Here is a 57,671-nt window from a genome sequence, read left to right as displayed (position 1 = left end):
CGTGGCCGACGCGGGCAGCAGTTGCACGTCCTCCCGGCGCACGGACAGGGCCTGCGAGCGGCGCGGGTCCCACAGCCAGATCCAGTCCCCGGAGGCACCGAAGGACAGCACGGGGTGGTCGGCCGGCACCGGGCCGTTCTCCACCGGGAGGGGACCGTCACCGACGGGCACCACGCACATCAGGGTGCCGCGCACCCCGAAGTACGCCACCGGTGCGTGCCCCCGCCGCGCGGCGGAGGCCGCCTCCCCGGCGGCGCGGTCGGCGTCGCGGGCCCCGGCGAGGAGCGCGACGGCCGCGAAGGACGCCGAGAGCAGCACCGTGACGGCGACCAGGGCGAGGCGGTTGTCGCCCTTGGCGATGTGCACGTGCCGGAGCCAGCCCGCGACCGTCGTGAAGACCAGTACGAACCCCAGCGCCAGGCCCAGCGGTTCCGCGGCGGCCGCGTACGGCCACAGGTCCCCGGCGGAGCGCACGGAGCCCGAGGGGACGCCGAACCGGTCGAGGTAGGACGCCTGCATCAGCCGGCCGAGCCAGGTCGCCATGGACCACCCCACGGGCAGGGCGAGCGGCACCAGCCAGACCGCGTTGCGCGAGAACCACGAGTCGCGCAGGGCGAAGTACACCCCCGGCGCGCAGAAGGGGGCCACCACCGCGGGCCACCACAGCGGTCCCGCACCCGCCTCGGCGGCCGCCCAGCCCAGCAGCGCCGCCGCCGCGACGGCGACGGCCGCACGAGGCACCGCCCTGGACGCGCCACGGCCCGCCCGCGCGGCCGCACCGGCCACCGCCCTGGCCGCCGCCCTGGCCGCCGCCTCCTCCGTCTCGGGCGGCGCCGGCCGCAGTTCGAAGGACTCGGTGGTGAAGGCGGCGCCGCCCAGGGGCCGTTCGGCGACCTCCCGCTCGACCGCCTCACGGGTCAGCCCGGCCGGTAGCCGCAGCAGCCGGTGCGCGCCGCGCCCGCCGAGTGCGGCCCGCCACCGGGCGAGCCGGTCACGCGGTCCGGTGCCCGTCCCGGGACGGCGGACGATGCGGTACTCGGTCCGCGGGTCCTCGGGCCGGAGCAGCAACGCCACGTCCCGGACCCACAGTCCGAGCTGATGGGTCCTCGCCAGCCGCTCCACGGCCCCGCACGCGGCCCTCTCGGCCCGCCAGCGGGAGCCGCCCAGCCGTACCTCGACGACGAGCGCGACCCGGCCGCCGCCCGCCGTGGCCGGGGCGTCCTCACGGGCGGCCCGGCGTACCGTCCAGCCCCGTGCCTCCATCAGCCCCTGCACGAGGGCGAGCTCGTCGGGATGGTCGACGGCCTCGACCAGGAGGCGTACGCGCTGGTTGAACGGGACGGCCGGGAGCGGCCCGGCCGTCCCCGGGGGCTCCGTCCCCGGCTCCTGCGCGCGGCGGCGCTGGGTGGGGACGCGCAGCGGCACGGCCTAGTCCTCCTCCTCGAGCCAGCCCTCGAACTCCTCCGCCAGGTCGTTCAGGGCGGCGGGGTCCAGTTCCTCGTCCTCGTCGTTGATGACGACGAGCCACTGGGCGTCCTCGGCGTCGTCCTCGCCGGCGAGCGCGTCGCGGACGAGTTGGGGACGGTGGGGCAGGTCGAAGCGCTCGCTGGCTTCGTCGGCGGCCTCCTCCGCGGCATCGCGGTCGGGGAGGACGAGCACATGTCTGACGTCGGTCACCGGGACATTGTGTCGGACCCGCGTGGGATGCTGGACCGCGATGGCCAGGAACAGTACGACAGACAGCCCGCTCGCCCCCGTGACGCTTGCGGTGGGGCAGGAGGACCTGCTCCTCGACCGCGCCGTACGGGAGGTCGTGCAGGCGGCGCGGGCCGCCGACGCCGACACCGATGTGCGCGACCTCACCCCGGACGCGCTCCAGCCGGGCACCCTGGCGGAGCTCACCAGCCCCTCGCTCTTCTCCGAGCGCAAGGTCGTGGTCGTACGGAACGCGCAGGACCTGTCCGCGGACACCGTCAAGGACGTCAAGGCCTACCTGGAGGCCCCGGCCGAGGAGATCACCCTCGTCCTGCTGCACGCGGGCGGCGCCAAGGGCAAGGCCCTGCTGGACGCGGCGCGCAAGGCCGGTGCGCGCGAGGTGGCCTGCCCGAAGATGACCAAGCCGGCCGACCGGCTGGCCTTCGCCCGGCAGGAGTTCCGCACCCTGGGCCGGTCCGCGACCCCCGAGGCGTGCCAGTCCCTGGTGGACGCCATCGGCAGCGACCTGCGGGAGCTGGCGAGCGCCTGCGCCCAGCTCGCCGCCGACGTGGAGGGCGCGATCGACGCGGCGGTGGTCGCCCGTTACTACACCGGCCGGGCCGAGGCGACCGGCTTCGAGGTCGCCGACCTCGCGGTGACCGGCCGCGCCGCCGAGGCGCTGGAGCGGCTGCGGTGGGCGATCGCGGTCGGGCAGCCGCTGCCCGGCATCACCTTCGCGCTCGCGTCGGGCGTCCGGGCCATCGGCAAGCTGGCCTCGGCCCCGCGCGGCGCCCGTCCCGGGGACCTGGCCCGCGAGCTGGGGATGCCGCCGTGGAAGATCGACCGGGTCCGCCAGCAGATGCGCGGCTGGTCCGGTGACGGCGTCTCCGCGGCCCTGCGCGCGGTCGCCGAGGCCGACGCCGCGGTCAAGGGCGGCGGCGCGGACCCGGCCTACGCCCTGGAGAAGGCGGTCGTCGCCGTCGCGCGGGCCGCACGGTCCCGCTGAGCTCCGCCCGGCCGCGCACGCCCATGCCGAAGGGCCCCGTACCGGGGAGGTACGGGGCCCTTCGGAAGCCGCACCCGCGTGGCGAACGCAGGCCGCGTGCGGCCGGTGGATCGGGGGTGCCGGTGCAGGAGCGGGTGAGAGGGACCGCTGTGTCCTCGCCGGCGGGTACCGCTACGGGAAGGTTCAGCCCTGGAGGGCCGCCACCTTGAGGGCCAGCGCCGACTTCTTGTTGGCGGCCTGGTTCTTGTGGATGACGCCCTTGCTCACGGCCTTGTCGAGCTTCTTGGAGGCGAGGCGCGCGGCCTCGGTCGCCTTCTCGACGTCGCCGGTGGCCACGGCCTCACGGGTGCGACGGATGGCGGTCTTGAGCTCGGACTTGACGGCCTTGTTGCGCAGGCGCGCCTTCTCGTTGGTCTTGTTGCGCTTGATCTGGGACTTGATGTTCGCCACGAAAGAGCCTTCTCAGGTGTGATCTGATGGGGTTCGCGCCTCGGGTAGAGGGCACGAGACGCGACTGCCCAGGTTAGCAGTCGGCCGCTGCGCCGCCCAAACCGGTGGCCGGCGGCGGGTCCCGCGGCCCTTCCCGCACCGCCCGGCACGGCCGTGGGCCCCGGCCATGGGACTATGGGAGCCATACGTATCGATCCGACCAGAGGCGACAGGCGCCTCAAGAGACAGGACCCTGCGTGCCCGCGACCCCTTCGAACGTGCCGGAGCCGAGCCGTACCGACCCGGCGCTGATCCGCAATTTCTGCATCATCGCGCACATCGACCACGGCAAGTCGACCCTTGCCGACCGGATGCTCCAGCTGACCGGTGTGGTGGATCAGCGGCAGATGCGCGCCCAATACCTCGACCGGATGGACATCGAGCGCGAGCGCGGCATCACGATCAAGTCCCAGGCCGTCCGTCTGCCCTGGGCGCCCACCGAGGGCGCCGGTCAGGGGAGGACGCACATCCTGAACATGATCGACACCCCGGGGCACGTGGACTTCACCTACGAGGTCTCCCGGTCGCTCGCGGCCTGTGAGGGCACGGTCCTGCTGGTCGACGCCGCCCAGGGCATCGAGGCGCAGACGCTGGCCAACCTCTACCTGGCGATGGAGAACGACCTCACCATCGTCCCGGTGCTGAACAAGATCGACCTGCCGGCCGCGCAGCCCGAGAAGTTCTCCGAGGAACTGGCCAACCTCATCGGCTGCGACCCCTCCGACGTGCTGAAGGTCTCGGCCAAGACCGGCCTCGGCGTCGAGGCGTTGCTGGACCGCGTGGTGGAGACCGTTCCGGCCCCGGTCGGCGTCGCCGACGCGCCCGCCCGCGCGATGATCTTCGACTCGGTCTACGACTCCTACCGCGGTGTCGTCACCTACGTCCGGGTCGTCGACGGCCAGCTCAGCAAGCGCGAGCGCATCAGGATGATGTCGACCGGCGCGACCCACGAGCTGCTGGAGATCGGCACCAACTCGCCCGAGATGCTGTCGGCCGACGGCCTCGGCGTCGGCGAGGTGGGCTACCTGATCACCGGCGTGAAGGACGTCCGCCAGTCCAAGGTGGGTGACACGATCACCCAGCAGAACAAGGGCGCCACCGAGGCCCTGGGCGGCTACAAGGACCCCAAACCGATGGTGTTCTCGGGCCTCTACCCGCTGGACGGCTCGGACTACCCGGAGTTGCGCGACGCGCTGGACAAGCTCCAGCTCAACGACGCCGCCCTGGTGTACGAGCCGGAGACCTCCGCGGCCCTCGGCTTCGGTTTCCGCGTCGGCTTCCTCGGCCTGCTCCACCTGGACGTGATCCGCGAGCGGCTGGAGCGCGAGTTCGGTCTCGACCTGATCGCGACGGCCCCCAACGTGGTCTACCGCGTGGTGATGGAGGACGGCGCCGAGCACGTCGTCACCAACCCCAGCGAGTTCCCCGAGGGCAAGATCTCCGAGGTGTACGAGCCGGTGGTGCGGGCCACGATCCTGGCGCCCACCGAGTTCATCGGCGCGATCATGGAGCTCTGCCAGACCCGGCGCGGCTCGCTGCTCGGCATGGACTACCTCTCCGAGGACCGGGTGGAGATCCGCTACACCCTGCCGCTCGCCGAGATCGTCTTCGACTTCTTCGACCAGCTGAAGTCCAAGACCCGCGGTTACGCCTCCCTGGACTACGAGCCCACCGGCGAGCAGACCTCCAGCCTGGTCAAGGTCGACATCCTGCTGCACGGCGACAAGGTGGACGCCTTCTCGGCGATCACGCACAAGGACGCGGCGTACGCCTACGGTGTGCGGCTCGTCGCCAAGCTGCGCGAGCTCATCCCGCGGCAGGCCTTCGAGGTGCCCATCCAGGCGGCCATCGGCTCCCGGGTCATCGCCCGCGAGACCATCCGCGCCATCCGCAAGGACGTCCTCGCCAAGTGCTACGGCGGTGACATCTCGCGTAAGCGGAAGCTGCTGGAGAAGCAGAAGGAGGGCAAGAAGCGGATGAAGATGGTCGGTTCCGTGGAGGTGCCGCAGGAGGCCTTCATCGCGGTGCTCTCCAGCGACGAGGGCGCGGCCAAGAAGAAGTAGCCGGCGCGGGCCGGCCGACGCGGCCCAACCGGGCGCACAGGAAGGGCGCTTGTCCGATTACCGGGCAGGCGCCCTTTCGTATGAGCGGTCCGGCATTCGGGTGATTGGCAAAAACCCCGGCCCGCGCGGTTTCTGCCGGGAGTCCCCGACGTTACTCATCGTGACAGCGGCGAAAGGCGCCGCTGTGGAAGGGGAATGTGAAGTGAAGTACTCGAAGGCCGCGGCCGTCGTCGCCGGTTCCGTGATCGCGCTGGGCGCCGCCGGTGCCGCCGCGTCCCCCGCCTTCGCCGGGGAGGCCCTCCCGCTCGGCAACGGGCCGATGAAGATCCTGGACGCCAAGGACGAGGTCGCCAAGACCGGTCTGAAGGCGGTCACCGGCAAGACGGGCGAGCTGCTCGGCGGCGCGGGCAAGACCGGGGGCACCAAGGGCATGATCGGCGGTCTGCCCATCGGCGGCTGAGCGCCGCGTTCCCCGCGGTGCCGCCGGTGGGTGGCCGGAGCGGTGGCCGGAAGGCGGGCTCCCCGGATTCCGGGAGGGCCCGCCGTTATGTGTAGGTGCCATCCGCTGGTCGTCACGGTTGCATCGCGGTGGCCGCGGCCCCTTACCAAGCGGGCGCCGATTCCCTACTCTGATCACCACTCGGTAGTTACTCACGAGTCACCCAGCTAAGAGGCGGGCCCCCGGAGGTTGTCGTGACCGACACGCAGACTTTGATCGAGAACCGGCCGCCCTCCGTGGCGAACCTGTTCCTGGAGCGCGTCGAGGCGACGCCGGACGCCGAGGCCTACCGCTTCCCGGTGGCGTCGGACGGTGGTGCCGAGTCCTGGAGGTCGCTCACCTGGAAGCAGGCCGCGGACCGGGTCCACGCCGTCGCCGCGGGCCTGATGGACCTGGGTGTCCGCCCCGAGGAGCGGGTGGCCATCGCCTCCGCCACCCGGGTCGAGTGGATCCTGGCCGACCTCGGCGTGCTCTGCGCCGGCGCGGCGACCACCACCGTCTACCCGACCACCAACGCCGACGAGACGGCCTTCATCCTGGCCGACTCCGGCAGCCGGGTGCTGATCGCCGAGAACGCCGTGCAGCTGGCCAAGGCCGTCGAGCGCCGCGCCGAGCTGCCGGAGCTCGCGCACGTCGTGGTGGTCGACGCGGAGGGCGCCGACCTCGGGGACGACGGATGGGCGCTGTCGCTGACGGAGCTGGAGCAGCGCGGCAAGGTCTACCTGGAGAAGAACCCCGAGGCCGTCCGCAAGACCGTGGGCGAGATCACCAAGGACCAGCTGGCCACCCTCATCTACACCTCCGGCACGACCGGCCGCCCCAAGGGCGTACGGCTGCCGCACGACTGCTGGGCGTACATGGCCCGCGCGATCCAGGCGAACGGGCTCCTGGAGGCGGACGACGTCCAGTACCTCTGGCTGCCGCTGGCGCACGTCTTCGGCAAGGTGCTCACCGCCGGGCACATCACCATCGGCCACGTGACGGCCGTCGACGGCCGGGTCGACAAGATCATCGAGAACCTGCCGGTGGTGCAGCCCACCTACATGGCGGCCGTCCCGCGCATCTTCGAGAAGGTCTACAACGGCGTCGCCGCCAAGGCCCGGGCCGGCGGCGCGGCCAAGTACCGGATCTTCAAGTGGGCCGCCGAGGTCGCCCGCGAGTACGCCAAGGCCACCCAGGACAACCGCCGCCGCACCGGCAACGCGAGCGCGCCCTTCGGCCTCGCCGCCAAGCACGCCGTCGCCGACCGCCTGGTGTACGCCAAGCTCCGCGACGCCTTCGGCGGCAAGCTGCGTGCCTGCGTCTCCGGCTCCGCCGCCCTCTCCCCGGAGATCGGCTACTTCTTCTCCGGCGCCGGCATCCACATCCTGGAGGGCTACGGCCTGACCGAGTCCAGCGCCGCCAGCTTCGTCAACCCCGGCGAGGCCTACCGGACCGGCACGGTCGGCAAGCCGCTGCCCGGCACCGAGGTCCGCATCGCCGAGGACGGCGAGATCCTGCTGCGCGGCCCCGGCATCATGCAGGGCTACCACGGGCTGCCCGAGAAGACGGCCGAAGTGCTGGAGTCGGACGGCTGGTTCCACACCGGTGACATCGGGGAGCTCTCCGCGGACGGGTACCTCACCATCACCGACCGCAAGAAGGACATCATCAAGAACTCGAACGGCAAGTACATCGCGCCCGCCGCGGTGGAGGGCCAGTTCAAGGCGGCCTGCCCGTTCATCAGCAACATCCTGGTGATCGGCGCCGACCGCAACTTCTGCACCGCCCTGTTCGCCCTGGACGAGCCCACCATCCTCGGCTGGGCGAAGGAGAACGGGCTGGAGGGCAGGGGCTACGCGGAGGTCGTCGGCTCCGAGCAGGTTCGGGCCCTGATGGACGGCTACGTGCGGCGGGTCAACGAGGAGCTGCAGCGCTGGCAGCAGATCAAGACCTTCCGCATCCTGCCGCGCGACCTGGACGTCGAGCACGGCGACCTCACGCCGAGCCTGAAGCTCAAGCGGCCCGTCGTGGAGCGGGAGTTCAAGGACCTGATCGACGACATGTACGCCGGCACGCGGGAGGACTGAGCGGGAGGACCGAGCGGGCCGACCGGCGGGCGGCAGGACCCGGGCGGCCCCGCCCCCTCAGTCGCCCGCCCGGGGGCCCGGCAGGTCCACGCCGTGCAGCGCGCGTTCCAGCCGGGCCACGCGCCGGGCCAGCGCGGCGACGTCCGGGCGGCCGTCGGCGGCGAGTTGCCGTTCGACGGCCGCGAGGCGCTGCTCGATCGCCTCCAGCCGGTCCCGGTCGCGCGCCAGCAGTGCCCGCAACTGGCGGGTCTTGTGGTGCAGTTCGAGGAAGACGGTCACCTTCGCCCGCAGCACCCACGGGTCGAAGGGCTTGGTCAGGTAGTCCGCCGCGCCGGTGGCGTAGCCGCGGAAGGCGAAGGTGGTGTCCAGGTCGTTCCCGGTCAGGAAGATGATCGGGATGTCCTTGGTCTGGTCGAGGCGCTTGATGTTCGCCGCGGTCTCGAAGCCGTCCATGCCGGGCATCAGGACGTCCAGCAGCACCACCGCGAACTCCTGGCGCAGCAGCGCCTTCATCGCCTCCTCCCCGGAACGGGCCCGTACCAGCGGCTGGTCCAGGATGCCGAGGACGGCCTCCAGGGCGACCAGGTTGTCCTCCATGTCGTCGACGAGGAGGATGCCCGCCTTCCCCGTGACCGTGCCGGTGCGGCCCGTCGTCACGACGCGGGCCCCGCGGGGTCGTCGGAGCCGCCCGGGCCGCCGGGACCTGGGCGGGCCCGCCCGTCGTCCCGTCCCGCCCCGGGGTCGAGCAGCAGGTGCGCCACGTGCAGCAACCGGTCCACGTCCACCGGTTTGGGCACGTAGTCGCTGGCGCCGCAGGCGATGGAGCGTTCGCGGTCGCCCGGCATCGCCTTCGCCGTCAGGGCGATGATCGGCAGCGCGGCGAAGCGCGGGGTGCGGCGGATGGCCTCGATCGTCTCGTACCCGTCCATCTCGGGCATCATGATGTCCATCAGCACCAGGGCGACGTCGGGGTTCCGCTCCAGGGTCTCGATGCCCTCGCGGCCGTTCTCCGCGTACAGGACGGGCATCCCGATCCGGCCGAGGACGTGCGTGAGGGCGAAGACGTTGCGGATGTCGTCGTCGACGATGAGCACGCGGTTGCCGGCCAGGACCCGGCCGGCGAGGCCGTCCCGCCACTCGTCGATCCGGTTCGAGGTGGGCCAGGTGGCGTCCGGCGGGACCACGCAGGTGCCGGCGCCCGTCACGGCGCCCGCGTCCGGCGTCCGGCGATCGGCGTCGTACGCCGTGGCCGCCGGCGCCGGGCAGCCCTCGGCCTCGTGCGGGGCGTCCGCCGGGCCGTGCTGCGGCTCGGGCTCGCCGGCGCCGCCGTGGCCCGCGTACACCGCCGGGACGTAGAGCGTGAAGGTGCTGCCCCGGCCGGGCCGGCTCTCGGCGACGATGCGGCCGCCGAGCAGCCCCGCGATCTCCCGGCTGATGGACAGGCCCAGCCCGGTGCCGCCGTACTTGCGGTTCGTCGTCCCGTCCGCCTGCTGGAAGGCCTCGAAGATCACCGGCAGCTTGTCGCCGGGGATGCCTATGCCGGTGTCGCGCACCGCGAAGGCGATCAGGTCGTCGGCGCCCTCGCAGCGCGACACCCGCAGCTCCACCCGCCCCTGGGAGGTGAACTTGATCGCGTTGGAGAGCAGGTTGCGCAGCACCTGCTGCAGCCGCTGCTCGTCCGAGAACATCTCGCGGGGCACGTCCTCGCCCACGGTGACGTCGAACGTGAGGCCGCGGTCCAGGGTCACCGGCCGGAAGGTGGCGTGCACGTAGTCGAGCAGCTTGATCAGCGGCAGCTTCTTGGGGCGGACGTCCATCCGCCCCGCCTCGATCTTCGACAGGTCCAGGATGTCGTTGATCAGCTGCAGCAGGTCCGAGCCGGAGCGGTGGATCGTGGTCGCGAAGTGCACCTCCTGCTCCGACAGGTGCCCGTCCGGGTTGTCCGCCAGCAGCCGGGCGAGGATCAGCAGCGAGTTGAGCGGAGTGCGCAGCTCGTGCGACATGTTGGCCAGGAACTCCGACTTGTACTGCGAGGAGGTGGCCAGCAGGGCCGCCTTCTCCTCCAGTTCGGCGTTGGAGCGCTGCAGCTCGCCCTGCTGCCGCTGGAGTTCGTCCGAGCGCTCCTGGAGCTGCTGGGCGAGCCGCTGCGACTTCGACAGCAGCGACTCCGTGCGGGAGTTGGCGATGATCGTGTTGATCGCCACGCCGATGGTGCTGACGAACTGGTCGAAGAAGGCCAGGTGGACGTCGGAGAAGCGGGAGAAGGAGGCCAGCTCGATGACGCCGAGCAGCTCGTCCTCGAAGAGGATGGGGATGATCACGACGCTGGCCGGGGCGGCCTCGCCGAGACCCGAGCTGATCGTGATGTAGTCCGGCGGCGTCTCCTCCAGGAGGATGCGCTTCTTCTCCATCGCGGCCTGCCGCACCAGCCCGTGGCCGGGCATGCCCGGGGTGTCCACCGTGGCGCCCTGCGCCGAGCCGTACCCCGCGATGAAGGCCAGCCCGCGCGGCGCCCGCGGCTGGGCGGTGCCGCACCGGGCGGCCTCCGTCTCTGCCAGGAAGAACGCCCCGTACTGGGCGTTCACCAGCGGGGTCAGCTCGCGCAGGATGAGGTCGGCGACCTCCATCAGGTCGCGGTGCCCCTGCATCAGGCCCGCCAGGCGGGCCAGGTTGGACTCCAGCCAGTCCTTGGCGCGGGTCGTCTCGCGCAGGTTGGCCACCATCAGGTTGACGTTGTTCTTCAGCTCGGCGACCTCGCCCTGCGCCTCGACCGCGATGCTGCGCGACATGTCGCCCTGGGCGACCGCGGAGGCCACCTCGGCGATGGCCCGCACCTGGGTGGTGAGGTTGGAGGCCAGCTCGTTCACACCCGTCGTCAGGCGCTTCCACGTGCCGTACACGCCCTCCACCCGGGCCTGGCCGCCCAGCTGGCCCTCGCTGCCCACCTCGCGGGCGACCCGGGTCACCTCCGAGGAGAAGGAGGACAGCGTGTCCACCATCGTGTTGATGGTCGTCTTCAGCTCCAGGATCTCCCCGCGCGCGTCCACGTCGATCTTCTTCGACAGGTCGCCCTGGGCGACGGCGGTGGCGACCTGGGCGATGTTGCGGACCTGGGAGGTCAGGTTGTCGGCCATGAAGTTGACGTTGTCGGTGAGGTCCTTCCAGACGCCGGAGACGCCGCGGACCTGGGCGCGGCCGCCGAGCCGGCCCTCGGTGCCGACCTCGCGGGCGACCCGGGTCACCTCGTCGGCGAAGCCGCGGAGCTGGTCGACCATCGTGTTGATGGTGTCCTTGAGCTCCAGGATCTCGCCGCGGGCGTCGACCGTGATCTTCTTCGACAGGTCGCCGTTCGCCACCGACGTGGTCACCTGGGCGATGTTGCGGACCTGGGAGGTGAGGTTGGACGCCATGAAGTTGACGTTGTCGGTGAGGTCCTTCCAGACCCCGGAGACACCGCGGACCTGGGCCTGACCGCCGAGGTTGCCCTCGGTGCCGACCTCGCGGGCCACGCGCGTCACCTCGTCGGCGAAGGCGGAGAGCTGGTCGACCATCGTGTTGATGGTGTCCTTGAGCTCCAGGATCTCGCCCTTGGCCTCCACGGCGATGGTCTTGCCGAGGTCGCCCTGGGCGACGGCGGTGGCGACCTGGGCGATGTTGCGGACCTGGGAGGTCAGGTTGTCGGCCATGAAGTTGACGTTGTCGGTGAGGTCCTTCCAGACCCCCGAGACGCCGCGGACCTGGGCGCGGCCGCCCAGTTGGCCCTCGGTGCCGACCTCGCGGGCGACCCGGGTCACCTCGTCGGCGAAGGCCGAGAGCTGGCCGACCATCGTGTTGATCGTCGACTTCAGCTGCAGGATCTCCCCCTGCGCGTCGACCGTGATCTTCTGCGAGAGGTCGCCGTTGGCGACCGCCGTCGTCACCTGGGCGATGTTGCGGACCTGGGAGGTGAGGTTGGACGCCATGAAGTTGACGTTGTCCGTGAGGTCCTTCCAGACCCCCGAGACGCCGCGGACCTGGGCGCGGCCGCCCAGTTGGCCCTCGGTGCCGACCTCGCGGGCGACCCGGGTCACCTCGTCCGCGAAGGCCGAGAGCCGGTCCACCATGGTGTTCACGGTGAGCTTGAGTTCCAGCAGCTCACCGGTCGCCTCGACCGTCACCTGGCGGGTCAGGTCGCCCCGCGCCACCGCCGTCGTCACCAGCGCGATGTCGCGCACCTGGGCGGTCAGCCGGGCGGCCATCGTGTTGACCGCCTCGGTCACGTCCCGCCAACTGCCGGACAGCCCCCGCACCTTGGCCCGGCCGCCGAGCCGGCCGTCGGTGCCGACCTCGCGGGCCACCCGGGTCACCTCGCCGGTGAACAGCGACAGCTGGTCCACCATGCGGTTGACCGCCCGGCCGAGCCTGCGCACGTCCCCGCGCAGCGGCCGGTTGCCGTCGTGCAGGTCCACCCGCTGGGTCAAGTCGCCGCCCGCCACGGCGTCCAGCACGCGGGTGGCGTTGGCCGCCGGGATGACCAGCGCGTCGATCAGGGAGTTCGCCGCCTGCACGCTCACCGCCCAGGAGCCCTGCCCCGGGCTCTCCGCGAGCCGCTCGTCCAGCCTGCCCCGGCGTACGACCTCCCGCTTGACCCGGCCCAGTTCGGCCGTGAAGTGCTGCTCCCGGGCGACGATCCGGTTGAACGTTCCGGCGAGTTCCGCCAGCACCCCCTCCGTCCCGTCGGCCAGCCGCACCCGGAAGTCGCCGTCGCACAGCGAGCGCATCGCCGTGAGCAGCGGCCGCAGTTCCGCCGCGCGTATCCACTCACCGTCCGGCGGCGGGTCGACGACACGCGGACGCGCGGGAGCCGTGGTTTTCGGGGCGGGAACAGCCGATTTAAGAGCCATGACGGCCTTCTTCGGTGACTCGGCGCTTATGAGCGCGCTCAGTCTGTCACGCTGTCCGTGCCGTTAAGGGCGCAATGCCGGATCTGCTCGGGAGCCGCACAGTGGGGCCAGAGTCCATGCCACGGGAGTTCGTCTCCCGTACCAGCCTGCCCGGCAACCAGCTGGCGGCCTCCGCGGCACGGAGGTTCGTCCGCGCCGCGCTGGCCGAGTGGACCGCGGAGGAACCCTGGCCGGCCGAGAGCGTCGGGGACCACCTCGTGGACGACGCCGTGCTGCTCGTGAGCGAGCTCGTCACGAACGCGGTCATCCACGCCGGCACCACCGTCGAGCTGCTCTGCCGGCTGGAGGGCGCGGCGTACGGCGGCCGCGAGGAGGACGGCCTCGTCGTCGAGGTCTCCGACCACCACCCCGCCCGGGTCGTCCGCGACCGCGCGGAACTCGCCCGCGAGGGCCGCGACGGCGGGCGCGGGCTGCAGCTCGTCGCCGCGCTCTCCGAGGAGTGGGGCATCACCTACCGGCGCGACCTCAAGACCATCTGGTGCCGCCTGGCCACCGACCGCGCACCCGGGCAGACGCCCCCGCCCGAGGCCGACCGCGCCCTGCTGTGCGGGCTGCGCGCCACCGAGATCCTCGCGCCGACGGCCTCCCGCCTGCCGCGGCGGCACGAGAGCGAGTGGATCAACCGCGGCTCGCTCTCCTTCCTCGCCGAGGCCTCCGACCTGCTCGCCGGGCAGCTCGACGAGGACATGGTCGCCTCCCTCGCCGGGCAGCTGCTCGTGCCCCGGCTCGCCGACTGGTGCGCCGTCTGGCTCTCCGGGGACGGGCCCGAGGGCGCCGAGCCGCGCCTGGCGCGCGTCTGGCACGCGGCGGAGAGCCGCATCGACGGGCTGCGCATGGTGCTGGAGAAGGAACCCCCACCGCCCGGCGGCCGCGCCGGCGCCGTGCCCTGGCCGTGGCCCGCCACGGGCCAGGGCGCGGACGCGTTCGGCGCGGCGCTGGCGTGCCCCCTGGTCACCGGCGGTCGCAGCCACGGCACGCTGCTGCTCGGGCGCACCGGGCTGACGCGCTTCCCCGACGAGGTCGTCGGCCTCGTCGAGGACTTCGCGCGCCGCGTCGCGCTCGCGGTGGGCACCGCCCGCCAGTACGCGCGGCAGGCCATGATCAGCCGGGTCCTGCAGCGCGGCCTGCTGCCCGCGGGGCTGGGCGCGGTGCCGGGCGTCGACACGGCCGTCGTCTACGAGCCCACGCGTGCGGACGTCGTCGGCGGCGACTTCTACGACCTCTTCCCGGCGGGCGGCGGCCGCTGGTGCTTCGCCCTCGGCGACGTCCAGGGCAACGGCCCCGAGGCGGCAGCGGTCACCGGGCTCGCCCGGCCCGTCATGCGGCTCCTCGCGCGCGAGGGCTACGGCGTCGCGGAGGTCCTCGACCGGCTCAACCGGGCCCTCGCGGACGAGGCCGCGGCGGCCACGCTCGGCGACGCGCTCGGGCCGGGGTGGGACGTGGGGCCGCGCTTCCTGTCCCTGCTGTACGGGGAGATCGTGCCGGAAGGGGCTGGGCCGGGGGCCGGACCGGGGGTGGGTGGCCCGGGTGGTGCCTTGTGCACGCTGGCCAGTGCCGGGCACCCCCTTCCGCTGCTCCTCACCGGCGGCGGCGCGGTACGGCCCGCGGCGGTGCCGCAGATACTGCTGGGGATCACGGACGACGCGCGGTACCGCAGCGAATCGTTCCGGCTGGCTCCCGGGGACACGCTGCTGTGCGTCACGGACGGGGTGACCGAGCGGCGCAACGGGAGCCGGCAGTTCGACGACGACGACGGGCTCGCGGCCGTGCTGGCGGCTTGCGCCGGGCTCGGGGCGGCGGGGGTGGCGGAGCGGATCCGGCGGGCGGTGCACGAATACGACGTGGCGCCGCCGGACGACGATCTCGCGGTGCTCGTGCTTCAGGCCCAGTGAGGGGCGCTACGCGGTGCCGGGTCGTTGGTTGCGGCCTGTTGTCGTGTGCGGGTTGTGTGTGGCTGCGGTTGAGGTTTCTCCCCCACCCTCCCTCCCGATTGCCCGGCGCGATTGGTGCGGGCGTGCGCTCTGTGACTGGGTGGGCCGGGGGCGGGGCCTCCGGGGTGGGCATTCTGTACCGCATATTTATGTGCATGGCGGGCAGCACTCGTCGGTGCCGTCTCTGCCGCACATCAAATACACGTCAGCGTCCAGAACGCCCACCCTCCCCCAGCCTTCGGCTGGGGGTGCCCCCAACTCCCCCACCCCCTCCGCCGGTTCCGCGGCCAACGGCCGGTGGGTGGTCAGAAGGCAGCCCGGGGCACCGCACCTGTCCGACGCACCCCCAACGGGACACCCTGCGCCCGCACAAGGGCAAGGGGGTGTGGCGGGGTGCTCCCCCTGACCGAAGGCTGGGGGATGCGGGCGACAGACCCGGTGCCGAATGATGCGGGGCTGGAACCGCGGGGCCGTGGGGCAAGTGAGCGGTTCGGGGCGCCCCCGGGCTGCCCTCACACCCCCACCGGCCGTTGTGCGCCCATACCTCGGGAGGGGGTGTGTCGGGGCGCGCCCGGAAACGACGAGCGGTTAAGTGCGGTGCCGAATGATGTTGACGTAAACCGCGAGCGTTGAGGACGTGCGCCGGCGCGGCGCCGACCCCAACACACGGTGCGAGGCCCGCACCAATCGCGCCGGGCAATCGGGCGGGAGGGCGGGTGGACGCCCGCCGCAGGCGCAACGGACCCGCACACACTCCACTGGGCAGCCCGGCGCAGCCGCCCGCAGGCGCACACAACGTGCACGCAAGCAACCAGGTGGCCCGGCGCAGCCGCCCGCAGGCGCACACAACGTGCACGCAAGCAACCAGGTGGCGCGGCGCAGCCGCCCGCAGGCGCAACGGACCCGCACACACTCCACCGGGCAGCCCGGCGCAGCCGCCCCCGGAGGGGATGGCGGACAATGGGGGGCATGCCATCCGTACTGCCCGACGGGGAGCCGATGCCCGAGGACGGCGCGCTCCCGCCGACCGCCCTGCGCGACGCGCAGTCCCGCCCGCTGGGGTTCTACCTGCACGTCCCGTACTGCGCCACCCGCTGCGGCTACTGCGACTTCAACACGTACACCGCCGCCGAGCTGCGCGGCACCGGCGGGGTGCTCGCCTCCCGGGAGAACTACGCCGACACCCTGGTCGACGAGATCCGGCTGGCCCGCAAGGTGCTGGGCGACGACCCCCGGCGCGTGGAGACCGTGTTCGTCGGCGGCGGGACGCCGACGCTCCTGCCGGCGGCGGACCTGGCGCGGATGCTGGGGGCGATCCGGGACGAGTTCGGCCTGGCGGAGGGCGCGGAGGTCACGACGGAGGCGAACCCGGAGTCCGTGGACCCGGCGTACCTGGAGGAACTGCGGGCCGGGGGGTACACGCGGGTCTCGTTCGGGATGCAGAGCGCCCGGCCGCACGTGCTGCAGGTGCTGGACCGGCGGCACACGCCGGGCCGCCCGGAGGAGTGCGTGGCGGAGGCGCGGGCGGCCGGGTTCGAGCACGTCAACCTGGACCTGATCTACGGCACGCCCGGGGAGTCGGACGACGACTGGCGGGCGTCGCTGGACGCCGCGATCGCCGCGGGGCCGGACCATGTGTCGGCGTACGCGCTGATCGTGGAGGAGGGCACGCAGCTGGCGCGCAGGATCCGGCGCGGCGAGGTGCCGATGACGGACGACGACGTGCACGCGGACCGCTACCTGATCGCGGAGGAGCGCCTGGCGGCGGCCGGGTACGGCTGGTACGAGGTGTCGAACTGGGCGACCTCGCAGGAGGCCCGGTGCCGTCACAACGAGCTGTACTGGACCGGCGCGGACTGGTGGGGCGCCGGGCCGGGGGCGCACAGCCACGTGGGCGGGGTGCGCTGGTGGAACGTGAAGCACCCGGCGGCGTACGCGGCGGCGCTTGCCGAGGGGCGCAGTCCCGGGGCGGGCCGTGAGGTATTGGCGGCGGAGGACCGCCGGGTGGAGCGGATCCTGCTGGAGCTGAGGCTGTCCGACGGCTGCCCCCTCGACGTGCTGGCCCCGGCGGGGGCCGGGGCCGCGGAGCGCGCCGTAAGGGACGGTCTCCTGGAGACCGGTCCTTACCGCGAGGGCCGCGCCGTCCTCACGCTGCGCGGCCGGCTGCTGGCCGACGCCGTCGTCAGGGACCTGGTCGACTGAGCCTCCCGGGCCGGCCCGATCACTCGCCGGAGTGAGGCACCGCACATACCGGTAGTGCCTCCCTACGCTGTTCGCAAGCTGCCTCCGTGTATGCGGCGGCGGGAAGCGGAGGGCCACGAGGATGACCGTCCGCCGCACGCGCTGGAGGCGCTCGCAGACGCGGTGCGGGCCCCGCATCGGGGCGCCTGCTGCCGTCGTGGGCGGTCAGCCTGCTCGCCGAGGTCGTCTCCCGGACCAGCACCCACCGGGACCACGTCGTCGAGCGGTCGCTGTACGCCGCCGGGAAGGTCCCCGTCGCGGTCGCTGTACGCCGCCGGGAAGGTCCCCGTCTACGTGATCGTCGACCCCCTGGCCGCCAAGTGCCACGTGCGTCGTCCTCACCGAGCCCGCCGGCACGGGCGAGCAGGCCGACCACCGGGCCGAGCGGACCCGGAAGTTCGGGGAGTCGGTGCGGTTGCCCGTGGTCGACGTCGTGCCGGACACGTCGGAGTTCGGGGTCCTGCCGGGGCTCACCCCGGGGCCGTGACGAAGTCGATCAGCTCCTCCACGCGGCCCAGCAGTTCCGGCTGCAGGTCCCGGTAGGAGCGGACGGCGCCCAGGATGCGCTGCCAGGCGGCGCCGGTGTTCTCGGGCCAGCCCAGGGCGCGGCACACGCCGGTCTTCCAGTCCTGGCCGCGGGGGACGGCCGGCCAGGCGGGGATGCCGAGGGAGGAGGGCTTCACGGCCTCCCAGACGTCGATGTAGGGGTGGCCGACGACCAGGACGTGCTCGCCGGTGACCTGCGCGGCGATGCGGGACTCCTTGCTGCCGGGCACGAGGTGGTCGACGAGCACGCCGAGGCGGGCGTCCGGGCCGGGCTCGAAGGAGGCGACGATGGCGGGGAGGTCGTCGACGCCTTCCAGGTACTCGACGACGACGCCCTCGACGCGGAGGTCGTCGCCCCAGACCCGTTCGACCAGTTCCGCGTCGTGGCGGCCCTCGACGTAGATCCGGCCCGCCCGGGCGACCCGGGCCCGGGCGCCGGGGACGGCGATCGAGCCGGAGGCGGTCAGCCGCGGCCCGGCCGCGGGGGCGGCGGTGGAGGGCCGCACGAGGGTGACCACGCGGCCCTCCAGGAGGAAGCCGCGCGGGGCCATCGGGAACACGCGGTGCTTGCCGAAGCGGTCCTCGAGGGTGACCGTGGGGCCCTCGGCGGTCTTCTCGCAGCGCACGACCGCGCCGCAGAAGCCGGTGGACACCTCCTCCACCACCAGGTCACGCTCGGCCGCGACCTCGGGCGCGGGTGTCGCGGGCCGTTTCCACGGCGGGGTGAGGTCGGGGTCGTAGCTGCGGCTGCGCATGCCAGGGATCGTATCCGCGCGGTGCGCGGCTCAAGCGGATCCGAACCGGGCGGCGAGCGCGTCCCGTTGGGCGCGGACGAAGCGGGCGTCGACGACGGCGCCGTGGCCCGGCACGTACAGCGCGGTCTCGCCGCCCAGCAGGAGCAGCCGGTCCAGGGCGGCGGGCCAGGCGTGCGGGGCGGCGTCGGGCCCGGCCTGGGGCTCGCCGGACTCCTCGACGAGGTCGCCGCAGAAGACCACGGGCGGCGTGCCCGGTACGACCACCACCAGGTCGTGCGTGGTGTGTCCCTCACCCGGGTGGACCAGCAGGACCTGCCGGTCGCCGCCGAGGTCGAGTTCGTACGAGCCGTCCACGAGCCGGCCGGGGCGCACGAGCGCCTCCACCGCCTGTGCGGACTCGGCCTCCGCGGCGCCGTGCCCGACGGCGTCCCGGCCCAGGGAGAAGCGCTCGCGGTCGAGGTAGGTGTCGAGGGTCATCTCGCCGAAGACCTCGGCGCCCTCGAAGGCGGCGGTGCCGAAGACGTGGTCGAAGTGGCCGTGGGTCAGTGCGATGTGCGTCACGTCCCGCCCGGTCAGTTCGCGGACCTCCCGGCGCAGTCCGGCGCCCTCGGGGACGGAGGAACCGGTGTCGACCAGCAGCACGCCCCCGTCGCCGACCACGACCCCGACGGTGACGTCGAGGAACGGCAGCCGCCGCCGCGCGACCCCCGGTGCGAGCTGTTCCCAGCCGCCGGGGGAGCCCGGCGGGGTCGGTGTGGTCTCCACAACGCGACGGTATCCCCGCGACCGGCCCGGCGCCCGCTACGGTGGCCGGTCAAGGACGTCCCGGGGCCGGACCCGTGGACGGGCCCTTGCCGAGGTCTTGCCACCCCGCCGTACACTGACTTGGGGAAAACTGGCACTCAGGGAAGAGGAGTGCCAGGGCCACGGGGGCGACACGACCCGCACGGTGACCGAGCGACTGGAGGTGCGCGATGCTCAGTGAACGACGGCTGGAAGTACTGCGTGCCATCGTCCAGGACTACGTGGGCACCGAGGAGCCGGTCGGCTCGAAGGCGCTCACCGAACGGCACGCCCTCGGCGTGTCCCCGGCGACCGTCCGCAACGACATGGCCGTGCTGGAGGAGGAGGGCTACATCCAGCAGCCCCACACCAGCGCCGGCCGCGTGCCGACCGACAAGGGTTACCGGCTCTTCGTCGACCGGCTCACCAGCGTCAAGCCGCTCTCCGGCGCCGAGCGCCGGGCCATCGGGAACTTCCTGGACGGCGCCGTCGACCTCGACGACGTGGTGGCCCGTACGGTGCGGCTGCTGGCGCAGCTGACCCGGCAGGTCGCGATCGTCCAGTACCCGTCGCTCACCCGCTCGACGGTGCGCCACGTGGAGCTGCTCGCGCTCGCCCCGGCCCGGATCATGCTGGTGCTGATCACGGACACCGGACGGGTGGAGCAGCGGCTGGTGGACGTCCCCGCACCGGTCGGCGAGACCGTGCTGGCCGACCTGCGCGCCCGGCTGAACAGCCGGGTGGTGGGGCGCCGGTTCAGCGACGTCCCGCCGCTGGTGCAGGAACTCCCCGAGGGCTTCGAGCCCGACGAACGGCCCTCCGTCCAGGTGGTCCTCGCCACACTCCTGGAGACCCTGGTCGAGGAGACCGAGGAGCGGATCATGCTCGGCGGCACGGCCAACCTGACCCGCTTCGGGCACGACTTCCCGCTGACGATCCGCCCGGTGCTGGAGGCGCTCGAGGAGCAGGTGGTGCTCCTCAAGCTGCTGGGCGAGGCCAAGGACTCGGGCGTGACGGTGAGAATCGGTCACGAGAACTTCCATGAGGGCCTGAACTCCACATCGGTCGTCTCCGTCGGCTACGGTTCGGGCGACGAGGCGGTGGCGAAACTCGGCGTGGTCGGACCGACCCGCATGGACTACCCCGGAACGATGGGAGCGGTACGCGCAGTGGCACGTTACGTCGGACAGATCCTGGCGGAGTCGTAGTGGCCACGGACTATTACGCCGTGCTCGGCGTGCGCCGCGACGCAGGCCCGGACGAGATCAAGAAGGCCTTCCGCCGTCTCGCGCGAGAGCTGCACCCGGACGTCAATCCGGACCCGAAGACCCAGGAGCGGTTCAAGGAGATCAACGCCGCCTACGAGGTGCTCTCGGACCCGCAGAAGAAGCAGGTCTACGACCTCGGCGGCGACCCGCTGTCCGCCAACGGCGGTGCCGGTGCGGGTGCGGGTGCGGGCTTCGGCCAGGGCTTCGGCAACTTCAGCGACATCATGGACGCCTTCTTCGGCACGGCGTCGCAGCGCGGCCCGCGCTCGCGCACCCGGCGCGGCCAGGACGCCATGATCCGGCTGGAGATCGAGCTGGACGAGGCGGCCTTCGGCACGACCAAGGACATCCAGGTCGACACGGCCGTGGTCTGCAACACCTGCCACGGCGAGGGCGCAGCCCCGGGTACGACCGCGCAGACCTGTGACATGTGCCGCGGCCGCGGCGAGGTCTCGCAGGTCACGCGGTCCTTCCTCGGCCAGGTCATGACCTCCCGGCCGTGCCCGCAGTGCCAGGGCTTCGGCACCGTCGTGCCGACCCCGTGCCCGGAGTGCGCCGGCGACGGCCGGATCCGGTCGCGGCGCACGCTGACGGTCAAGATCCCGGCCGGTGTCGACAACGGCACCCGCATCCAGCTGGCGGGCGAGGGCGAGGTCGGCCCCGGCGGCGGCCCCGCCGGCGACCTGTACGTCGAGATCCGCGAGTTGCCGCACCCGATGTTCCAGCGGCGCGGCGACGACCTGCACTGCACCGTCACGATCCCGATGACGGCCGCGGCGCTGGGCACCAAGGTCCCGCTGGAGACCCTGGACGGGATGGAGGAGATCGACATCCGGCCCGGGACGCAGTCCGGCCAGTCGATCCCGCTCCACCAGCGCGGCATCACGCACCTGCGGGGCGGCGGCCGGGGCGACCTCATCGTGCACGTCGAGGTCCAGACCCCGGGCAAGCTCGACCCGGAGCAGGAGGAACTGCTGCGCCGCCTGGCGAAGCTGCGCGGCGAGGAGCGCCCCCTGGGGCAGTTCCAGCCGGGCCAGCAGGGGCTGTTCTCCCGCCTGAAGGACGCGTTCAACGGGCGCTGACCGCCCAGCGGCCCGCGGTCCGGGGTGTCGTCCACCCCGGACCGCGGGCCGTCGTCCGCCGTGGCACGATGGGCGCATGGCCGCCCTGACCCACCGCTCCCCGAGGACCGCCGCGTGACCGCACCCGTCTTCGTCGTCGAACCCGGCGTGCTGGACCGGGCCCGCATCACGCTCTCCGGCCCCGAGGGACGGCACGCGGTCTCCGTGCGCCGGCTGCGGGCCGGGGAGGAGATCGTGCTCACCGACGGCCTGGGACGCGGCGCGTACGGCACGGTGGCGGCCGTCGACGGCAAGGACACGCTCGAGGTCGCCGTCGCCGAGGTCCGCGAGGAGGCCCCGCCCCGCCCGCGGATCACGGTCGTCCAGGCGCTGCCCAAGGGCGACCGCGGTGAACTCGCCGTCGAGACCATGACCGAGGTCGGGGTGGACGCCGTCGTGCCGTGGGCCGCGGCGCGCTGCATCACCCAGTGGAAGGGCGAGCGCGGCGCCAAGTCGCTGGCCAAGTGGCGTTCCACCGCCCGTGAGGCCGCCAAGCAGGCCCGGCGGCTGCGGTTCCCGGAGGTCCCCGACCTGCTGACGACCCGTCAGCTCGTCGGGCTGCTGTCCGGCGCCGCGTTCGCCGCGGTCCTCCACGAGGAGGGCTCCGAGCCGCTCGCCACCGCGCCGTTGCCGCCCGAGGGCGACATCGTGCTCGTCGTGGGCCCCGAGGGCGGGGTGTCCCCCGAGGAGCTCGACGCCTTCGCCGCGGCCGGGGCCGAGCCGTACCGCCTCGGTGCGAGCGTCCTGCGCACCTCCACCGCCGGCGTCGCCGCGACGGCCCTCCTGCTGGGCCGCACCGGCCGCTGGGGCTGAGGCGGCCGCCGGGGCCGAACGCCCCTGGCGGGCAATGAGATCGAAAACCCCTGACCAGCGTGGCCCCGGGTGGTTAGTGTGACGACGTGACGCAGCAGCCTTCGCACCCCGCGTACCTCCGCTTCCCGCACCTGCACGGTGACCTGGTCACCTTCACCGCCGAGGACGACGTCTGGGCCGCCCCGCTGGACGGCACCGGCCGGGCCTGGCGGGTCAGTGCCGACAACATGCCCGTCAACCACCCGCGGTTCTCGCCCGACGGGACGCTCATCGCGTGGACCTCGACCCGGGACGGCGCACCCGAGGTGCACGTCGCGCCGGCCGACGGCGGGCCGTCGAAGCGGCTCACGTACTGGGGCAGCGGCCGCACCTCGGTGCGGGGCTGGACGCCCGGCGGCGACGTGCTGGCCATCAGCACCTACGGTCAGGCCTCGCTGCGCCGCAGTTGGGCGCGGGCGATCCCGGTCGACGGCGGTCCCGCCACGACGCTGCCGTACGGACCGGTCGGGGGCGTCGCCCACGGCCCGGACGGGGCCGTGCTGCTGCTGTCGGCCACCATGGGCCGCGAGGCGGCGGCCTGGAAGCGCTACCGGGGCGGCACCGCGGGCAAGTTGTGGATCGACCGCACCGGCGACGGGGAGTTCGAGCGCGTCCACGCCGACCTGGACGGCAACCTGGAGTACCCGATGTGGGTGGGGGACCGGATCGCGTTCCTCTCCGACCACGAGGGCGTCGGCGCCCTCTACTCCAGCCTTCCCGACGGCGGCGACCTGCGCCGGCACACCGCCGTCGGGGACGGCGGCTTCTACGCGCGCCAGGCCGCCACCGACGGCACCCGCGTCGTCTGGACCAGCACCGGACGGCTGTTCCTGCTGGACGACCTCGACGGCGCGCAGGCCCGCCCGGTCGAGGTGCGCCTCGGCGGCCAGCGTGCCGACCTGCAGCCGCACCCGGTCCACGCGGCCCACCACCTCGGCGACGCGCGGCCCGACCACACCGGCCGCGGCAGCGCGGTGGAGATCCGCGGCACCACGCACTGGGTCACCCACCGGGGGGGCCCGGCACGGGCGTTGTCCGCCGAGCCGGGGGTGCGCACGCGGCTGCCGCGGGTGTTCGGCGGCGAGGGCGACCAGCAGGTCGTCTGGGTCACCGACGCCGAGGGCGAGGACGCGCTGGAGATCGCCCCCGCGGCGGGCACCGGCCCGGCCGCGCCCCGCCGGCTGGCCGCCGGGCGGCTCGGCCGGGTGCTGGCGATGACCGTCTCCCCGGACGGCCACCGGATCGCCGTCGCCTCGCACGACGGCCGGGTGCTGCTCGTCGAGGCCCAGACCGGCGAGGTCCGCACCGTCGTGGAGGGCGAGCACGGCCACGCCACCGGCCTCGCCTTCTCGCCGGACTCGGCCTGGCTCGCCTGGTCGCACGCCGGACCCGACCCGCTGCGCCGGCTCAAGCTGGCCTCGACCGCCGACCTCACCGTCGTCGACGCGACCCCGCTGCGCTTCCGGGACTCCTCGCCCGCCTTCACCGCCGACGGCAAGCACCTGGCGTTCCTCTCCGAGCGCTCCTTCGACCCGGTCTACGACGACCACGTCTTCGACATGGCCTTCCTCGGCGCCTGCCGCCCCCACCTGATCACCCTCGCCGCCACCACCCCCTCGCCCTTCGGCCCGCAGCGCCACGGGCGCCCGGTCGACTCCTCCGCCGAGGACAAGGACGGCGACGACCGCGCCCAGGACGACGGCAAGAAGGACTCCCGTACGGAGGACGGCGAGGACCGGCCCCGCACCCCCGTCACCAAGGTGGACGCCGAGGGCCTGGCCGACCGCATCGTGCCCTTCCCGGTCGAGGCGGCCCGCTACTCCACGCTGCGCGCGGCCAAGGACGGCGTCCTGTGGCTGCGGCACCCCGTGCGGGGGGTCCTGGGCGCGAGCCTGGCCTCGCCCGAGGCCGAGCCGCCGTCCACCGCGCTGGAGCGCTACGACCTCAAGCAACTGCGCGTGGAGGACATCGCCGACGACGCCGACGACTTCGCCGTCAGCGGCGACGGCAACAAGGTCCTGGTGACGTCCGGTCACCGGCTGCGGGTGGCCTCGGCCGACCACAAGTCGGCGCCGTCCGACGACGAGACCGACAGCAACGTCACCGTCGACCTCTCCCGGGTCCGCGTCACCGTGGACCCGCAGGCCGAGTGGCGCCAGATGTACGACGAGTCGCACCGCCTGATGCGGGACAACTTCTGGCGCGCCGACATGGGCGGCGTCGACTGGGACGGCGTACGCGAGCGCTACCGGCCCGTCCTGGACCGGGTCGCCACCCACGACGACCTCGTCGACCTGCTCTGGGAGGTGGCCGGCGAGCTCGGCACCTCGCACGCCTACGTCATGCCGGCCGGCGGCCGCGGCGACGGGCTGCACCGCCAGGGCCTGCTGGGCGCGGACCTCGCCCGCGACGCCGACGGCGTGTGGCGCGTGCAGCGGGTGCTGCCCTCGGAGACCTCCGACCCGCTGGCCGGCTCCCCGCTGGCCGCGCCGGGCGTCGCGGTCCGGGCCGGCGACGCGATCCTCGCGGTCGACGGACGGCCCGTGGACCCGCTGACCGGCCCCGGCCCGCTGCTGATCGGCACCGTGCGCAAGCCGGTCGAGCTCACCGTCGGCCCGGCCGACGGCGGGGCGGCGCGCCACGTCGTGGTCGTGCCCATCGCGGACGAGGAGCCGCTGCGCTACCACGACTGGGTCGCCGGACGCCGGGCCTACGTGCGCGAGCTGTCCGCCGGCCGGCTGGGGTACCTGCACGTCCCCGACATGGTCGGCTCCGGCTGGGCCCAGCTCCACCGCGACCTGCGCGTGGAGGTCGTCCGGGAGGGACTGGTCGTGGACGTGCGGGAGAACCGCGGCGGCCACACCTCGCAACTGGTCGTGGAGAAGCTGGCGCGGCGCATCGTCGGCTGGGACCTGCCGCGCGGGCTGCCGGCCTTCAGCTACCCGCTGGACGCGCCGCGCGGGCCCGTCGTGGCCGTCGCCAACGAGTTCTCCGGCTCGGACGGCGACATCGTCAACGCGGCGATCAAGGCGCTGGGGATCGGGCCCGTGGTGGGCACCAGGACGTGGGGCGGCGTCATCGGCATCGACTCCCGCTACCACCTGGTCGACGGGACGCTGGTCACCCAGCCGAAGTACGCCACGTGGCTGGAGGGCGTGGGCTGGGACGTGGAGAACCACGGCGTCGACCCGGACGTCGAGGTCGTCCACACCCCGCAGGACCACGCCGCCGGGCGCGACCCGCAGCTCGACGAGGCCGTCCGCCTCGCCCTGGAGGCGCTGGAGGCCGACCCGGCGCGCACCGCGCCGCCGTTGCCGTAGCGGCGGGGCGCGGGGCCCGGCGCGACCCGGGCCCCGTGGCGGCGCGCCGCCGCGTGGGGCACCGGTAGCATGCGGGACGTACTGGTCAACCCCTGGACGGAGGCGTCAGGTGGCGGGAGAGCCGCAGGCGGACTGCCTGTTCTGCAAGATCGTCGCGGGGAGCGTCCCCGCGACCGTCGTGCGGGAGACCGCGACGACCGTCGCGTTCCGCGACATAAACCCCCAGGCGCCCACGCACGTCCTGGTCATCCCCAAGGCGCACTACCCGGACGCCGCCTCGCTGGCCGCCCAGGCGCCCCAGCTCGCCGCGGACGTGCTGCGGGAGGCGGGCGAGGTCGCCACCGAGGACAAGGTGGACGGCAGCGGCTACCGGATCGTCTTCAACACCGGCGCGGGAGCGGGCCAGACCGTCTTCCACGCGCACGCCCACGTGCTGGGCGGCCGTGGCCTCGAGTGGCCGCCCGGGTAACCGACGGTGTCCGCACGTGAATTGGTCGTGCTCGGCACGGCCAGCCAGGTCCCGACCCGGCACCGCAACCACAACGGCTACTTCCTGCGCTGGGACGCCGAGGGCATCCTCTTCGACCCGGGGGAGGGCACGCAGCGCCAGATGCTGCGGGCCGGGGTGGCGGCGCACGACCTGACCAGGCTGTGCGTGACCCACTTCCACGGGGACCACAGCCTGGGCCTGGCCGGGGTGATCCAGCGGATCAACCTCGACCGGGTGCCGCACCCCGTCACGGCCCACTACCCCGAGTCCGGCCGCCGCTTCTTCGACCGGCTGCGGTACGCCACCGCCTACCGCGAGACCGTGCGGTTGCGCGAGGAACCGGTGGCCGGCGAGGCGGCCGTGCTGGTCGACTCCGACGCGTTCCGGCTGGAGGCGCGCCGGCTGTCGCACCCGGTGGAGGCCTACGGCTACCGGCTGGTGGAGCCCGACGGGCGCCGCATGCTGCGCGAGCGGCTCGCGGCGCACGGCGTCACCGGCCCCGCGGTGGGCCGGCTGCAGCGCGAGGGCGAGGTGGACGGGGTGACCCTCGCCGACGTGAGCGAGCCGCGCCCCGGGCAGCGCTTCGCCTTCGTGATGGACACCCGGCTCTGCGACGCGGTGTACGCCCTCGCCGACGGCTGCGACATGCTGGTCATCGAGTCGACCTTCCTGGACGAGGACGCCGCGCTCGCCGAGGAGCACGGGCACCTGACGGCAGGTCAGTCCGCCCGGGTGGCGGCGGAGTCCGGCGTCCGTCACCTGGTGCTCACGCACTTCTCGCAGCGCTACACCGACCCCGCGCAGTTCGAGCGCCAGGCGCGGGACGCGGGCTTCGAGGGCGAGCTGACCGTCGCCCAGGACCTCGGCCGGGTTCCGGTCCCGAAGCGCCGCCAGGACTGACTTCCGACCTCGAACTCCCCCTTCCCGGCGTCCTCTTCCGCGCCGGCGTGGGCGCGGCCGCCCGGGCATCCGTCCGCGTTGCGCGGTGGCGGTGCTGGGGGTGGGGTGCGCGTCACGGTGACCGTGCCGGGCCGGGAGACTCCCGGCAGCCGTCGAGGCGCCGCTCTGGCGTGCGCCGCGCCGCTTGCCCCTCCCGGGGTCCTCTTCCGTGCCGGCGTGGGCGCGCCCGCCCGGGCATCCATCCGCGTTGCGCGGTGGCCTTGCTGGGGGTGGTGCGCGCGTCGCCGTGACCGTGCCGTGGGACTTCCGGCGGAGCGGAGGCCTTCAACGCCTGCCTTCCGGGGAGCCGTTGAGGCCCCGGTCGGTCTGCCCGCCCGGGCATCCGCGTTGCGGGGTGGCCGTGCCGGGGGATGATCCGCCGCAGCATCATGGCCGCGCCGCACGGCTCCGGGCGGGCGGAGCCGTCCGTATGCCCCTGACCTGTACGGTTGCCGGGTGAGCATTCCGAAGGCCGAACTGCACCTGCACATCGAGGGCACCCTCGAACCCGAACTCGCCTTCGCCCTGGCCGAGCGCAACGGGGTCGACCTGCCGTACGCCTCGGCCGAGGAGCTGCGGCAGGCGTACTCCTTCAGCGACCTGCAGTCCTTCCTGGACCTGTACTACGCGCTCATGGCGGTGCTCCGCACCGAGCAGGACTTCACCGACCTCGCCGACGCCTACCTGGCCCGTGCCGCCTCGCAGGGCGTGCGGCACGCCGAGGTCTTCTTCGACCCGCAGGCCCACACCGCGCGCGGCGTCCCGCTCGGCACGGTGGTGGAGGGCCTGGCGAGGGCACTGGACCGCGCCCCGGAGCGGCACGGCGTCAGCACCCGGCTGATCATGTGCTTCCTGCGGGACGAGTCCGCCGAGTCCGCGCTGGAGACCTTCGAGGCGGCCCGGCCCCACCTGCACCGGATCAGCGCCGTCGGCCTGGACTCCGCCGAGGTCGGCCACCCGCCGTCGAAGTTCCGCGCGGTGTACGAGGCGGCCGCGGCGGCCGGCCTGCGCCGGGTCGCGCACGCGGGCGAGGAGGGCCCGCCGGAGTACGTGCGGGAGGCGCTGGACGTGCTCGGCGTCGACCGGATCGACCACGGCATCCGCAGCATGGAGGACCCGGACCTGGTGGCCCGGCTGGTCCGCGACCAGGTGCCGTTGACCGTCTGCCCGCTGTCCAACGTGCGGCTGCGCTGCGTGGACACCCTCGCTGACCACCCGCTGCCCGCCATGCTCGACGCGGGGCTGCTGGTCACCCTGAACTCGGACGACCCCGCCTACTTCGGCGGCTACGCGGGCGACACCTTCGACGCCGTGGCCGGCGCGCTCCCGCTCGGCGAGGACGACCTGCGCAGGCTCGCCCGCAACTCCTTCCTGGCCGCCTTCCTCGACGACGAGGAGGAGTTGCGGGCCCGGTACCTCGCCGAGGTGGACGCCCACACGTTCTGAGTGCGGCCGCGCGCCCGTCTGAGTACGCGCACTCATGCGGGCCGTGCCGCACGGGCGGAGCATGGAGGCATGCGAAAGCACCTGATACGGACCGCGGCGGCCGCCGCTCTGATCGTGACCGCGCCCGTCGCCACCTGGGGGCTCATGGGCCGGCAGGACGCCGCGGGCTTCGAGCCCGCCGAACTGGACTACATGGTCCGGCCCTTCGGCATCCCGGAAGGCGCGGAGACCGCGATCGGCGCGGCCGCGGCCGTGCTGGCCACCGCCGCGGCGGTGCTGCTGGGCCGGGCCTCCCGCCCCGGGCCCGACCGTTTCGACGGCCGGTGGTGGGCGGTGATAGGGCCGTTGGCCGCGGCCGGCGTGCTGACCGGGGCGATCTGGCGGACGGTGACGGCCGGGGTCATCGGCGCCAACATCGGGGCGGGGCTGGCGATCCTGCTGGGCGGGCCCGTCGTCGCCGGGCTGGTCCTGTGGTCCCTGGGCCGGGGCCTGTGGCTGGCCCGTTCGCACCGGCGCGGCCCGCGCCCGCCGCGCGGGGGGACCGGCACCGCGGGCTGGCGGCCCGCCGCCGGCCAGGGCACGTAGGACGCCGGGCCGGGAGCCCGGACGGCGCGTGGGCGTGACCGCCCCTCAGATCGCCTGCCGCACCCCGGCGTCGGGCCCGGCGTCGGCTCAGTGGCGGTGCCGGCCGGCGCGCCGCCTTCCCGGCGCGGCGCCCCTCCCGCGCGCGTGCCGGGACAGGGCCGCGCCGCCCGCGCAGAGCACGGCGCCCGCCGCGAACGCGGTGAAGCCCAGCGGTGCCTTCGGCACCCCCCACAGGGTCTCCGTGAAGGGGTCCGGCGGGGCCTGCGCGCTGCCCGCGCCGCCCAGCAGGCTGAGGATCAGGGACACCCACAGGGCGAACCCCGCCAGCGCCACCAGGACCCCCGCGGCCATGAGCACCCGCCCCGGCCCCGGCACCCGGAACAGCCCGGTCCAGGCATCCTCGACGGCTCCGGGGTCCGCCTCGGGCACCTCGTCGCCGCCCCCGTAGCGCCGGCGCCCGGCGAGGTACTGGGCGCGCCCCGACGGGTGCCGGTGGGTGCGGCCCGGCCAGGACGGGGCGCGGGTGTCGCCGAGGTCGTGCAGGACGGTCAGCGGCGGGGGAGCGCCGCCCGCGACATCCCCGGGCTCCGCGACATCCCCGGCCTCCGCGGCCTCCCCGGCCTCCGCCTCGTCACCGGTGTCCACGGGACCGACCGGGTCCCCGGGGTCCGCCCGCCCCTGCCGGGCCGACTCCACCGACAGCCGCAGTTCGACGTGGCCGATGCGCAGCAGGTCCCCGTCGTGGAGGGGCCGCGGGGCGTCGAGCAGGGCCCCGTTGAGGTAGGTGCCGTTGGTCGAGCCGAGGTCGCTGAGCACGACGTGGCTGCCGGCGCGGTTCATCGCGGCGTGCCGCCGGCTCACGCCCTCCTCGTCCAGCCGGATCCCGCTGCCGGCGAGCCTGCCGATCTCCGAGTAGCCGGCCGGCACGGGGTAGGCGCGTCCGGGGTCGGGCCCCGTGGTCACGATCAGTTGTGGCGGTGCGGCCGAGTGTCCGGGCATCTCCAGCCCCTGGGGGTCATCCGCTTTCCCTCAGCATCCGTCCGCGTCCCCGCGCGGACAAACGCTGGTCACGGCCCCGGGCGCGCGTACGATCGGTCGGAACGACACCAGGTCGGGAGGAGCCCGGGTGGAAGACCAGCCCGTCCTCGACCCGCTCGCGGCGGTGCGCGGGCCGGACGACCCGGAGACCGATGTGTACCTGACCGGCACGGTCTTCCTGGACATCATCTTCACCGGTCTCGACAGCGCGCCCGTGCGCGGCACCGAGTCCTGGGCGCGCGGCATGGGGTCGAGCCCCGGCGGGGTGGCCAACATGGCCACCGCCCTCGCCCGGCTGGGGCTGCGCACCTCGCTGGCGGCGGCCTTCGGCGACGACGTGTACGGCGAGTACTGCTGGGACTCCCTCGCCGAGGGGGAGGGCATCGAGCTGGGGCTGTCCCGCAAGATCCCCGGCTGGCACTCCCCGGTCACGGTCTCCATGGCGTACGAGGGCGAGCGCACCATGGTCAGCCACGGCCACGAGGCCCCGCCGCCGGAGGAGCCCGCGCCGCCGTGCCCGCCGCCGAGCCGGGCGTGCCTGGCCTCCCTGGTGCCCGGGGTCCCGCAGCAGGAGTGGATCGGCACCGCCGCGGACCGGGGCAGCCGGATCTTCGCCGACGTCGGCTGGGACGACAGCGGCCGCTGGGACAGCGCCGACCTCGCCGACCTGGCGCACTGCGAGGCCTTCCTGCCGAACGCCGCCGAGGCCATGCGCTACACCCGCACCGACTGCCCCCGGGCCGCCGCCCGCAAGCTGGCCGAGCTGGTCCCGCTGGCGGTGGTCACGCTCGGTCCCGAGGGCGCGTACGCGGTCGACTCCGCCGGCAGCCGGGCCGCCGAGGTCCCGGCGCTCTCCGTGGAGGCCCTGGACCCCACCGGCGCCGGGGACGTCTTCGTCGCGGGCTTCATGACCGGCACGCTGGCCGGCTGGCCGCTCCCCGACCGGCTGGCCTTCGCGTGCCTCACGGCCGCGCTGTCGGTGCAGGAGTTCGGCGGTTCGCTGTCGGCGCCCGGCTGGATCGAGATCGCGGCCTGGTGGCAGCACGCGAAGGCCTACGACGACCAGGACCGTTCCGCGCTGCGCCGCTACGCCTTCCTGGACGACCTGCTGCCCACCGGCACCCGCCGCTGGCCCCTGCGCCGTGCCGTACCGACGATCGGTTTCCGCCCGCCACCGATGCGCTGACGCTGTGGGCGGGCCGTGCCGGGTCAGGCGTCAGGCGATCACGTCGACGGGGCAGCGGGCCGCCTTGGCGCGCTCGATGCGGGCGTCTCCGGTGACCAGGGCGCACCCCAGGTGTTCGGCGAGGGCGACGTACGAAGCGTCGTACGCGGAGAGGTTGGCGCGCAGCTCCCAGACGCGATCGAGCAGGGCGCAGCCCGGCGTGCGCTGGATCGGCAGGGCGGACAGCAGGGTGATCGCCGTCTCCGCCGCCGCTTGCTCCAGCTTTCCTCCGAGCCACAGACCACGGATCGCGTGGGCCGCCTCGAACTCGATGACGGCCGGTGCGTGCAGGATCTCGCCGGACAGGCGTTTGCGCGCGAGATCGCCCAGTGGGCCGCCGTGGGTGAGGGCCAGGACGAGCGCGGACGCGTCGACGACGATCACCCGCGGCGCCCCTCGTCGAGGTGACCCAGCAAGTCCTCCACGGTGTAGTCGGCTGTCGCCGACTTCCGGGCGCTGGCCAGTATGTCGTCGACCGTCGGCGTTCTCGCCTGTTCGATCAGCCTCTGGCGCAGGTACTCGTTCAGGGACTGGTGCGCCTCGACCGCGCGGTGCTTGAGGGTGCGGTGCACGTCGTCGGGGACGTCCTTGATCTGGATGTTCGCCATGTCGTCACGGTAGCATGCGAAACGCATGCATGCATGCGTTTCGCATGCGTTGTCACATCCGGCGCTCCAGGATCTGGCCCGGCCACGGGTCGTCCTCGGCCCGGGAGACGGCGAAGGGTTGGGCACGGGTGAAGCCCAGGGCCTCGTACTGCCGGACGAGCCGGCCCTCGCCGCCCGCGTAGCAGTCGACCCGCAGCAGCCCGAAGCCGCGCCGCCGCGTCTCGGCGACGGCGTCCTCCACCAGGGCGGCGCCGATGCCGCTGCCGGACAGCGACCGGTCGGTGACCAGCAGCCGCAGGTACAGCTCGGGCTCGTCCACGGGCGGGGCGTAGTCGGGCCGCTCCTCGGCCAGCACGCACACGCCGACCACCCGGCCGTCCACCTCGGCGGCGCGCAGCAGGTACTCCTCGGCGTAGCGGGTCACCCGTTCCACCGCCGGGGGCCGGGAGGACCAGGGGCGGGTGCCCCACTGGCCGCCGCGGCCGTGCGCGGTCAGCCATGCGATCGCCCCGTCCAGCAGGGCGAGCGTCGCGGGCAGGTCCTCGGGTCCTCCGGTGCGGATCTCCATGCCGTGCTCCTACCCGTCGCGTGACGCAGCGTAAAACCTCTCGGCACCCCAGCCGTACCGACGTACCCTTGAACCCCAAGTCCAGTGGCATGTCGAACAGCAGAAGGCGGGATGAGCAGGCCGTCGAGCCTGGCCCATGACTCAGACACCGACAACGCAGCAACCGCAGGCGAGCGCCCACTTCGTCGTACCGGCCAAGCACCCCATGGTGACGGTCCTGGGGTCCGGCGACTCGCTCCTGCGCGTGATAGAGCAGGCGTTCCCGGCCGTCGACATCCATGTACGAGGCAATGAGGTCAGCGCGAGCGGTGAATCCGCGGACGTCGCGCTGGTCCAGCGCCTCTTCGACGAGATGATGCTGGTACTGCGCACAGGCCAGCCGATGACGGAGGACGCAGTGGAGCGGTCGATCGCCATGCTCCGCAAGGACAGCGGAGCCGACGGCCTGGAGGAGACCCCCTCCCAGGTGCTCACCCAGAACATCCTGTCCAGCCGGGGCCGCACGATCCGCCCCAAGACCCTCAACCAGAAGCGCTACGTCGACGCGATCGACAAGCACACGATCGTCTTCGGCATCGGCCCGGCCGGTACCGGCAAGACCTACCTGGCCATGGCCAAGGCCGTCCAGGCCCTGCAGTCCAAGCAGGTCAACCGGATCATCCTGACCCGTCCCGCCGTCGAGGCCGGCGAGCGGCTCGGCTTCCTGCCGGGCACGCTCTACGAGAAGATCGACCCGTACCTGCGCCCGCTGTACGACGCGCTGCACGACATGATCGACCCCGACTCGATCCCGCGCCTCATGGCGAGCGGGACGATCGAGGTCGCTCCTCTGGCGTACATGCGCGGACGCACGCTCAACGACGCGTTCATCATCCTCGACGAGGCGCAGAACACCAGCGCCGAGCAGATGAAGATGTTCCTCACCCGGCTCGGCTTCGACTCCAAGATCGTCATCACCGGCGACGTCACGCAGGTCGACCTGCCCGGTGGCACCAAGAGCGGGCTGCGCCAGGTCGTGGACATCCTGGACGGCGTCGAGGACGTGCACTTCTCACGGCTGACGAGCACCGATGTCGTACGCCATAAGCTGGTGGGGCGCATCGTGGACGCCTACGAGCGCTACGACGACCTCAACGGCAACCGAAAGTAGCCACCGAAGCACTATGGCGATCGACGTCAACAACGAATCCGGCTGGGACTTCGACGAGGCGGCGGTACTCGACATCAGCCGCTACGCCCTGCAGCACATGCGCATCCACCCGCTGTCCGAGCTCTCCGTCATCGCGGTCGACGCCGACGCCATGGAGCAGCTCCACATCCAGTGGATGGACGAACCGGGCCCCACCGACGTCATGTCCTTCCCGATGGACGAGCTGCGTCCCGGGAAGGACGACGAGGAGCCCCCGCAGGGCCTGCTCGGGGACATCGTGCTCTGCCCCGAGGTGGCCAAGAAGCAGGGCGACGCGGCCGTGACCAAGCACTCCATGGACGAGGAGCTGCAGCTGCTCACCGTCCACGGGGTGCTGCACCTGCTCGGTTACGACCACGAGGAGGCCGACGAGAAGGCCGAGATGTTCGGCCTGCAGAAGGCCATCCTCGACGGCTGGCGCGCCGAGCGCGGCATCCAGGGGCCGTCGCCGGCCCCGACGACCACCCACTGATCGCGATGGTGGTCTTCGCCGTCCTGCTGGTGGTCGTCGCCTGGCTGGCCGCCTGCGCCGAGGCCGGTCTCGCCCGCACCTCGCGCTTCCGCGCGGAGGCCGCGGTGCGGGCCGGCCGGCGGGGCGCGGACAAGCTGCTGGCGGTCTCCTCGGACCCGACCCGCTACCTCAACGTCGCGCTGCTGGTCCGGGTGGCCTGCGAGATGGCGGCGGCGGTGCTGGTGACCGTGGTGTGCGTCCGGCACTTCGAACGGACCTGGCAGGCGGTCCTGGTGGCGGTCGCCGTCATGATCGTCGTCTCGTACGTCGCGGTGGGCGTCTCGCCGCGCACCATCGGCCGCCAGCACCCGATGAACACCGCCACCGCGGCGGCGTACGTGCTGCTGCCGCTGGCCCGGGTCATGGGCCCGGTCCCGGCGCTGCTGATCCTCCTCGGCAACGCCCTCACCCCCGGCAAGGGCTTCCGCCAGGGCCCGTTCGCCTCCGAGGCGGAGCTGCGGGCGCTGGTGGACCTCGCCGAGAGCGAGTCCCTCATCGAGGACGAGGAGCGCCGCATGGTGCACTCCGTCTTCGAGCTCGGCGACACCCTGGTGCGCGAGGTGATGGTGCCGCGCACCGAGCTCGTCGCCATCGAGCGCTTCAAGACGATCCGCCAGGCCATGACCCTCGCCCTGCGCAGCGGCTTCTCGCGCATCCCGGTCACGGGCGAGAGCGAGGACGACATCGTCGGCATCGTCTACCTCAAGGACCTCGCCCGCCGGGTGCACATCAACCGGGACGCCGAGACCGAACCGGTCTCCTCGCTGATGCGCCCGGCCTTCTTCGTCCCCGACACCAAGAACGCCGGCGACCTGCTGCGCGAGATGCAGCGCGAGCACAACCACGTCGCCGTCGTCATCGACGAGTACGGCGGCACGGCCGGCATCGTCACGATCGAGGACATCCTGGAGGAGATCGTCGGCGAGATCACCGACGAGTACGACCGGGAGCTGCCGCCCGTCGTGGAGCTCGGCGGGGGACGCTACCGCGTCACCTCCCGCCTCGACCTCGGCGACCTGGGCGAGCTCTACGGAGTGGACCTGGACGACGAGGACGTCGAGACCGTCGGCGGCCTGCTCGCCAAGACGCTCGGCCGGGTGCCGATCCCCGGTGCCTCCGCCGTCGTGGCGCTCCCCGAGACCGCCTCGGCACCGCAGGCGCCGGCCGCGCTGCGGCTCACCGCGGAGGCCCCGTCGGGCCGCCGCAACCGCATCGGCGCGGTCCTCGTGGAGCCGGTCGTGGCCGTCGTGGACGAGGACCCGGCGGGCCCGGAGCCGGACGGGGCGATGCACGGCGGGTAGCGCCCGTCCGGCCGCGGCCGGAGGCGGCGGGGGCCGCGGGGGCGGGACGGCTACGCTGACCGCCATGAGTGACGAGCTGCACCCGGAAGACCGCAAGATCATCACCCTGGCCCGCTCGGCCCGGGCGCGCAACGGCGTCGCCGAGGGCGCGGCGGTCCGCGACGAGACGGGCCGCACCTACGTGGCGGGCACCGTCGCCCTGGAGTCGCTGTCGCTCAGCGCGCTGCGGACCGCGGTCGCCATGGCCGTGGCGAGCGGCGCCACGTCGCTGGAGGCGGCGGCCGTGGTGTCCGAGGCGGACGCGGTGCCGGAGGCGGACCGTGCGGCCGTGCGCGACCTCGGCGGAGCCGGCACCCCCGTGCTGCTGGCCGGGCCCGACGGCGCCGTCCGGGCGACGGTCACCGCCGGCTGACCCGGCTGCGGCAGACCGGGTCGGGCCGGCGGTCAGCGCGGGGCCGGCCCCGCCGAGCGGGCCGTCTGCAGGGCGTGCGACCAGTCGCCGACCAGGGCGCGCGCTGCGGGCAGCAGTGCCGCGCCCTGCGCGGTGAGCGCGACGCCGCGCGGCCCGCGGTCGAAGAGGCTGAAGCCGAGTTGCCGTTCGAGGGCCCGGATCTGCTTGGAGAGCGCGGGCTGGGAGATGCGGAGCCGCTCGGCGGCGCGCGTGAAGTGCAGCTCGTCCGCGACCGCGGCGAAGTAGCGGAGGTCACGCAGGTGGACGTCCATAGCCATCGGTCATAGCAGCGCTTCCTGGACGGTTCCGTGCCCGCGGCGGAACACCGGTCGACGGCCGGGGAAACGCCGTCCGAGCGCCGCGACCCGGCCGGAACGCACAGGTCAGCGGGGAGGACGCGGCCCCGAGGACCGTCCCTGCGCGCGGCGGGCGGCCCCCGTACCGGGCACGCGGGGCCCGGGCCGCGGCCCGGCGGCGTCAGCCGGGCCCGGTGGATCAGGGACAATGGTCGCCATGAGCGTTCGCACCGAGACGACCCCCGCCCCCGCCCACCGGGCCGGCTTCGCCTGCTTCGTGGGCCGCCCCAACGCGGGCAAGTCCACCCTGACCAACGCTCTGGTCGGCACGAAGGTGGCCATCACCTCCAACCGGCCGCAGACCACCCGGCACACCGTGCGGGGCATCGTGCACCGTCCGGACGCCCAGCTGGTCCTCGTCGACACGCCCGGCCTGCACAAGCCGCGCACCCTGCTCGGCGAGCGGCTCAACGACGTCGTCCGCACCACCTGGGCCGAGGTCGACGTGATCGGCTTCTGCCTGCCCGCCGACCAGAAGCTCGGCCCCGGCGACCGCTACATCGCCAAGGAGCTGGCCGAGGTCCGCAAGACCCCCAAGGTGGCCATCGTCACCAAGACCGACCTGGTGGACTCCAAGCGGCTCGCCGAGCAGCTGCTGGACGTCAGCCGGCTCGGCGCCGAACTGGGCATCGAGTGGGCCGAGATCGTCCCGGTCTCCGCGGTCGGCGACCGGCAGGTCTCCCTCCTCGCCGACCTCCTCGTCCCGCTGCTGCCGGAGGGCCCGGCCCTCTACCCGGAGGGCGACCTCACCGACGAGCCGGAGCAGGTGATGGTGGCCGAGCTGATCCGCGAGGCCGCGCTCGAGGGCGTGCGGGACGAGCTGCCGCACTCCATCGCCGTGGTGGTCGAGGAGATGCTGCCGCGCGAGGACCGCCCGGCGGAGAAGCCGCTGCTGGACGTGCACGCCAACATCTACATCGAGCGCCCCAGCCAGAAGGGCATCATCATCGGCCCCAAGGGCGCCCGGCTGAAGGAGGTCGGGACCAAGTCCCGCCGCCACATCGAGGCGCTGCTCGGGACCCCGGTCTTCCTCGACCTGCACGTGAAGGTCGCCAAGGACTGGCAGCGCGACCCCAAGCAGCTGCGCAAGCTCGGCTTCTAGGCCGTGCCGGCGGGGGCGCCTCCGGCGGCTTCCGTGCCGCTGAAGACCCCGTGGAAGCCGAAGGGCACCGCGTGCGGGACCTCGGCGCGGGCCAGTTCGCGGAACGAGGCGGCGTCCAGCACCAGCAGGAAGGACGAGCCGGCCGCGGCGTCGAGGACGACGGAGAGCACCACGCCCTCGCCCTCGCTCTCCGCCGGGGCCTGCGGGTCCGCGACGAAGACCGGCTCCCCGGGGTGGCAGTCCTCCTCCCACCAGGTGAGCGTGCCGCCGTCGGCCGTGTCGAGCCGCACCAGCTGGTCGGCGAAGTTCCCGCCCCGCCCGTCGCGGCTGCCGACGCCGTACGCGAAGCGGTAGGGGCGGCCGTTGCACCGTCCGTAGTCGATCCGGGGGAGCTCCATCGGCTCCTCGCCGAGCCGTTCGGCGCTCACCGCGCCGTCGGCGCCGATCCGGTACCGCGTCGGACGGGCCTGCGGGACTCCGCCGCCCTCGCGCAGCCGGTCGAGGTAGAGGGCGTCGATGACGGACGGGTCCTCGTAGGCGCACAGGTCCAGCACCAGCGCGTCGCCGTCCTCGAAGGCGTTGACGTGGTGGAAGGCGAAGAAGGCCGGGCCCTTGGCGACCCGGCGGACGGTGCCGTCCCGGCGGTCCATGACGATGAAGCGGGTGCCGCGCTCCGGGCGCCAGCGGTAGTTCTCGATGAAGGGCCGGCCGCTGAGCAGCAGCGCCGGCGGGTTGACGACGAGCGGGAACTCCACCAGCACCACGTGGCGGTCGGTGATCGCGAAGCTGTGCATGTAGCCGGGCCGGGACACGGGCAGGCTGCCCAGCAGCCTGCGGTGGGCCGTTCCGTCGGAGGACTGGCGGTAGACGCGGTACTCGCTGCGCCGCGCGAAGTGCGCCACGAAGTTGACCAGTTCGCCGGTGACCGGGTCCTGGTGCGGGTGGGCGGTGGTCCACTGCCCGGCGAGCGCGTCCTCGTAGCCGACGACGCCGACCGTCTCCAGCGTCCTCGGGTCGAACTCCACGGGCAGCGGGGTCTCGGTCAGCGCGACGAAGCGCTCGCCGAAGCGGGCGACGCTGACGTTGGCGTTCCCGGACGGCCTGCGCAGGAAGGGGGTGAAGACCCGGGCGAAGAGCGAGCGGCAGGGGTCGGTGGCGAACTCCTGGTAGGCGATGCGGCCCTCGTGCCGGGCGGTGCGGCTGCTCGGGACGTCCAGGAAGCGGTTGGCGTAGGAGACCCGGCCGTCCTCGATCGCGAACCGGTGGAGCATCGCCTGGCCGTCGAACCAGTGCCGGTAGCGGTGCCCGCCGGCCTCGAAGAGGGCGGGTCCGTTGCGCAGCAGGACCCCCTCCAGCCACCGCGGCAGCCGTCCGCGTACCGGCAGTGAGGGGACGGTCACCTCGTCGGTCAGGCTGCGCAGCCCGGTCGGGTACCCGCTCATCGGTTACGCGCCCTCCTTCAGCACCAGCCGGACCAGTTCGCGCTGTTCCTCCGTCAGGCACGGGTCGGCGCACCGCACCGTGCGGCCGTCGAGCGTGATCTCGTAGTGGAAGCCGTCCGGCACGCCCTGCGGAGGCTCGTCCGGGGCCGCGGCGAGGACGTCGCGGGCCAGGGCGTGCAGGCGGAAGGCGTCGGGCCGGCCGGCGGTGTCCAGCACGGCCCGGCGCTCGATCCCCGCGAAACCGCCGGAGCGGATCACCTGTATGCGCATGGCGGACGTCTACCCCTGCGCGGGCGGTCGCGCACCTTCCGGGACGGAGGACTGCCGCGGCACGTCGCTGCCGTTGACGGCGGCCGGGACGCCGACCTCCGACCACGCCTTCACCACCGCCGTGTGCTCCTCGCCCTCGCCGAAGCGCGCGGCGGCCGCGGCGACCGTCGCCTGGGCGAACTCGGCGAACGTCGCCCGCGGCGACAGGGCGCCACCGGTGAGCACGTCGTACCAGACCAGCCCGGCCCGCTCCCACGCGTTGCCGCCCAGGGCGGTGGCGCACAGGTGGAACGCCCGGTTGGGGATGCCGGAGTTGATGTGCACGCCGCCGTTGTCCCGCGAGGTGCGGACGTAGGCGTCCATGTGACCGGGCTGCGGGTCCTTGCCGAGGACGTCGTCGTCGTACGCCGTGCCGGGGGCCTTCATGGAGCGCAGCGCCACCCCCGTGACACGCGGGGCGAGCAGCCCGGCGCCGATCAGCCAGTCGGCCTCGTCGGCGGTCTGGCCGAGCGCGTACTGCTTGATGAGGGAGCCGAACACGTCGGACATCGACTCGTTGAGGGCGCCGGACTGGCCGAAGTAGTCCAGGTTGGCGGTGTACTGGGTGACGCCGTGGGTGAGTTCGTGGCCGATGACGTCGAGGGGGAGGGTGAAGTCGAGGAAGAGCTCCCCGTCGCCGTCCCCGAAGACCATCTGTTGGCCGTTCCAGAAGGCGTTGTTGTAGTCGCGGTCGTAGTGGACGGTGGCGTCCAGCGGCAGCCCGGCGTCGTCGATGGAGTGGCGGCCGTACGCCGTCAGGTAGAGCTCGAACGTCGCCCCCAGCCCGTCGTAGGCCCGGTTGACGGTGTCGTCGGCGAGGGCCGGGTCGCCCTCGCCGCGGACCGTGCGGCCCGGCAGGTCCGTGCCGTGCTCCGCGTCGCCGATCGTGCGGCGCGGCCGGTCCGAGGGCTCCGCCCCGGTCACCGGGAGGGCGCCGATGACGGTGGTCAGCCGGCGGCGGGTGCGCTCGGCGGCGTCGCGTTCCAGGGTGCGGCGGGCGGGTGCGGCCAGCGCGCGGTCCTCGTTGCGGGCGACCTCGTCGAGGACGTGCGGCGGCACGATCGTGCAGAAAACAGGTGTCTGCTCCATCAGGGCAATGTGGCACGGTGCTCACTGTCTGTCACTAGGTGTCGCCATGATCCACGAAAAGGGGGGAAGTTCTGTGTTTTTCATGCCATCACGGGCGGTCTTGCATACTGAGAAGAACGCCGCAGCGGCTGCAGGGTCCCCGGGGGCTCGGCTATGGTCGATCGCATCATGCGTTTCGGGCTGCTTCTTCTTAGCTGCCGCGGCGAGGGCCTGTAGTCCAGGTCGACTCCCTCCCCGCGGGGTTTGGCGTTGCACCAGCGCCGGTCGGCCGCCTCACAGCCGCAACCGAGGAGCACCCCCGCAGATGTCCACCCCGAACGCCGTCGGCCGCCCCACGCCCATCACCGCCGCGACCGTGCGTCAGCGCCCGACCGCGATGCCGGTGCACAAGTACAAGCCGTACGAGGCCGTGGAGATCCCCGACCGCACCTGGCCCGACCGGCGCGTCACCAAGGCCCCCCGCTGGCTGTCCACCGACCTGCGCGACGGCAACCAGGCCCTGATCGACCCGATGTCGCCGGCCCGCAAGCGCGCGATGTTCGACCTGCTGGTGTCGATGGGCTACAAGGAGATCGAGGTCGGCTTCCCCGCCTCCGGCGAGACCGACTTCGCCTTCGTGCGCTCCATCATCGAAGAGGGCGCGATCCCCGACGACGTCACGATCTCCGTGCTGACCCAGGCCCGCGAGGAGCTGATCGAGCGGACCGTGGAGTCGCTGCGCGGCGCGGCGCGCGCGACCGTGCACCTGTACAACGCGACCGCCCCGACCTTCCGCCGGGTGGTCTTCCGCGGCTCCAAGGAGCAGATCCGGCAGATCGCCGTGGACGGCACCCGGCTGGTCATGGAGTACGCCGACAAGGTCCTGGGCGACGAGACCGTCTTCGGCTACCAGTACAGCCCGGAGATCTTCACCGACACCGAGCTGGACTTCGCGCTGGAGGTCTGCGAGTCGGTCATGGACGTCTGGCAGCCCGAGGAGGGCCGCGAGATCATCCTGAACCTGCCGGCGACCGTGGAGCGCTCCACGCCCTCCACGCACGCGGACCGCTTCGAGTGGATGTCGCGCAACCTGTCGCGCCGCGAGCACGTGTGCCTGTCGGTCCACCCGCACAACGACCGCGGCACGGCCGTCGCCGCCGCGGAACTGGCCCTGATGGCGGGCGCGGACCGCATCGAGGGCTGCCTGTTCGGCCAGGGCGAGCGCACCGGCAACGTCGACCTGGTCACCCTGGGCATGAACCTGTTCAGCCAGGGCGTGGACCCGATGATCGACTTCTCGCAGATCGACGAGATCCGCCGCACCGCCGAGTACTGCAACCAGATGGAGGTCCACCCGCGCCACCCGTACGTGGGCGACCTGGTCTACACGTCCTTCTCCGGCTCCCACCAGGACGCCATCAAGAAGGGCTTCGACGCCATGGAGGCCGACGCGGCCGCCCAGGGGAAGACGGTCGACGACATCGAGTGGGCGGTCCCGTACCTGCCGATCGACCCCAAGGACGTCGGCCGCTCCTACGAGGCCGTGATCCGCGTGAACTCGCAGTCCGGCAAGGGCGGCGTCGCGTACGTCCTGAAGAACGACCACAAGCTGGACCTGCCGCGCCGCATGCAGATCGAGTTCTCGAAGATCATCCAGGCGAAGACCGACGCCGAGGGCGGCGAGGTCACGCCGAAGGAGATCTGGGCGATCTTCGAGGACGAGTACCTGCCGACCCCGGCCAACACCTGGGGCCGCATCGTCCTGCGCTCGGCGCAGACCTCGACCAGCAGCGACGGCACCGACACCCTGACCGTCGGGGCGGTCGTGGACGGCGCCGCGACGGCCTTGACCGGTACCGGCAACGGCCCGATCTCCGCGTTCTTCGACGCGCTGGCCTCGGTCGGGGTCGACGCCCGCCTGCTGGACTACACCGAGCACACCATGAGCGAGGGCGCCAGTGCCCAGGCCGCCTCGTACATCGAGTGCGCCATCGACGGCAAGGTCCTGTGGGGCATCGGGATCGACGCCAACACCACCCGCGCCTCGCTGAAGGCGGTCGTCTCCGCCGTCAACCGCGCGGCCCGTTAGCCACCGCACGCGGTGAACCGGCCACGGCGCCCGCCCGGGCGCCGTGGCCGATTCTTGTATTCGGCCCTCCCGTGGTACTGACTGCGCGTCTCTCATGTGGCTAACATCACGTCATTGCGGCGCCGTTGCCGGAGCGTTACCCACGCCTACGGCGCGTAATGGGACGAACCGGTGTAATCGGGATGCTGGCCGGAGGGTGCGAAGTGCTCCAGATCAAGGGCTTGTGCATCTTGGGCGTGCGAACGGTCTGGCACACCGAAGGTGACGGGGAGTTCTTCTGCGCGGGCTGCGGCGGCGACCGCGGCTACCGGCGGCGCACCGGCATCAGGCGGCTGACCGTGCTGGGCCTGCCCCTGCTGCCGCGCGGCTCGGCCGGCACGGTCGTGGAGTGCGTGGTGTGCCGTACGCACCACGGCCCGGAGGTCCTGGAACAGCCCACCACCACCGTCTTCTCCGCCATGCTCCGCGACGCCGTCCACACCGTCGCCCTCGCCGTGCTCACCGCCGGCGGCGCGATGGGGCGGGGCGCCCGCGAGGCGGCCGTCGGCGCGGTCCGCTCGGCCGGGTTCACCGACTGCACCGAGGACCAGCTGCTCGGCCTGCTCGCCGCGATCGTCGCCGACGAGGGCCGGTTCCCCGGCGCCTCCGACGCCCTTGACGCCGACGGGCTCGCGGACGCCCTCGACGGCTGCGGCAGCTGGCTGTCCATCGAGCTCCACGAGGCCCTGGAACCCCTCTCCCGCCACCTCGCCCCCCAGGGCCGCGAGCACATCCTGCTCCAGGGCGCCCTCATCGCCCTCGCCGACGGTCCCTACCTGCCCGCCGAGCGCGAGGTCCTCGGCGCCGTCGGCCGCTGCCTGGGCCTGGTCGGCGCGGACACCGAGCGCATCCTGGAAGCCGCGGCCCGCACGCCCTCCTGACCCGCCCGCCCCCGCCGCCCGGCGGTGCCGAACCGCCGTCGGGCGTACTCCCCGGGGAGTAACGGGAGCCGTCCCGCACCCCGGGCAGTAACGCGCGGCTCGCCCTCGGGCCCGACGAAACGGCGCTCCGCGGCCGGGAGTCTGGAAGCGACCAGACCACCGGCCCGGAGGGAGGCCCGAGATGGGGGCCACGAGCACGAGGAGCACGGCGGACGCGCCGGAGCAGGCGCCGGCGCGGCGCGGACGGGACGGAGGGCGCGCGGCACGCCTGGTGCCCTGGGGGGTGCTCGTGCTGTGGCTCGCGGTGCTCGCGTTCGCCGGGCCGATGGCCGGCGGCCTCGCCGGGGACCAGCAGAACCGCGCCGTCGACTACCTCCCGGCGAACGCCGGTTCGACGCGGGTGGCCGAACTGCAGGAGGCGCTGCCCGGCGGCGAGGCCACCGAACTGTTCGTCGTCTACCACCGCGACGGCGGCCTGACCTCCGCCGACCGGGCCACGGCCGCGGAGCAGGTCGCCGCCGTCGCCGCGGCGCACCGGCTCACCGGCCACGGAACGCCGCGCGGCGTTCCCTCCCAGGACGGCAGCACGCTGACGTACCCGGTCGCCAGTACCGAGCCCGGCCGGGACGACGCGGCCGCGGCGGCCTTCGTCGAGGACGTACGCACGCTGGCGAACGGCGGCGGAGGACTGACCGTCCAGGTCGGCGGACCCGGCGCGGTCGCCACCGACATGAAGGAGGTGTACTCCTCGCTGGACGGGCCGCTGCTGTACACCACGGTGGCCGTCGTCGCCGTCCTGCTGATCCTCATCTACCGCAGCCCGCTGCTGTGGTTGCTGCCGCTGCTGGTCGCGGGCGTCGCCGACGCCACCGCCATGGCCGCGGTGCACGGCCTCCACGGGGCCCTCGGCATCACCGTCACCGGCCAGAGCCAGGGCGTGATGACCATCCTCGTCTTCGGCGCCGGAACGGACTACGCGCTGCTGCTCGTCTCCCGCTACCGCGAGGAACTGCGGCGCGTACCGCGCCCGTACGACGCCATGCGCGCCGCGCTGCGCGGCTGCGGCCCCGCGGTGCTGGCCTCCTCCGCGACGGTGGCCGCGGGCCTGCTGTGCCTGCTCGCGGCCGACCTCAACAGCAGCCGGGGCATGGGCCCGATCGCCGCGGTCGGGGTGCTGTGCGCGCTGGCGGCCATGACGACCCTGCTGCCCGCGCTGCTGGTGCTGCTGGGCCGCCGGGTCTTCTGGCCGCTGGTCCCGGCGTACGGGAGCCGGCCGCCCACGCGGCGCGGGCTGTTCACCGCGATGGGCGGCTCCGCCGCCCGCCGGCCGCTCGCGGTGCTCGCGGGCGGGGCGGTCCTGCTGGGCGCGCTGGCGCTCGGCGCCCTCAACCTGCCCGGGAGCCTGGGGAACGACGACGCCTTCACCAGCGCCCCCGAGTCGGTCGCGGCCATGCGCACCCTCGCCCGCGCGGACGGCGACGGCGGCGCCCAGCCGATCACCGTCATGGCGCCCGCCGGCCGGGCCGGCGAGGTCGCGGCCGCCGCCCGGACGACCGAGGGCGTCACCGCGGTGGAACGCGGCCGCAGCGGCGGCGGCTGGACCGAACTGTCGGTCACCGCACGGGCCCTGCCGGACTCGGCGGCCGAGGCGGCCACCGTCAAGGCGCTGCGCGCGGAGCTGGGCGGCCGCCACGGGGCGTACGTCGGCGGGCCGGGCGCCCAGCAACTGGACCTCGCCGACACCAGTGCGCGCGACCGCCTGCTCGTGGTGCCGCTCGTCCTGCTCTCCGTGCTGCTGGTCCTCGTCGTGCTGCTGCGCAGCCTCGTCGCGCCGCTGCTGCTCGTCGCGGCGGTGGTCGCCGTGTGGGGGGCGGCGCTGGGCATCGGCGGACTGGTCTTCGGCCCGCTCTTCGGCTTCACCGGGACGGACCCCGGGCTGCCGCTGCTCTCCTTCGTCTTCCTCGTCGCGCTCGGCGTCGACTACGGCATCTTCCTGATGCACCGGATGCGCGAGGAGTCCCGCTCCGGTGCCGATCCCGCCGCCGCGGCCCTCACCGCGCTGCGCACGACGGGCGGGGTCATCGCCTCCGCCGGGCTGGTGCTGGCGGCGACCTTCTCGGTGCTGCTGGCCATGCCCCTGGTGTCGCTGGTCGAACTGGGCTTCGTCATCGCGGTCGGGGTGCTGCTGGACACCTTCCTGGTGCGGACCTACCTCGTCACGTCGGCGAGCCTGCTGCTGGGACGGCGCGTGTGGTGGCCGGGCGGGCTCGGCCGGTCGTCGCAGCACCCTGGGAACGCCCCGACCCCGTGACGGAAGATGGAGCCGTGCCGAAGCAGCCACGTATCGTCCTCGCCTCCCACGGCGACGTCCTCCTGGCCGTCGCCGTGCTGGCGGCGCAGTGCGCGCTCGCCCTGTTCTTCCCCGACCGCAACGGCCACCGGCCGGACGCGCTGGGGTGGACGCTGCTCGTCGCCGGCGCGCTGGTGCTGACGGCGCGGCGGCGGGTGCCGATGGCCGTGATGATCGCGACCGTCCTGATCGTCGGCCCCTACCACGCCCTGGACAACCTCCACGTGGCCGTCGTGCCGGCGAGCATGGTGGCGGTGTACTCGCTGGCCGTGGCCGGGCCGCCGCTGCGGACCTTCCCGACGGTGACGGTGGTCATCGGGATCATGGCGTCGGTGATGGCGGCGACCCCCAACCGGCACGCGGTCTCCGACATGCTCCGCAGCGGCGGCTGGGTGCTGGCGATGGCCCTGGTCGGCGAGGCGGTGCGGATCCAGCGCAAGTACGTGGCGGCGGTCGTCGAGCGCGCCGAGCGGGCGATCCGCACCCGTGGGGAGGAGGCGGCCCGCCGGGTCGCCGAGGAGCGCCTGCGGATCGCCCGGGACCTGCACGACCTGCTGGCCCACAGCATCACCGTGATCGGCGTGCAGACCTCGGTCGCCGCCCATGTGCTGCTCGCCGACCCGGACCGGCTGGACCGTACGGCCGTCGCCGGGGCCCTGGACAACATCGCGGAGACCTGCCGCGACGCCCGTACGGAACTGCGCGCCACGCTGCAGGTGCTGCGCGGCGACGACGAGCGCGGCCCGCTGCCGGGCCTGGCCGGGGTGACCGACCTGGCCCGGTCCGCGGAGGCCGCCGGGGCCCGGGTGGAGCTGGCGGTGGCGCCGGAGGCCGACGGGGTGCCCCCGGCCATCGGTGCGGCGGCGTACCGGATCGTGCAGGAGGCCCTGACCAACGCGGTCCGGCACGCGGGCGGCGGCACCCGGGTGCGGGTGGGCGTCCTCCTGGACGCCGAGGCGGCCGCCCTGCGCGTCGCGGTCACCGACGACGGCCCCGGGTGCGCGGAGGCGGAGGCGTCCGTCCCGCGGCAGCAGGACGGCAGGTGGCGTCCCTGGCGGGCCGTGGTGCCGGCCACGCCGCCGCCGGAGGAACCCGCCCCGGCCGGCTACGGCCTCATCGGCATGCGCGAGCGAGCGCGCAGCGTCGGCGGCACCCTGACGGCCGGTCCCTGCCCGGAGGGCGGCTTCACCGTCGCGGCCGTCCTGCCGCTCGGCGGGGGCGGCGCGCTCGTGGGGGACCCGGCGTGATCCGGGTCCTGCTCGCCGACGACCAGACCCTGGTCCGCGAGGCCTTCGCGATGCTCGTGGACTCCGCACCCGACATGCGGGTCGTCGCGCACGCGGCCACCGGGCGGGAGGCCGTGGCGGCGGCCCGCACCGGCCGCGCCGACGTGGTGATCATGGACATCCGGATGCCGGACCTCGACGGCATCGAGGCCACCCGGCTGATCGCCGCGGACGAGGACCTGGCCGGTGTCCGGGTGCTGGTGCTCACCACGTACGACACCGACGACCACGTCCTGCCCGCGCTGCGCGCCGGGGCCAGCGGCTTCCTCGTCAAGGACACCCGCCCCGCCGACCTCCTCGACGCCATCCGCACGGTGGCCGCCGGCGAGGCGCTGCTCTCGCCGGGACCGACGGCGCGGCTCATCGCCCGGGTGCTGCGCCTGCCCGAGGGCCCGCCGTCGGGCGGCCCGGCCCCGGAACGGCTCGCCGCGCTGTCGGAACGGGAACGGCAGGTGCTCACCCTCGTCGCGCGCGGCCTGAACAACACGGAGGTCGCCGAGGCGCTGGGACTGAGCCCGCTCACCGCCAAGACGCACGTCAGCCGGATCATGGGGAAGCTCGCCGCCCGCGACCGCGCCCAGTTGGTGATCGCGGCCTACGAGTCGGGCCTGGTCGCCCCCGGCGGGACGGCGGGGCCCGGCGGTTGACCGCCCCCGGCGGGACGGCGGGGCCCGGCGGTTGACCGCCCCCGGCGGAGGCCCGCGGGTCCCGGTGCCCCCGCTCCGGGCGGTCCGCTCGCACCACGCGCGGGTGACGCGCGTGCGTGACGGAGTGCCTCAGCGGGCCGCCAGCACCAGGGCCAGGGCGACGAGCGCCGGGACGGTCTGCACGAAGAGGATCCGGCGGCTCGCGGTCGCGGCCCCGTACAGCCCGGCGACCGCCACGCAGACGAGGAAGAACACCTTCGCCTGGAGGCCCACCGGGTCGGACGCCACCGCGCCCCACACCAGGCCGGCGGCCAGGAATCCGTTGTAGAGCCCCTGGTTGGCGGCGAGCGCCTTGCTCTCCCGCGCGAACTCCTCGGTGGTGCCGAAGGCGGCCCGGGCGCGCGGGGTGGTCCACAGGAACATCTCCAGGACCAGGATGTAGACGTGCAGGGCCGCTATCAGCAGCACGGCGACGGTTGCGGTGATCGACATGGGCCGTAGCGTACGACCCGGGCCGGACCGGTCGCTCCGTACGGGAGAATGGGCGCATGAGTCTGTTCCGCGACGACGGCATCGTGCTGCGCACCCAGAAGCTGGGCGAGGCGGACCGGATCATCACCCTGCTCACGCGCCGGCACGGCCGGGTGCGGGCGGTGGCCCGCGGAGTGCGGCGGACGAAGTCCAAGTTCGGGGCGCGGCTGGAGCCCTTCTCCCACGTGGACGTGCAGTTCTTCGCGCGCGGCGGGGAACTCGTCGGCCGGGGCCTGCCGCTGTGCACCCAGGGCGAGATCATCGCCCCCTACGGCAGCCGGATCGTCACCGACTACGCCCGCTACACCGCGGGCACGGCGATGCTGGAGACCGCCGAGCGCTTCACCGACCACGAGGGCGAACCGGCCGTGCAGCAGTACCTGCTGCTGGTCGGCGGACTGCGCACGCTCGCCGACGGTGAGCACGACCCGCGCCTGGTGCTCGACGCCTTCCTGCTGCGCTCGCTGGCGGTCAACGGCTACGCGCCCAGCTTCGGGGACTGCGCGAAGTGCGGGATGCCCGGCCCGAACCGGTTCTTTTCGGTCGCCGCGGGAGGAGTCGTATGCGGCGAGTGCCGCCCGGCCGGAAGCGTCGTACCCTCACTGGAGTCACTGGAACTCCTCGGCGCGTTGCTCGGAGGGGACTGGGAGACCGCCGACGCGTGCGAACCGCGCCACTGCCGGGAGGGCAGCGGACTGGTCGCCGCGTATCTGCAGTGGCACCTGGAGCGCGGCCTGCGCAGTCTGCGTTTCATCGAGAAGTAGCGGTACCCGGCGGCCCCGGCAGCACCAAGTCGTGAGGCACAGGAAGTGGAGAGCAAGGTCATGGCAGTACGCGGGATTCTGAGCCGTCCCCGGCGCGAGTACCGGGCTCCCGACCCGCACCCGTCCGGCGCGCAGCCCCCCAAGATCCCAGGCGAGCTGGTCCCCCAGCACGTGGCCATCGTGATGGACGGCAACGGCCGCTGGGCCAAGGAGCGCGGTCTGCCCCGCACCGAGGGGCACAAGGTCGGCGAGTCCGTCGTGCTGGACGTCCTGAAGGGCTGCCTGGAGCTGGGGGTCAAGAACCTCTCGCTGTACGCCTTCTCGACCGAGAACTGGAAGCGTTCGCCCGACGAGGTCCGCTTCCTGATGAACTTCAACCGGGACGTCATCCACCGCCGCCGCGACGAGATGCACGAGATGGGCATCCGCATCCGCTGGGCGGGCCGCATGCCCCGGCTGTGGAAGTCGGTCGTCAAGGAGCTCCAGGTCGCGGAGGAGATGACCCGCGACAACGACGCGATGACGCTGTACATGTGCGTCAACTACGGCGGCCGCGCGGAGATCGCCGACGCGGCGGCGCGCCTGGGCGAGGACATAAAGGCGGGTCGTCTCGACCCCTCCAAGGTCAACGAGAAGACCCTCGCCAAGTACATGTACCACCCGGACATGCCGGACGTGGACCTGTTCGTCCGCCCCTCCGGCGAGCAGCGCACCTCCAACTTCCTGATCTGGCAGTCCGCCTACGCCGAGATGGTCTTCCAGGACGTCCTCTGGCCGGACTTCGACCGCCGCGACCTGTGGCGCGCGTGCCTGGAGTACGCCTCCCGCGACCGCCGCTTCGGCGGCGCGATCCCCAACGAGCAGCAGCCGGACGAGGAGAGCGGCGCGGACGGCGCGTAGTCACGCCGCGGTCGCCCACCGGGCGACCGCGGTCACGGGGGACGGCGCCGCGTGCGGCTGCAGTGCTGCGGCGCCGGGGCTCAGACCTCCGCGGGGCGGCCGCAGCCGGCGCAGTCGGCGCAGGTGCCGAAGATCTCCACGGTGTGGGCGACGTCGACGAAGCCGTGCTCCTCGGCGATGGTGTCGGCCCACTTCTCGACCGCCGGGCCCTCGACCTCGACGGCCTTGCCGCAGACCCGGCAGACCAGGTGGTGGTGGTGACCGCTGCTGCAGCGCCGGTAGACGGACTCGCCGTCCCCGGTGCGGAGCACGTCGATCTCGCCGGCGTCGGCGAGGGACTGCAGCGTGCGGTAGACCGTGGTGAGGCCGACCGAGTCGCCCCGGTGCTTCAGGAGGTCGTGCAGCTCCTGGGCGCTGCGGAACTCGTCGACCTCGGCGAGGGCCGCGGCGACGGCGGTACGCTGCCGGGTCGATCGTCCGCGGACGGGGGGCTTGGCGGTCGTCACCGGTGGCCTCCTACTCGGTCGGGTTCGGTCGGTCATTCTGCCAGGCCGGGCGCTCATACCCGGACGTCGTCCTCGGTCGGACGCGCCGCGGGTACCTCCAGGGTGCACCGTGTCGCGTCCCCTGCGGCACGGCGTGCACGCTTTTTCGCCAGCGGTACCGCCAGCAGCGTCAGTACGACGAACACGCCGATGGCCAGCAGCACGATGGTCGCCCCGGAGGGCACGTCGGCGTAGTACGAGGTCACCGTCCCGGAGAAGGCGACCACCACGCCGATCACGACCGACAGCGCGAACGCCGTGGCGAAACTGCGGGCGATCTGCTGCGAGGCGGCGACCGGGATCACCATCAGCGCGCTGACCAGCAGCAGCCCGACGACCCGCATCGCGACCGTGACCGTGACCGCCGCGGTGACGGCGACCAGCAGGTTGAGCAGGCGTACCGGAAGGCCGGTCACCCGGGCGAACTCCTCGTCCTGGGAGACCGCGAACAGCTGCCGCCGCAGGCCCACGGTGACCAGCACCACGAAGCCGGCCAGCAGGCAGATCGTGGTGATGTCCTGCGGGGAGACGGTGGTGATGGAGCCGAACAGGTAGGTGAGGAGGTTGGCGTTGGAGCCGTTCGGCGCGAGCGAGGTGAACATCACGCCGGCCGCCATGCCGCCGTAGAAGAGCATGGCGAGCGCGATGTCGCCGCGCGTCCTGCCGTACCAGCGGATGAGTTCCATGACGACCGCGCCGGCGACCGACACGGCCGTCGCCATCCACACCGGGTTGGCGCTGAGCAGGAAGCCGAGGCCGACGCCGGTGAGGGCGACGTGGCCGATGCCGTCGCCCAGCAGCGCCTGCCGGCGCTGGACGAGGTAGATGCCGATCGCGGGGGCGGTGATGCCGACGAGGACGGCGGCGATCAGTGCCCGCTGCATGAAGGCGTAGGAGAACAGCTCCATCAGAACAGCCCCGTCCGGATCGGTTCGGCCGCGTGGCCCGCGTGCGGGTGGACGTGGTCGTGGCCCGGCAGCGCGTGCTGCCCCTGGGCCTTCGGCGGGGGCCCGTCGTGGACGACGCAGCCGTCGCGCAGCACCACCGCGCGGTCGATCAGCGGCTCCAGCGGTCCGAGTTCGTGCAGCACCAGCAGCACGGTGGTGCCCACCGCGACCTGTTCGCGCAGTGTCCCGGCGAGCACCTCCTGGCTGGCCAGGTCGACGCCGGCCATCGGCTCGTCCATGATCAGCAGTTCGGGCTCGACGGACAGCGCGCGGGCGATCAGCACCCGCTGGTGCTGGCCGCCGGAGAGCGCCTCGACCGGGTCGCCGGCCCGGTCGGCCATCCCGACCAGCTCCAGGGCGTGCTCCACGGCCCTGCGGTCCGCCTTGCGGGGCAGGCCCAGCCTGGTCCGGGCCAGCCGCCCGGCGGAGACGACCTCGCGGACGGTGGCGGGGACGCCGGAGGCCGCGGTGGTGCGCTGCGGCACGTAGCCGATCCGGGCCCAGTCGCGGAAACGGTTCAGCGGGGTGCCGAACAGCTCCAGGGCGCCCGAGGTGAGCGGCACCTGACCGACCACGGCGCGGATCGCGGTGGACTTGCCCGAGCCGTTGGCGCCGAGCAACGCGACGACCTCGCCGCGCCGCACGGTCAGGTCGACGCCGCGCAGCACCGGTCGTGAGCCGAGCGCGGCGGCCGCACCCCGCATCGATATGACCGTGTCCATTCCAGCCTCCGTACCGGGCTCCGTCATCATGGCCTCACTTCGCGCCCAGCGCCGTGCGCAGGGCCTGGAGGTTGCTCCGCTGGACCTCGAAGTAGTCGCGGCCCGCGGACTTGTCGGTGATGCCCTCGATCGGGTCGAGCACCGCGGTCTTCAGGCCGAGGTCGCCGGCGAGGGTCCTGGCGGTCCGGTCGCTGGCCAGCGTCTCGAAGAATACGGTGCTGACGCCCTTGTCCTCGGCGAGGGTGTGCAGCGTCTTCATCCGGGCCGCGCTGGGCTCGGACTCCGGGTCGATGCCGCTGATCGCCTCCTCGACCAGCCCGTAGCGCTCGGCGAGGTAGCCGAAGGCGGCGTGGGTGGTGATGAAGGTGTCCGAGGTGCGGTCCTTCAGCCCGTCCTCGAACCCGGTGTTCAGCGCGTCCAGCTTCTTCACCAGCGCGGCGGTGTTCTTCCCGTACGTCGCGGCGTGGTCCGGGTCGGCCTCGGCGAGGGCCTTGCCGACGCCCTCGGCGACCTGGGCGTAGCGGACCGGGTCGAGCCAGATGTGCGGGTCGGCGCCCGCGTCCTCGTCCTCGCCCTCGTGCCCGGTGTCGTTGTCCCCGGTGGTGTGGTGGTGGCCGTCGACCTCGGTGCCGTGGTCCTCCAGCGGGGTCAGTGCGGCGGCGTCGACGACGGTCCTCACGCCGGACTGGGCTATCGCGTCGTCGACGGCGGGCTGCAGGCCCTTGAGGTAGACGACGACGTCGGACTCGCCCAGCTCGCCGGTCTGCCGGGGGGTGAGTTCCAGGTCGTGCGGCTCGGTCCCCGGCTTGGTCAGTCCCGTAACGTGGACGTGCCCGCCGCCGATCTGCTCGGCGAGGAACTCCATCGGGTAGAAGGACGCCGTGACCGCCAGCTTGCCGTCCTGCCCGGTCCCGCCCGCGGTGGAGCAGGCGGAGAGGGCGACCAGCCCGGCGACGGCGGCGAGGGGGACCAGAGCACGACCTATGTTCATGACACCCATTTTCAACAAAACTGGAAACGATTGTCAATTGACTCCATGGCCGGACCCGGCGGCCCGCCCGACGCTCCCGGACCGTGGAACCGATTTGATACAGGCCCCGCACCCGCCGGTAATCTGAGGTATTCGCCGGACCGCACGCGATCCGGCGGACCTCACCGACCGCTTCGTCGTCTGAAGAGAGCACCGTGGCCGCCGACAAGATCGACACCATCGTCAGCCTGAGCAAGCGCCGTGGCTTCGTTTTCCCCTGCAGCGAGATCTACGGCGGTCAGAAGGCCGCCTGGGACTACGGACCGCTGGGCGTCGAACTGAAGGAGAACATCAAGCGTCAGTGGTGGCGCGCGATGGTCACCTCCCGGGAGGACGTGGTCGGCCTCGACTCCTCGGTGATCCTGGCCCGCGAGGTCTGGGAGGCCTCGGGCCACGTCGCCACGTTCACCGACCCGCTCACCGAGTGCACCTCCTGCCACAAGCGTTACCGCGCCGACCACCTGGAGGAGGCGTACGAGGCCAAGCACGGCCACCTGCCGGCCAACGGCCTCTCCGACCTCAACTGCCCCAACTGCGGCAACAAGGGCACCTTCACCGAGCCCAAGCAGTTCTCGGGCCTGCTCTCCACCCACCTGGGCCCGACCCAGGACTCCGGCGCGGTCGCCTACCTGCGCCCCGAGACCGCGCAGGGCATCTTCACCAACTTCGCCCAGGTGCAGCAGACCTCGCGCCGCAAGCCGCCGTTCGGCATCGCCCAGACCGGCAAGTCCTTCCGCAACGAGATCACGCCCGGCAACTTCATCTTCCGGACCCGCGAGTTCGAGCAGATGGAGATGGAGTTCTTCGTCAAGCCGGGCGAGGACGAGACCTGGCACGAGTACTGGATGCAGCAGCGCTGGGACTGGTACCGGGGCCTCGGCCTGCGCGAGGAGAACATGCGCTGGTTCGAGCACGCCAAGGAGAAGCTCTCCCACTACTCGAAGCGCACCACCGACATCGAGTACCGCTTCAACTTCGGCGGCAGCGAGTTCTCCGAGCTCGAGGGCATCGCCAACCGCACGGACTACGACCTCAAGGCCCACAGCCAGGCCAGCGGCCAGGACCTGTCGTACTTCGACCAGGAGGCCGGCGAGCGCTACTTCCCGTTCGTCATCGAGCCCGCGGCGGGTCTCAACCGCGCCATGCTCGCCTTCATGCTCGACGCGTACAACGAGGACGAGGCCCCCAACGCCAAGGGCGTGATGGAGAAGCGCACCGTCATGCGCCTCGACCCGCGCCTGGCGCCGGTCAAGGTCGCCGTCCTGCCGCTGTCGCGCAACCCGCAGCTCTCGCCGAAGGCCAAGGGCCTCGCGGCCGACCTGCGCCGTCACTGGAACATCGAGTTCGACGACGCCGGCGCCATCGGCCGCCGCTACCGCCGCCAGGACGAGATCGGCACCCCGTTCTGCGTGACCGTCGACTTCGACACCCTCGAGGACAACGCGGTCACCGTGCGCGAGCGCGACACCATGAAGCAGGAGCGCGTCTCGCTGGACCAGGTCGAGGCCTACCTCGGTGGCCGGCTGCTCGGCTGCTAGGAACCGTCCCGGACGCACGCACGAAGGCGCCCGGCCGACCCCCAGAGGGGTGGCCGGGCGCCTTCGTGCGTGAACGGGCCCGTACGGGCGGCGCTCAGGGCCGCAGACCGCGCAGGACCAGGTCGATGACCGCGGAGAACGCCGCGTCGATGCCCGGGGCGAACCAGTCGCCGGCGTACGCCGGGTCGTGGAAGCGCACGGTGGCGTCCCACACCGCCTGCGCGGCGGCCTCCGGGTCGCCGGCGGCGAACTCCCCGCCGGCTACGCCGTCCCGGACGATCCGGGTGAGCAGCCCGACCATGATGGCGACGTGCTCGGCGACCACGGAGCTGTGCTCGTCGGTCAGCGCCATGTAGGTGGCGAACAGCTCGGGGTCGCCGCCCGCCTTGCGCTTCTTGGCTGCGAACAGCGCCTCCAGCCAGGCGTGCAGCCGTGCGGGCGCCGGGCGGCCGCCGTCCTCCGCGATCGCCGACAGCTGTGCGTGGGCCTGGTCCAGCCACCGCTGGGTGACCGCCTCGCGCAGTGCGGCCTTGGTGCGGAAGTGCCGGTAGACGCTGCCGTGGCTGACCCCGAGGGCGCGGGCCACGTCGACCACGGTCGCCTTCGCGGGACCGTAGCGGCGCAGCACCTCTTCCGTGGTCTCGAGGATGCGTTCGGCGGTCAGCGTCTCGGGTGGCATGCTCGCCATTGTCCCAGTACCGGGCCGGTGCCCGTCAGTGCCGCTGCTCACTGTCCAGGTGCGCCATCTGCGCGTGCGGGTAGCGCTCGCCGGCGGCCGCGCCGGCCGGGACCGCCTCCTCGATCGCCGCCAGGTCGGCGGCGTCCAGGGTGACCTCCAGCGCGCCCAGCGCCTCGGCCAGCCGCTCGCGGGTACGGGCGCCGATCAGCGGCACGATGTCCTCGCCCCGGGACAGCACCCAGGCGATGGCGGTCTGCGCCACGGTGACGCCCCGCTGCTCGGCGATCTTGCGCAGCGCCTCGACGAGCCCGAGGTTGTGCTCCAGGTTCTCGCCTTGGAAGCGGGGGCTCATGGCGCGGAAGTCGTTGCCCGCCAGCTGCCGGTCGCGGGTGAAGTGCCCGCTGATCAGGCCGCGGGACAGCACGCCGTACGCCGTGACGCCGATGCCCAGTTCGCGGGCGGTGGGCAGGATCTCGTCCTCGATGCCGCGGGAGATCAGCGAGTACTCGATCTGCAGGTCGCTGATCGGCGCCACGGCGGCCGCGCGGCGCAGCGTGGCGGCGCTGACCTCGGACAGGCCGATGTGGCGCACGTAGCCGGCCTCGACGAGCTCGGCGATGGCGCCGACGGTCTCCTCGATCGGGACGGTGGGGTCGACCCGGGCGATCCGGTAGACGTCGATGTGGTCGGTGCCGAGGCGCTGCAGCGAGTACGAGGCGAAGTTCTTCACGGCGGCCGGGCGCCCGTCGTAGCCCAGCCAGGTGCCACCGGGGTCGCGCAGAGCGCCGAACTTGACGCTGACCAGGGCGTTGTCGCGGCGGGCGCCGGCGGAGCGCAGGGCCTCGCCGACGAGCATCTCGTTGTGGCCCATGGCGTAGAAGTCGCCGGTGTCGATCAGGGTGATGCCCGCGTCGAGGGCGGCGTGGACGGTGGCGACGGCCTCGCCGCGGTCCGTCTCGCCGTAGAGGGCGGACATGCCCATGGCGCCGAGGCCGAGGGCGGAGACGGTGGGGCCGGTGGAACCGAGGGTGCGGTTCTGCAAGGGGGGCTCCTTGGTGGGGAGGGGGAGGTCGGGCGGGGACGCTGACAACAGTGACACATGCGCTGACAGATTTCAATATCTGTCAGCGCGTGTTCCATCCGTCGCATTCCCGCGGGACCGATCTGCGGGACCGATCCGCAGGGCCGGCCCGCGGGTCCCGGTCCCCGCCCCGCGGCCCCTCAGGCCACTTCGCGCGGCAGCCGCAGGCTGGCCAGCGCCGTCACCGCCACCGCCGCGAGCTGTACGAGCAGCACCACGACCAGCGCCTGCCGGGTCCCGTGCGAGGGGACGAGGGAGAGGAAGAGGGTGCCGAGGGTGGCCACGCCCAGGGCCAGCGCCGACTGCTGGGTGGTGACCATGACGCCGCTGCCGACACCGGCCCGCTCGCCCGGTACGTCCGCGAGCACCAGCCGGAACAGCACGGGCAGTTGCAGCCCCTGGCCGAGGCCGGCGACCGCGACACCCGGCAGCAGGGCCCACGCCGTCATCCCGGGCTGCCAGCTGCGGGCCACGGTCAGCGCCAGCACGGCGACGCCGACACCCTGCAGCACGCCGCCCGCGGTGACCACGCGCCCGCCGTACCGGCCCACCAGGCGCGGCCCGGCCAGCGAGGCCAGGAAGAACGCCACGGCCATCGGCACCAGCGTGGCGCCCGCCTCCACCGGCCCGTACCGCAGGCCCTGCTGCAGCGCGACCGCGATCACGAACATGAAGCCGCCGAAGCCGATGGAGAACGGCACCAGCAGCGGCAGCGCCCGCCGCATCCCGGCGAGCGCGAAGAGGCTCGGCGGCACGAGCGGGATCCGCCCGGCCCGGTCGGCCCGCCGCTCGACCAGGAAGAACGCCAGGGCCGCGAACGGGAAGACGGTCAGCGACACCCACGTCCACACCGGCCAGCCGGCCGCCCGGCCCTCGGTCAGCGGAGCCAGCAGGGTCACCAGGGACACCGCCAGCAGCAGGGTGCCGGGGCGGTCGACCGGAGCGGGCCGGTCGGAACGGGTCTCCGGCACCGAACGCACCGCGAGCAGCAGACCGGCCGCCGCGACCGGCACGTTGACCAGGAACACCGCGCGCCAGCCGGTGCCCGCGATGTCCGCGGCGACCAGGATGCCGCCCAGGATCTGGCCCGCCACCATGGACAGGCCCGCGGTCGCGCCGTACAGGCTGAGCGCCTTGGCCCTGCGGTGGCCGGAGGTCGCGGAGTGGATGGTGGCCAGCACCTGGGGCAGCATCAGCGCGGCCGCCGCGCCCTGTGCGACGCGGGCGCCCACCAGCACCCACGCGTTCGGGGCCAGGCCGCAGGCGAGCGAGGTCAGGCCGAAGGCCGCCATGCCGGCGAGGAAGAGCCGGCGGCGGCCGAAGGAGTCGCCGAGCCGGCCGCCGAGCACCAGCAGCACGGCGTACGCCACGCCGTAGCCGGCCACGACCAGCTCCAGGACGGCGGCACCGGCGTGCAGGTCGGTCTCGATGGC

General features: G+C 73.3%; 50 protein-coding genes and 1 pseudogene (2 of these 51 running past the window's edge). 28 read left to right on the top strand and 23 right to left on the bottom strand.

Going from position 1 to position 57,671, the window contains the following annotated elements; translation table 11 throughout:
- Positions 1-1,425 carry the 5' portion of a hypothetical protein gene (locus ABZ479_RS12735; RefSeq protein WP_500461595.1) on the bottom strand. Its footprint begins 54 nt before the window's first position, so the window shows 1,425 of its 1,479 coding nt (coding positions 1-1,425); its start codon is at positions 1,423-1,425; its stop codon lies beyond the left edge, outside the window.
- A gap of 3 nt (positions 1,426-1,428) precedes the next feature.
- Complete coding sequence (locus ABZ479_RS12730) at positions 1,429-1,677, bottom strand: hypothetical protein (RefSeq protein WP_499598889.1); 249 nt, start codon at positions 1,675-1,677, stop codon at positions 1,429-1,431.
- A gap of 40 nt (positions 1,678-1,717) precedes the next feature.
- Between ABZ479_RS12730 and holA the strand changes: the two genes are divergently transcribed.
- Entirely contained in the window at positions 1,718-2,701 is a 984-nt protein-coding gene (gene holA / locus ABZ479_RS12725) for a DNA polymerase III subunit delta (RefSeq protein WP_499598888.1), read from the top strand.
- A 183-nt stretch (positions 2,702-2,884) separates the two neighbouring features.
- Here holA and rpsT read toward each other — a convergent pair whose 3' ends face one another.
- Positions 2,885-3,151, bottom strand: coding sequence for a 30S ribosomal protein S20 (gene rpsT, locus ABZ479_RS12720; RefSeq protein WP_499598887.1), 267 nt, complete (start codon positions 3,149-3,151; stop codon positions 2,885-2,887).
- 236 nt (positions 3,152-3,387) lie between these two features.
- On the opposite strand from rpsT, the gene lepA reads away from it, so the two are divergent.
- The 3 genes from lepA (at position 3,388) to ABZ479_RS12705 (ending at position 7,821) form a co-directional block, all read left to right on the top strand.
- Complete coding sequence (lepA, locus tag ABZ479_RS12715) at positions 3,388-5,253, top strand: translation elongation factor 4 (RefSeq protein ID WP_500461594.1); 1,866 nt, start codon at positions 3,388-3,390, stop codon at positions 5,251-5,253.
- 202 nt (positions 5,254-5,455) lie between these two features.
- On the top strand, positions 5,456-5,713 hold the full coding sequence (locus tag ABZ479_RS12710; RefSeq protein ID WP_018556619.1) for a hypothetical protein: 258 nt from the start codon (positions 5,456-5,458) through the stop codon (positions 5,711-5,713).
- 233 nt (positions 5,714-5,946) lie between these two features.
- Positions 5,947-7,821 (top strand): AMP-dependent synthetase/ligase, encoded by a 1,875-nt coding sequence (locus tag ABZ479_RS12705; RefSeq protein WP_500461593.1) that lies wholly within the window; start codon positions 5,947-5,949, stop codon positions 7,819-7,821.
- A gap of 57 nt (positions 7,822-7,878) precedes the next feature.
- Here ABZ479_RS12705 and ABZ479_RS12700 read toward each other — a convergent pair whose 3' ends face one another.
- Positions 7,879-8,418 (bottom strand): response regulator, encoded by a 540-nt coding sequence (locus ABZ479_RS12700; protein ID WP_500461690.1) that lies wholly within the window; start codon positions 8,416-8,418, stop codon positions 7,879-7,881.
- Positions 8,419-8,474: 56 nt separating this feature from the next.
- Positions 8,475-12,581, bottom strand: coding sequence for a HAMP domain-containing protein (locus ABZ479_RS12695; RefSeq protein ID WP_500461689.1), 4,107 nt, complete (start codon positions 12,579-12,581; stop codon positions 8,475-8,477).
- A gap of 239 nt (positions 12,582-12,820) precedes the next feature.
- Between ABZ479_RS12695 and ABZ479_RS12690 the strand changes: the two genes are divergently transcribed.
- On the top strand, positions 12,821-14,656 hold the full coding sequence (locus ABZ479_RS12690) for a SpoIIE family protein phosphatase (RefSeq protein WP_500461592.1): 1,836 nt from the start codon (positions 12,821-12,823) through the stop codon (positions 14,654-14,656).
- A gap of 1,008 nt (positions 14,657-15,664) precedes the next feature.
- On the top strand, positions 15,665-16,897 hold the full coding sequence (gene hemW, locus ABZ479_RS12685) for a radical SAM family heme chaperone HemW (protein ID WP_500461591.1): 1,233 nt from the start codon (positions 15,665-15,667) through the stop codon (positions 16,895-16,897).
- Positions 16,898-17,406: 509 nt separating this feature from the next.
- On the opposite strand, the gene ABZ479_RS12680 is transcribed toward hemW, so the two are convergent.
- The gene (locus tag ABZ479_RS12680; RefSeq protein WP_500461590.1) at positions 17,407-18,237 is read right to left on the bottom strand and encodes a DUF3097 domain-containing protein; all 831 of its coding nucleotides are present in this window, start codon (positions 18,235-18,237) and stop codon (positions 17,407-17,409) included.
- 30 nt (positions 18,238-18,267) lie between these two features.
- Complete coding sequence (locus ABZ479_RS12675; protein WP_500461589.1) at positions 18,268-19,002, bottom strand: MBL fold metallo-hydrolase; 735 nt, start codon at positions 19,000-19,002, stop codon at positions 18,268-18,270.
- Between the two features lie 209 nt (positions 19,003-19,211).
- Between ABZ479_RS12675 and hrcA the strand changes: the two genes are divergently transcribed.
- From hrcA to ABZ479_RS12635, 8 genes are all read left to right on the top strand, one after another.
- Entirely contained in the window at positions 19,212-20,228 is a 1,017-nt protein-coding gene (gene hrcA, locus ABZ479_RS12670) for a heat-inducible transcriptional repressor HrcA (protein WP_499598879.1), read from the top strand.
- A complete protein-coding gene (gene dnaJ / locus ABZ479_RS12665; RefSeq protein ID WP_500461588.1) occupies positions 20,228-21,370 on the top strand; it encodes a molecular chaperone DnaJ in 1,143 nt (380 codons plus the stop codon). The genes hrcA and dnaJ overlap by 1 nt, the downstream gene beginning before the upstream one ends.
- Before the next feature lie 114 nt (positions 21,371-21,484).
- Positions 21,485-22,222: a 16S rRNA (uracil(1498)-N(3))-methyltransferase gene (locus ABZ479_RS12660; protein WP_500461587.1), complete on the top strand. Its 738-nt coding sequence runs from the start codon at positions 21,485-21,487 to the stop codon at positions 22,220-22,222.
- 86 nt (positions 22,223-22,308) lie between these two features.
- On the top strand, positions 22,309-25,581 hold the full coding sequence (locus tag ABZ479_RS12655) for a S41 family peptidase (RefSeq protein ID WP_500461586.1): 3,273 nt from the start codon (positions 22,309-22,311) through the stop codon (positions 25,579-25,581).
- A 109-nt stretch (positions 25,582-25,690) separates the two neighbouring features.
- Complete coding sequence (locus ABZ479_RS12650; RefSeq protein ID WP_499598871.1) at positions 25,691-26,050, top strand: histidine triad nucleotide-binding protein; 360 nt, start codon at positions 25,691-25,693, stop codon at positions 26,048-26,050.
- Positions 26,051-26,056: 6 nt separating this feature from the next.
- Entirely contained in the window at positions 26,057-26,971 is a 915-nt protein-coding gene (locus ABZ479_RS12645) for a ribonuclease Z (RefSeq protein WP_500461585.1), read from the top strand.
- Positions 26,972-27,466: 495 nt separating this feature from the next.
- Positions 27,467-28,456, top strand: a complete 990-nt coding sequence (locus tag ABZ479_RS12640) for an adenosine deaminase (RefSeq protein ID WP_500461584.1) — start codon at positions 27,467-27,469, stop codon at positions 28,454-28,456.
- Positions 28,457-28,525: 69 nt separating this feature from the next.
- Positions 28,526-29,041, top strand: a complete 516-nt coding sequence (locus tag ABZ479_RS12635) for a hypothetical protein (protein ID WP_500461583.1) — start codon at positions 28,526-28,528, stop codon at positions 29,039-29,041.
- Between the two features lie 87 nt (positions 29,042-29,128).
- Here ABZ479_RS12635 and ABZ479_RS12630 read toward each other — a convergent pair whose 3' ends face one another.
- Positions 29,129-30,040 carry an FHA domain-containing protein gene (locus ABZ479_RS12630; protein ID WP_500461582.1) on the bottom strand — a complete coding sequence of 304 codons (912 nt, stop codon included), beginning with the start codon at positions 30,038-30,040 and terminating at the stop codon, positions 29,129-29,131.
- Positions 30,041-30,167: 127 nt separating this feature from the next.
- Between ABZ479_RS12630 and ABZ479_RS12625 the strand changes: the two genes are divergently transcribed.
- Positions 30,168-31,265 (top strand): carbohydrate kinase family protein, encoded by a 1,098-nt coding sequence (locus ABZ479_RS12625; RefSeq protein ID WP_500461581.1) that lies wholly within the window; start codon positions 30,168-30,170, stop codon positions 31,263-31,265.
- A 30-nt stretch (positions 31,266-31,295) separates the two neighbouring features.
- On the opposite strand, the gene ABZ479_RS12620 is transcribed toward ABZ479_RS12625, so the two are convergent.
- Genes ABZ479_RS12620 through ABZ479_RS12610 form a run of 3 tightly spaced genes read right to left on the bottom strand, consistent with a single transcriptional unit; the run spans position 31,296 to position 32,480 of the window.
- Positions 31,296-31,688, bottom strand: coding sequence for a type II toxin-antitoxin system VapC family toxin (locus ABZ479_RS12620; protein ID WP_500461580.1), 393 nt, complete (start codon positions 31,686-31,688; stop codon positions 31,296-31,298).
- A complete protein-coding gene (locus ABZ479_RS12615) occupies positions 31,685-31,912 on the bottom strand; it encodes a FitA-like ribbon-helix-helix domain-containing protein (RefSeq protein ID WP_326576205.1) in 228 nt (75 codons plus the stop codon). The genes ABZ479_RS12620 and ABZ479_RS12615 overlap by 4 nt, the downstream gene beginning before the upstream one ends.
- A gap of 52 nt (positions 31,913-31,964) precedes the next feature.
- A complete protein-coding gene (locus ABZ479_RS12610) occupies positions 31,965-32,480 on the bottom strand; it encodes a GNAT family N-acetyltransferase (protein ID WP_500461579.1) in 516 nt (171 codons plus the stop codon).
- Between the two features lie 136 nt (positions 32,481-32,616).
- Here ABZ479_RS12610 and ABZ479_RS12605 point away from each other — a divergent pair, with 136 nt between their 5' ends.
- From ABZ479_RS12605 to ABZ479_RS12590, 4 genes are all read left to right on the top strand, one after another.
- Positions 32,617-33,630, top strand: coding sequence for a PhoH family protein (locus ABZ479_RS12605; RefSeq protein WP_499598862.1), 1,014 nt, complete (start codon positions 32,617-32,619; stop codon positions 33,628-33,630).
- 13 nt (positions 33,631-33,643) lie between these two features.
- Positions 33,644-34,141, top strand: a complete 498-nt coding sequence (ybeY, locus tag ABZ479_RS12600) for an rRNA maturation RNase YbeY (RefSeq protein WP_500461578.1) — start codon at positions 33,644-33,646, stop codon at positions 34,139-34,141.
- Between the two features lie 5 nt (positions 34,142-34,146).
- Positions 34,147-35,481 (top strand): hemolysin family protein, encoded by a 1,335-nt coding sequence (locus tag ABZ479_RS12595; protein ID WP_500461577.1) that lies wholly within the window; start codon positions 34,147-34,149, stop codon positions 35,479-35,481.
- Between the two features lie 64 nt (positions 35,482-35,545).
- Complete coding sequence (locus ABZ479_RS12590; protein ID WP_499598859.1) at positions 35,546-35,893, top strand: cytidine deaminase-like protein; 348 nt, start codon at positions 35,546-35,548, stop codon at positions 35,891-35,893.
- Positions 35,894-35,940: 47 nt separating this feature from the next.
- On the opposite strand, the pseudogene ABZ479_RS12585 reads toward ABZ479_RS12590, so the two are convergent.
- Positions 35,941-36,210, bottom strand: a pseudogene (locus ABZ479_RS12585) (helix-turn-helix domain-containing protein); the annotation flags it as partial.
- 226 nt (positions 36,211-36,436) lie between these two features.
- Here ABZ479_RS12585 and era point away from each other — a divergent pair.
- Complete coding sequence (gene era / locus ABZ479_RS12580; RefSeq protein WP_499598858.1) at positions 36,437-37,390, top strand: GTPase Era; 954 nt, start codon at positions 36,437-36,439, stop codon at positions 37,388-37,390.
- Here era and ABZ479_RS12575 read toward each other — a convergent pair.
- Genes ABZ479_RS12575 through ABZ479_RS12565 form a run of 3 tightly spaced genes read right to left on the bottom strand, consistent with a single transcriptional unit; the run spans position 37,387 to position 40,230 of the window.
- Entirely contained in the window at positions 37,387-38,832 is a 1,446-nt protein-coding gene (locus ABZ479_RS12575; protein WP_500461576.1) for a carotenoid oxygenase family protein, read from the bottom strand. The genes era and ABZ479_RS12575 overlap by 4 nt on opposite strands.
- 3 nt (positions 38,833-38,835) lie before the next feature.
- Positions 38,836-39,102 (bottom strand): protealysin inhibitor emfourin, encoded by a 267-nt coding sequence (locus ABZ479_RS12570; protein ID WP_500461575.1) that lies wholly within the window; start codon positions 39,100-39,102, stop codon positions 38,836-38,838.
- Positions 39,103-39,111: 9 nt separating this feature from the next.
- A complete protein-coding gene (locus ABZ479_RS12565; RefSeq protein ID WP_500461574.1) occupies positions 39,112-40,230 on the bottom strand; it encodes a M4 family metallopeptidase in 1,119 nt (372 codons plus the stop codon).
- 304 nt (positions 40,231-40,534) lie between these two features.
- Here ABZ479_RS12565 and leuA point away from each other — a divergent pair, with 304 nt between their 5' ends.
- From leuA to ABZ479_RS12540, 5 genes are all read left to right on the top strand, one after another.
- Positions 40,535-42,298 (top strand): 2-isopropylmalate synthase, encoded by a 1,764-nt coding sequence (gene leuA / locus ABZ479_RS12560; protein ID WP_500461573.1) that lies wholly within the window; start codon positions 40,535-40,537, stop codon positions 42,296-42,298.
- A gap of 182 nt (positions 42,299-42,480) precedes the next feature.
- Entirely contained in the window at positions 42,481-43,218 is a 738-nt protein-coding gene (locus ABZ479_RS12555) for a TerB family tellurite resistance protein (RefSeq protein ID WP_500461572.1), read from the top strand.
- A 181-nt stretch (positions 43,219-43,399) separates the two neighbouring features.
- The gene (locus ABZ479_RS12550) at positions 43,400-45,529 is read left to right on the top strand and encodes an MMPL family transporter (protein WP_500461571.1); all 2,130 of its coding nucleotides are present in this window, start codon (positions 43,400-43,402) and stop codon (positions 45,527-45,529) included.
- 14 nt (positions 45,530-45,543) lie between these two features.
- Complete coding sequence (locus ABZ479_RS12545) at positions 45,544-46,815, top strand: sensor histidine kinase (protein WP_500461570.1); 1,272 nt, start codon at positions 45,544-45,546, stop codon at positions 46,813-46,815.
- A complete protein-coding gene (locus ABZ479_RS12540) occupies positions 46,812-47,501 on the top strand; it encodes a response regulator transcription factor (protein ID WP_500461569.1) in 690 nt (229 codons plus the stop codon). The genes ABZ479_RS12545 and ABZ479_RS12540 overlap by 4 nt, the downstream gene beginning before the upstream one ends.
- 129 nt (positions 47,502-47,630) lie before the next feature.
- Here ABZ479_RS12540 and ABZ479_RS12535 read toward each other — a convergent pair whose 3' ends face one another.
- Positions 47,631-47,993, bottom strand: coding sequence for a DUF1304 domain-containing protein (locus ABZ479_RS12535; RefSeq protein ID WP_500461568.1), 363 nt, complete (start codon positions 47,991-47,993; stop codon positions 47,631-47,633).
- 56 nt (positions 47,994-48,049) lie between these two features.
- Here ABZ479_RS12535 and recO point away from each other — a divergent pair, with 56 nt between their 5' ends.
- Entirely contained in the window at positions 48,050-48,796 is a 747-nt protein-coding gene (recO, locus tag ABZ479_RS12530; protein ID WP_500461567.1) for a DNA repair protein RecO, read from the top strand.
- 60 nt (positions 48,797-48,856) lie between these two features.
- Positions 48,857-49,696: an isoprenyl transferase gene (locus tag ABZ479_RS12525; protein WP_500461566.1), complete on the top strand. Its 840-nt coding sequence runs from the start codon at positions 48,857-48,859 to the stop codon at positions 49,694-49,696.
- Positions 49,697-49,776: 80 nt separating this feature from the next.
- Here the strand turns inward: ABZ479_RS12525 and ABZ479_RS12520 are convergent, their stop codons facing one another.
- The 4 genes from ABZ479_RS12520 to ABZ479_RS12505 are packed head-to-tail and all read right to left on the bottom strand — an operon-like array spanning position 49,777 to position 52,901.
- Entirely contained in the window at positions 49,777-50,202 is a 426-nt protein-coding gene (locus ABZ479_RS12520) for a Fur family transcriptional regulator (protein ID WP_499598842.1), read from the bottom strand.
- Between the two features lie 53 nt (positions 50,203-50,255).
- Positions 50,256-51,149, bottom strand: coding sequence for a metal ABC transporter permease (locus ABZ479_RS12515; protein WP_500461565.1), 894 nt, complete (start codon positions 51,147-51,149; stop codon positions 50,256-50,258).
- A complete protein-coding gene (locus ABZ479_RS12510; protein WP_499598839.1) occupies positions 51,149-51,940 on the bottom strand; it encodes a metal ABC transporter ATP-binding protein in 792 nt (263 codons plus the stop codon). Before ABZ479_RS12510 ends, ABZ479_RS12515 begins: the two co-directional genes overlap by 1 nt.
- 4 nt (positions 51,941-51,944) lie before the next feature.
- Positions 51,945-52,901 (bottom strand): metal ABC transporter substrate-binding protein, encoded by a 957-nt coding sequence (locus ABZ479_RS12505; RefSeq protein WP_500461564.1) that lies wholly within the window; start codon positions 52,899-52,901, stop codon positions 51,945-51,947.
- 194 nt (positions 52,902-53,095) lie between these two features.
- On the opposite strand from ABZ479_RS12505, the gene ABZ479_RS12500 reads away from it, so the two are divergent.
- Positions 53,096-54,478, top strand: a complete 1,383-nt coding sequence (locus ABZ479_RS12500) for a glycine--tRNA ligase (protein WP_500461563.1) — start codon at positions 53,096-53,098, stop codon at positions 54,476-54,478.
- Between the two features lie 94 nt (positions 54,479-54,572).
- Here ABZ479_RS12500 and ABZ479_RS12495 read toward each other — a convergent pair whose 3' ends face one another.
- The 3 genes from ABZ479_RS12495 to ABZ479_RS12485 form a co-directional block, all read right to left on the bottom strand.
- On the bottom strand, positions 54,573-55,157 hold the full coding sequence (locus ABZ479_RS12495; protein ID WP_499598833.1) for a TetR/AcrR family transcriptional regulator: 585 nt from the start codon (positions 55,155-55,157) through the stop codon (positions 54,573-54,575).
- A 34-nt stretch (positions 55,158-55,191) separates the two neighbouring features.
- The gene (locus tag ABZ479_RS12490) at positions 55,192-56,199 is read right to left on the bottom strand and encodes an aldo/keto reductase (protein ID WP_500461562.1); all 1,008 of its coding nucleotides are present in this window, start codon (positions 56,197-56,199) and stop codon (positions 55,192-55,194) included.
- 179 nt (positions 56,200-56,378) lie between these two features.
- Positions 56,379-57,671, bottom strand: the 3' portion of a protein-coding gene (locus ABZ479_RS12485) for an MFS transporter (RefSeq protein ID WP_500461688.1). 186 nt of this gene lie beyond the right edge of the window; only the last 1,293 of its 1,479 coding nucleotides appear in the window; the start codon falls outside the window, past its right edge; it ends in the stop codon at positions 56,379-56,381.

This window comes from Streptomyces sp. NPDC005722 (assembly GCF_040630935.1).
Lineage (GTDB): Bacteria > Actinomycetota > Actinomycetes > Streptomycetales > Streptomycetaceae > Actinacidiphila.
The sequence above is the reverse complement of the archived record's forward strand: the minus strand, read 5'-3'. Positions and strand labels throughout refer to the sequence as shown.

What these genes read in the sequence shown, in the direction of transcription:
- era (WP_499598858.1), top strand. Translation starts at nt 36,437, where the DNA reads ATGGTCGCCATGAGCGTTCGCACCGAGACGACCCCCGCCCCCGCCCAC.
- ABZ479_RS12700 (WP_500461690.1), bottom strand. Translation starts at nt 8,418, where the DNA reads ATGGAGGACAACCTGGTCGCCCTGGAGGCCGTCCTCGGCATCCTGGAC.
- hrcA (WP_499598879.1), top strand. Translation starts at nt 19,212, where the DNA reads ATGCTCAGTGAACGACGGCTGGAAGTACTGCGTGCCATCGTCCAGGAC.
- leuA (WP_500461573.1), top strand. Translation starts at nt 40,535, where the DNA reads ATGTCCACCCCGAACGCCGTCGGCCGCCCCACGCCCATCACCGCCGCG.
- ABZ479_RS12565 (WP_500461574.1), bottom strand. Translation starts at nt 40,230, where the DNA reads ATGGAGCAGACACCTGTTTTCTGCACGATCGTGCCGCCGCACGTCCTC.
- hemW (WP_500461591.1), top strand. Translation starts at nt 15,665, where the DNA reads ATGCCATCCGTACTGCCCGACGGGGAGCCGATGCCCGAGGACGGCGCG.
- ABZ479_RS12690 (WP_500461592.1), top strand. Translation starts at nt 12,821, where the DNA reads ATGCCACGGGAGTTCGTCTCCCGTACCAGCCTGCCCGGCAACCAGCTG.
- ABZ479_RS12505 (WP_500461564.1), bottom strand. Translation starts at nt 52,901, where the DNA reads ATGAACATAGGTCGTGCTCTGGTCCCCCTCGCCGCCGTCGCCGGGCTG.
- ABZ479_RS12555 (WP_500461572.1), top strand. Translation starts at nt 42,481, where the DNA reads ATGCTGGCCGGAGGGTGCGAAGTGCTCCAGATCAAGGGCTTGTGCATC.
- ABZ479_RS12680 (WP_500461590.1), bottom strand. Translation starts at nt 18,237, where the DNA reads ATGCGCAGCCGCAGCTACGACCCCGACCTCACCCCGCCGTGGAAACGG.
- ybeY (WP_500461578.1), top strand. Translation starts at nt 33,644, where the DNA reads ATGGCGATCGACGTCAACAACGAATCCGGCTGGGACTTCGACGAGGCG.
- ABZ479_RS12510 (WP_499598839.1), bottom strand. Translation starts at nt 51,940, where the DNA reads ATGATGACGGAGCCCGGTACGGAGGCTGGAATGGACACGGTCATATCG.
- ABZ479_RS12570 (WP_500461575.1), bottom strand. Translation starts at nt 39,102, where the DNA reads ATGCGCATACAGGTGATCCGCTCCGGCGGTTTCGCGGGGATCGAGCGC.
- ABZ479_RS12595 (WP_500461577.1), top strand. Translation starts at nt 34,147, where the DNA reads ATGGTGGTCTTCGCCGTCCTGCTGGTGGTCGTCGCCTGGCTGGCCGCC.
- ABZ479_RS12525 (WP_500461566.1), top strand. Translation starts at nt 48,857, where the DNA reads ATGGCAGTACGCGGGATTCTGAGCCGTCCCCGGCGCGAGTACCGGGCT.
- ABZ479_RS12495 (WP_499598833.1), bottom strand. Translation starts at nt 55,157, where the DNA reads ATGCCACCCGAGACGCTGACCGCCGAACGCATCCTCGAGACCACGGAA.
- recO (WP_500461567.1), top strand. Translation starts at nt 48,050, where the DNA reads ATGAGTCTGTTCCGCGACGACGGCATCGTGCTGCGCACCCAGAAGCTG.
- ABZ479_RS12550 (WP_500461571.1), top strand. Translation starts at nt 43,400, where the DNA reads ATGGGGGCCACGAGCACGAGGAGCACGGCGGACGCGCCGGAGCAGGCG.
- ABZ479_RS12515 (WP_500461565.1), bottom strand. Translation starts at nt 51,149, where the DNA reads ATGGAGCTGTTCTCCTACGCCTTCATGCAGCGGGCACTGATCGCCGCC.
- ABZ479_RS12535 (WP_500461568.1), bottom strand. Translation starts at nt 47,993, where the DNA reads ATGTCGATCACCGCAACCGTCGCCGTGCTGCTGATAGCGGCCCTGCAC.
- ABZ479_RS12695 (WP_500461689.1), bottom strand. Translation starts at nt 12,581, where the DNA reads ATGCGCTCGCTGTGCGACGGCGACTTCCGGGTGCGGCTGGCCGACGGG.
- ABZ479_RS12575 (WP_500461576.1), bottom strand. Translation starts at nt 38,832, where the DNA reads ATGAGCGGGTACCCGACCGGGCTGCGCAGCCTGACCGACGAGGTGACC.
- ABZ479_RS12630 (WP_500461582.1), bottom strand. Translation starts at nt 30,040, where the DNA reads ATGCCCGGACACTCGGCCGCACCGCCACAACTGATCGTGACCACGGGG.
- ABZ479_RS12615 (WP_326576205.1), bottom strand. Translation starts at nt 31,912, where the DNA reads ATGGCGAACATCCAGATCAAGGACGTCCCCGACGACGTGCACCGCACC.
- ABZ479_RS12590 (WP_499598859.1), top strand. Translation starts at nt 35,546, where the DNA reads ATGAGTGACGAGCTGCACCCGGAAGACCGCAAGATCATCACCCTGGCC.
- ABZ479_RS12605 (WP_499598862.1), top strand. Translation starts at nt 32,617, where the DNA reads ATGACTCAGACACCGACAACGCAGCAACCGCAGGCGAGCGCCCACTTC.
- ABZ479_RS12610 (WP_500461579.1), bottom strand. Translation starts at nt 32,480, where the DNA reads ATGGAGATCCGCACCGGAGGACCCGAGGACCTGCCCGCGACGCTCGCC.
- ABZ479_RS12635 (WP_500461583.1), top strand. Translation starts at nt 28,526, where the DNA reads ATGCGAAAGCACCTGATACGGACCGCGGCGGCCGCCGCTCTGATCGTG.
- holA (WP_499598888.1), top strand. Translation starts at nt 1,718, where the DNA reads ATGGCCAGGAACAGTACGACAGACAGCCCGCTCGCCCCCGTGACGCTT.